Raw genomic sequence first — 57,671 nt, 5'->3', positions numbered from 1 at the left:
TTTGTTTTGTCCCAATTTTCATGTACCTTTGCATCGTCATTCTGTAAAAAACAGTAAATCGGCATCGGGATTTAGCGCAGTTGGTAGCGCACGTCGTTCGGGACGATGAGGTCGCTGGTTCGAGTCCAGTAATCCCGACCTATATAAACCAACAGAATGGTGTATGATATTAAGAGACATATTTTACCTGCAACGGAATGATCGCGATGCCTTACTGGCGATCATAATAGCTATGACTGTTTTAATGGGACTCATTTTTCTTTTCAATAGGGAACCATCAGAAACAGCCCAGAAAGACAACGACTCTATTCAAACTTACCGGACAGAACATGCCACTAGTCAGAATCCTGTATATTATAAAGAAGGATATCAAATCAAAGAGGCTTTTCCATTCGATCCGAACACGGCAGATTCTGTCCAATTCAAACGTCTTGGTCTGCAAGCTTGGCAAATAAGAAGCATTCTTCATTACCGTGCCAAAGGAGGTGTATATAGTAGACCTTCCGATTTTGCACGTGTCTATGGTATGACGAAAAGACAATACGAGGCCTTGGCACCATTCATAAGAATAGCAGATGACTACAAGCCTGCTTCCGATTTTTACAGAAACGAGCCATACCGTCAGCAGAAACGATACAACAGACCTGATATAACTGCAACCACCCGTTCTACAACACCGGAAAACGAAAAAGTATACAGTTATCCACACAAGCTGAATCCAGGACAACACATTAATATAAATACAGCCGATACTACCGAACTGCAGAAGATACCGGGAATTGGCAGTTATTATGCCAAAATGATTATAAGATACAGAGACCGTCTAGGTGGATTCGCTGCTGCCGAACAGTTGAACGAAATAGAAGGCATTCCAGAATCTGCCTTGGCGTTTATCCACATAGATGCCAACCATATCCATAAGCTTGACATCAACAAGCTCAACCTCAACCAGCTCCGCCAACATCCATATATCAACTTCTATCAAGCCAAGGAAATCTGTGACTACCGCCGACAGAGAGGTCCGATAAAAAGTCTGGAAGAGCTGAAACTATTAAAGGATTTTCCACCAGCCGAAATAGAAAGACTTACGCCTTATATCTCTTTTTAACCGAACATCTCACCTTAAAACTATATGTCTCTTTCTAAAGAAGAAAAAGCCAAATGCACTATGCCTGATAGCGCATTTGGCTTTATATATAATAGGTATCAGATAACACCAAACTGATGCAAGAAGATGAGCAGAATGCAGATTGGACTGACGAAACGAATCATGAAGAGGAAGACGGGGAACAACTTACCGCTCACCGTGCCCCAATTCGTAAACTCATCACGCACTATCTTCTTCGGTACATACCAACCCAGGAACAGACAGGTGACAATCGAAGCAAGCGGCATCAACAGCTGCGCCGTGAAATTGTCACAATTCGTAAGGAAATCCTTACCAAAGAATCCCAATCCAGGAACTGCTCCCTGAGAAAGAGAACAGAATACGGCAATGACGCTGCAGGTAATGGTCTCTATCCACGCACCCTTGGCACGGGTAATCTTGCGTTCCTCATAAATCATCGCCGTACCAATCTCGTGCATGGAAATCGTAGAGGTCAAAGCTGCCAATACCAACAATGCATAGAACAATACTGAAATGATGTAGCTCACCACAGGCATATCGCCAAATGCCTGCTGGAACACATTAGGCAAGGTGATAAAGATGAGTGACGGACCACTATCAGGCTGCACACCTACCGAAAAGGCTGCCGGGAATATCATCAAGCCTGCCAATACTGCAATAAGTGTGTCGATAACAACTATCTGACTTGCCGATTTCAAGAGATTGGTCTGGCGGCTGAAGTAAGATGCGTATGTACACAGACAAGCCGTACCCAAACTCAAAGAGAAGAAAGCCTGCCCCAAGGCTTCGAGCAATACGTTCTCATCAACCTTTGAGAAATCAGGATGAAACAGGAACTGCACGCCCTTCATTGCTCCCGGCAAAGAACAGGAAGCTATTACGATGACAACCAGCAGCACGAAAAGCAGCGGCATCAATATCTTGGAAGCTTTCTCGATACCATTGCGAACACCTCTTACCACCACTGCATGAGTAAGCAGGATGAAACCTACAGCCCATAAGGTAGGACGAATAGGATCGGAAGCAAACGTCTGGAAGTAGGTCTTCACATACTCCGGATCGCCATGCACACCACCCATGATGCTGGCATAGAGATATTGCAGACACCAGCCTGCCACCACGGCATAGAAGCCAAGGATAATCATGGAGGTGATGACGCCCATCAAGCCTACGGTTCCCCAAGCCTTGTTCTTACCCAAATTACTATAAGCCCGCGCTGCATTGGAAGCCGAATGGCGACCAATAATAAACTCGCTCATCATGCCAGGCACACCCAACAGGATGATACAAACCAGATAGATAAGGATGAAGGCGGCACCTCCATTCTGACCTGCCATATAAGGAAAACGCCAAACATTACCCAAACCGACAGCTGAGCCGGCTGTAGCAAGAATGACGCCCAATTTACTTCCGAAATTTCCTCTAGTCTCCATTGTTTTTAATGTTTAATGGTGAGTATTCAATGCTTACTGATAAAACTCGACATACTACACCTTATTATATATATAGCTTATCCCAATACTCCGAACTGATTCAGGAATACCAGGAAGATAAGGATTGGACACACAAACTTGATCAGGAAAAGGTAGACATTGAAAACCTTTCCCTTCAGGGTTCCCCAGTTGGTGAATTCATCCTGCACCACCTTCTTCGGCACATACCATCCCAAGAACAGACAGGTAAGGAGACCTGCTGTAGGCAGGAACAGCTGACCCGTTACGAAGTCGAACCATTCGAACAAGGTCTTGCCACAGAACGACAACTTATCTGTAGCCCCCAAAGAAAGCGAACAGAATGCACCAATGATGGCACAAGATACCGTAACAATCATAGCACCCTTCTTTCTGTCAATCTTCAACTCCTCATAGAAGAAAGAAGTATTCACCTCGTGAAGCGACATCAGGGATGTCAATGCTGCCACAGAAAGAAGTACATAGAACATCAAGGAGATAATCCATCCCAATACCGGCATTGATGCAAACGCCTCGTTAAAGACATTTGGCAGGGTGATGAAGATAAGCGAAGGACCACTATCCGGTGATATTCCTACAGAGAATGCTGCAGGGAAAATCATCAATCCTGCAAGAACAGCCACCATCAAGTCGATGGCAGAAATCTGAATTGCAGATTTCAGGAGATTGGTCTGACGACTGAAATAAGATGCATAGGTACAGATGCAACCCATACCGATGCTCATGGAATAGAACGACTGTCCCAAGGCATTGAGGAATACATTCCTATCCACTTTTCCGAAATCAGGCTTCAACAGGAATTCTATTCCCTTTCCGGCATCCGGCAACAGACAGGAAGCCACCACGATAATAAGAAGCAGGATAAACAGAAGCGGCATCATTACCTTGGATGCCTTCTCGATACCTCCACGGACACCATGGATAATCACAAAGTGACAAATCAGGAAGATTGCCACCGTCCACATCACCGGACGAATTGGATCGGCAGAAAACTCCTTGAAGTAATTTGCCACAAAAGTAGGGTCGCCATGCAGTTCGCCCATGATGCTGGCATAAACATACTGCAAGCACCATCCCGAAACCACCGCATAGTAACCGGTAATCAGGAAACCCGTGAGCACTTCCAGATAGCCCACCCACTTCCAAGCCGTACCATTGGCAAGCTTGGTATAGGCACGTGCCGTATTGGAGGCACCATGACGACCGATAATAAACTCTGAAATCATACATGGGATGCCCAACAGAAGAACACTTCCTATGTAAACCAGGATAAAGGCTGCGCCACCTTCCTGACCAGCCATATAAGGGAAGCGCCATACGTTACCTAAACCTACGGCGCCACCAGCTGTAGCAAGTATCATTCCTATCTTGCTACCAAAACTTCCTCTATTTGATTCTGCCATTTTCTTGTCTTTCTCTTACTAATTTCTTAACGTTTCATATTATTGACTGCAAAATTATAAAATAATTCCGAGATATATGCAACATTTGAAAGCAAAAGTATAAAATTAGTAATATTTATGCAACTTTTCGTACATTTTCAAGAGAAAAAGGCTTTAAAATGCTTTTCTAACGATATTCTTCCGGCAAAGTATCACGCCATTTCGAGAAAGGATTTCCAAGAAGATGAGAATTGTAGAAGCGTTTATCGCCTGTTACCTCCATACCGATGAAGGCAGGCTTCTCATATTCTTCCGTCTCACTTCCCAGTTCCACTTCTGCCATCACCAAACCATCATTATCACCGTAGAATTCATCTACTTCGAAGGTATGGTCTCCACTCCTGACAAGATAGCGGCGCTTATCGATGACTCCCCCCTGACAGAGTTGCAGAAGATGCTTCGCCTCGTCCATGGTTATTTCCTTTTCAAATTCATAACGGGTCATACCACCGTTTACCGACTTACCTTTAATCGTGAGATAAGCCTTCTCGTCTCTCGTGCGAACTCGCACCGTAGCCCCTTCAGCCGGAATATACCCCTGCTGAATATGACTAGAAGAAAAGGCGGCGCTTTTATAAACGTCGCCCTTCTTAACGAGGAATTTTCTTTCTATTTCCAATCCACTCATTTTCTTATACCTTTAACTTTAAGCTGAAAGCCACATTGTATAAATCATGCAGAGGATACCCAAGATGATCAATCCTCCAAAAATCCATTTCACTACTTTGTCTGCTTTTGCAGCCTGTTTCTTCTGGTAAGCTTCATGCTTAGCTCTTCTTAAATCTTTATTTCCACCCATAGTTATATATTTTTAGGTTATTATTGTTCTTCATCATTCGTAGGGAACTCCATCAGATATGCCTTGATGAAATCATCTATCTTACCATCCATCACGCCATCAACATCCGATGTCTGATAGTTGGTACGATGATCTTTCACACGACGGTCGTCGAAGACATAACTTCTAATCTGGCTTCCCCACTCTATCTTCTTCTTGCCGGCCTCAATCTTTGCCTTAGCTTCCAGACGCTTCTTCATGGCGCGGTCGTAGAGTTGACTCTTCAAGAGCAACAGGGCTTTGGCGCGGTTCTTTGGCTGGTCACGGGTTTCGGTGTTCTCGATGAGGATTTCCTCTTCCTCGCCTGTATCTGGATCTGTATACCAATAACGCAGACGGACACCGGATTCAACCTTATTCACATTCTGACCACCGGCACCACTCGAACGGAAGGTATCCCAGGAGAGCTTGGCTGGGTCGACATATACCTCGATGGTATCATCTACCAACGGAGTTACGAAGACACTGGCGAAACTGGTCATTCGCTTGCCCTGGGCATTGAAAGGAGAAACACGCACCAGTCGGTGCACACCATTCTCGCTCTTCAGATAGCCATAAGCGTACTCGCCGCCCTCGATGGTCATGGTAACGCTCTTGATACCAGCCTCATCGCCTTCCTGCATATCGGTGATGGTTACCTTATAGCCATGAGCCTCAGCCCAGCGCATATACATACGCATCAGCATCTGCGCCCAGTCCTGGCTCTCGGTACCACCGGCACCGGAATTGATCTTGAGTACGCAGTCCATCGGATCTTCCTTCTGGCGAAGCATGTTCTTCAACTCCAGGTCTTCGATGGCTTTGATCGCCTTGGCATAATCGGCATCCACCTCTTCCTCGGTTACCATTTCATCTTTATAGAAGTCGAACGCCAGCTTCAACTCGTCGGCATAAAGACGTACAGTCTTATAACCGTCGAGCCACTTCTGGATACCTTTCACCTTCTTCATCTGCTCCTGAGCATACTTCGGGTCTTCCCAAAAGTCAGGAGCCTGAGTGCGGAGCTGCTCCTCTTCAAATTCTACTTTCTTCTGGTCTATATTGAGATAGCGATGCAGAGCGTCAGCTCTGTCCATCACATCTTTCAACTGGTCAGCTGTAATCATTAACTTTGAACTTTGAATTTTGAACTTTGAACTTTATGTTTACTTTGAACTTCATCTTTATCCCCTCCAACTATATGATAAGAGTCATCATCATAAAGAGTTATCATAAAGTTCAAAGTAAAACCATTACTCCTCATACATCTTGTCAATCTCCGCCTTGTAGTTCTTATTGATGATAGGGCGGCGAATCTTCAAGGTGTTGGTCAGCTCGCCCGACTCCATAGAGAAGTGGTGAGCCAGGAGGGTGATACGCTTAATCTGCTCATAATAAGCCAGGTGCTGCTGAAGAATCTTGATGCGGTCCATCAGCATCTTCTGCACCTTCTCGTTGGCACACAGGTCCTCACGGCAAGTGAAGGCGATGTGATGCTCACGCGCCCAGTCCTCCACGAGGCGGAACTCAGGCACAACGAGGGCTGATACGAACTTGCGCTGGTCGGCGATAACGGCAACCTGGTCGATGAACTTATCTACCAGGAGCAACGATTCTACCTGCTGAGGAGCGATATACTTACCATTCGATGTCTTGAACAGGTCCTTGATACGCTCGGTGAGAAAAAGCTCGCCATCCTTCAAGTAGCCGGCATCACCGGTATGGAAGAATCCATCCTTGTCGAATGCCTTCGCATTGGTGGTATCACGATGATAATATCCCGGAGTGATGGTAGGGCCCTTGAGAAGCACCTCATTATCCTCACCTATCTTTACCTGAATGCAGGAGATTGGACGACCCACCGAACCCAGACTGCGTTTCTTGTCAGAATGATCACAAGATACGGTGGCAAGGCTCTCGGTCAAACCATATCCCACCACCATATTGATACCGATGGCATGTACAAACTCCTCTACTTCCGGACTCACGTAAGCACCCGCTGTAGGGAAGATATTCGGTTTTTCCAGGCCCAACTGCTTGCGAACCATGCTCAGGACAGTCTTGTTGATAATTCTATATTCCAACTCCAGAGCCAAAGGAGGACGCATGCAGTTGGCAATATACTCGATGTTACGTTTCTTACCTACCGCCAAGGCATGATAGAAGAGCTTCTTCTGGACAGAACCGGCATCATCCATCTTAGCCTTTACAGCGATATAAACCTTCTCCCAGAAACGTGGCACACTACACATACAGGTAGGATGCATCTCTCGCATACTCTCCTGAATTTCATGAGGATAAGTATTGATGATGAGTTCGGCACCTTCGCTCAAGCAGAGATATGCCCATCCACGTTCAAAGATATGGGTGAATGGAAGGAAATCGATGACACGGTCCTTGTCGGTAACAGGAATGCACTCATCGTTTGCCTTCAAAGCAGCATAATACTGGCTATAGGTCAGCATCACGCCCTTGCTATCTCCAGTTGTTCCACTGGTATAGAGGATATTAGCCAAGTCATCCATACTTGCCTGCTTGTAGAGTTCCTCTACCTCCGTCTGACGAGGGAGATTCTCTCCCAGCTTCAGGAAGTCCTTGAAATAGAGAGCAGCAGGATCGTGGGTACTGATGCGCACGCTTGAATCGAAGATGATGATACGTTCCAGAGATGGACAGAGGGCAAAGATACGATGAGCCTTGTCATACTGCTCCTGTTCGCCTACAAAGAGGAAGCGAATCTGCGCATCATTAATCATATATTGAATCTGCTGCTCGCTGCTGTTGGCATAGAAAGGCACAGAGGTAACTCTGATACCGTACGCACCGAAGTCGGTGTACAGATAATGCACACAGTTCTGCGAGAAGACAGCGATTTTGTCAAGAGGTTTAGCCCCAAGATTCAGGAGGGCATTGCTCACTTGTTTCACTCTTAGCGAGAAGAGATTAAATGAAACCGTTTGCCACTGGTCACTACCAAACTTTCTGAAGGTAAGCGCTGGCTTATCTCCCCATTTCTTAGCTAGGTCGTGAATCAGTACCGAAAGATGACTATTAATTTGCATAAGCTTATATTTATATTCTGATGCAAAGATAATAGAATTTGTTAAGAACACAAAATAAAAAGATATTTTTTCCACTTTATCTGCTCTTTTTTTCGTATCTTTGCCCCAAAATCAAAAAATAGAGAGATTATGATGCTACAAGAAGAATATGTAAGCGATGCCGTGGATTTGCTGAAAAAGCTCATCGCCACCCCATCGGTAAGCAGAAACGAGAAGGATGCTGCCGACATCATGGAGCAGACCATCCGCAAATATGGTTTCGAACCTCATCGTGAGGCGAACAACATCTGGATTATCGACCCTCATTACGATGAGAGCCGACCTACCCTACTGCTCAACGCTCACATCGATACCGTGAAGCCTGTGGCTTCATGGACACACAACCCGTTTTCACCGGATGTAGAAGAGGGTGTACTTTACGGCTTGGGCAGCAACGATTGCGGCGGCGGACTCTGTTCGCTCCTCCAGATATTCAGAATGCTGACCGCAAAGCCTCAGCAGTATAATCTTATCTATCTGGCATCCGCCGAAGAAGAGGTGTCGGGAAAGGATGGCATTACCCGTGCCCTGCCTTTGCTTCCGCATATCGACCTTGCCATCGTAGGTGAACCTACCGGCATGAACCCGGCTGTTGCCGAAAAGGGACTGATGGTGCTGGATGTGATTGCTCACGGAAAGAGCGGTCATGCTGCCCGCAACGAGGGAGTAAACGCTATCTACGAGGCATTGGATGATATGCGATGGATTCGTGACTATAAGTTTGAGAAGGTAAGCGAGTTCCTGGGACCTACCAAGATGACGCTTACAGTAGTGAATGCCGGAACCCAGCACAATGTGATTCCGGATAAGTGTACGCTGCTTGTGGATATCCGCACCAACGAGTTTTACGACAACGAGGAGGTTTACAAGTTTATCTGCCAGCACCTGAAGAGCGAGGTAAAGGCTCACAGTTTCCGTTTGAAGTCATCCCGCATCGACCCGGCACATCCTCTTATCAGGAAATGTGTAGCCATGGGCATGAAGCCATTCGGCAGTCCTACCTTGAGCGACCAGGCTCTGATGCACTTCCCTTCGTTCAAACTGGGGCCTGGCGAGTCCTCCCGTTCCCATTCAGCCGATGAATTTATCAAAATAAGCGAGATTTCGGATGCTGTAGCTAAATACCGGGAACTCTTGGATGGAGCCAGCATCTGAAAGAGACATTCGTTCTGACTACAATACTGAGTACACTATAAAAAGTCCGTAAACTTTTGAGTATTAATAACTTATTTAATAATCGTCTCGTTTTAACGGGATACTAGTGGTCCAGCTTATGGATTTCCTCCGCTAAATTGAGTGTCTTTACAGCTTCAGTTCGGCTCATGATACGGCCAGCTCCATGGGAGCAGCTCATGAAACTAAGAAGATTGCCAAGGCCTTCCACGATATATGAACTCGTTCCTTGTGAACCAGGTATGATACCAACTTCACCTTCTCGGGCACTTGTTGCTCCCTTTCGGTGTATGATACAATTCTCACCAAAATGGGATTCCCAATTGGCTAGGCAACTGGATTGCAGCAGCAAGATCTCTTCATCCTCTTTCGGGCACTTGCTTTCACTCCCACTTTTATTATAAGGCGTCTTATGGTAAACAGAATGTTTGCAGTACACCCTATTGAGAAGAATCCATGCTGAGATTTGGTTACGCCCAGACTTTGGAAACTTTTGAGGAGGTAGTGGATCAATTACCTATGAGACTTCTGGTTTCCCTAGGCAATGCAGCAGAGATTTACTTTGATGAGGACGCTATACGCTCCATACAGACAATTACCGGGCTTAGAAAGACCATCAATCACAACAAGCAGCTTGCCCTGTATTCATGTGAGGAACGGCAGCAGATGGTGGATGCTGTATATGCCGTGTACAAGCATGCCAAGCTCAAACGCTTCCAGACAACAGAGACAGAAAGCAAGAGCATCTACATTGCACCCGAACTATTTGACATACCAATCAATGTGGGTGACCGTTCTTCTACCATACAGGATACCAGCTGTGCCTTGATAGGTATTACTCTCCTGCTAGCCATTATCATAGTTATCAAATCAAAGGCAAGCACCTAATTGCAGCTTCAAGTCCAAGCTTCCCTTGAAAAGGATGCCATGAATACCCACATGATTGGCTCCTTCTACATTCGCTGGCCTATCATCAATGAAAATGCTCTCCGAAGCCTGGAGGTGATAGCGATTTAATAATAGCTGATAAATCTCCGGATTCGGTTTCACCATCTTCTTTTCCCCACTTACTACAATCCCATCAAACATGTCGAAAAGGCGGGCATGTACCTTCTTGACAATTGGAAAAGTCTCATGAGACCAGTTGGTAAGACAGTATAGACGATATCTTCTTTGCTTCAGTTCACACATGATCTCAGAGATGCCAGGGATTTCACCACCATCCATATCTTTGTAACAGTCCCAGTAGGCAACGATGTAAGGAGCATACTTGGGATAAGCCTATTTTAAATCAAAGAGACATTCATCTATAGGCTTACCCAAGTCTGTCTGATCATTCCATTCATTGGTGACCACATGATCGATTATCCACTTAGCCTTCTCCCTGTCACCATGGAACAGAGTGGTATAAAGGTTCATGCGCATCCAGTTCACCAATACACTTCCTACATCGAAGACGATAGTCTTGTATCTACTCATAGCTGTCTTATTCTTTAAACATTCACATAGAAAAATTCAGGCTGCTTAGGTTCCGAATACGCTTTCTCGAATTTCCAGCTGACAGCCTTATACAACAGGCCACCGAAAAGTCGGGCATGCTCAGGACAGACCACGACACAGCGTCCGCAAGAGATGCATTTCTTTTAGTTGGTCTTGTAGGGTTCCCCCATAGTGATGGCTCCGACAGGGCACATTTTCACACAAGCATGGCAGGATGTACATTTTCCCCTACTCCCTTCTGGATGCAGAGGAATAGGCTTGGTATCACGATAAGGGCGATTTCCCTTTACCATCAGTCGGCTGACTGCTGACATCTTTGGTATCTGGAGTAGAAGTTCCCTACTCTTTGAAGCAAAATCATGGAGTTGCTCCATATCATCCGCATTAGGTCTTCCTTCTGCTATCTTGGGAAATATGGAATGCTGGGCTATGACAGCAGCCGCAGAAAGTAACTTGAAGCCATGGGATTCCACCAGGTCCTTCAGCTCTATGAGCGTATCATCTCTATGAGCGTATCATCGTAGGCTCTGTTACCATAGACTGATACGATGAAGGCTGGGGTATTGTTTCCCAGAAAACGTCTCAATGAGCGAACTGCCATTTCCGGGACTCTACCAGCATAGGAAGGTACGCCCACTATCAGCAGATTGCCATCACTTCCCAGCGAGACATCATCCTTCAGCACGTCTGAGGTAATGTCATACTCAATGACAGGCTTCTGAAACTGGGATGCTATCTCACGAACGATACGTTTGGTGGAGAAAGTGGCACTAAAATAGGCCAAATGGATATTCTTAATGTACATAATGTCTTTGGTTTCTTTTTGTTGGATGCAAAGTTACTATTTTTAGGCGAAACCAGCGAGTGATTTCTAGAATTTTGTTATCTTTGCAGAAGATTTGCTGCACTCGGCATCATATTGACGAGGATTTTTGAAATAACAAAGGAACATACAATGATAGATACAAGACTGAAAGTTTTCAGAAGTGTGGCTACACTCCTGAGTTTCACTAAGGCTGCCAACGAACTGTTCATCAGTCAGCCTGCCATCAGCAAGCACATACAAGAGCTTGAAAAGGAATATGGGGTGCAACTGTTCGACAGAATCGGCAATCGCATCCAGCTCACCCGTGCCGGACAACTTATGCTTGACCATGCCTGCAAGATTATCGATGCCTATCAGAATCTCGATTTCGACATGAAGAAGCTCACAGAGAAATCTGGTGGAGAACTGCGCATCGGAGCCAGTACCACCATCTCACAATATGTTCTCCCCGAACTGATTGCTGAATTCAGGAAACTATATCCCGACATTCGTCTTACCCTGCTCAGCGGAAATTCTCATGAGATAGAGGATGCGCTTGCTGCAGGAAGGATAGATCTGGGTATGGTGGAAGGCATCAAGCGGCAGCCCACCTTTAAATACACTCCTTTCATGAAAGATGAGCTGGTGGCGTTCGTACATTGTTCCAATCCCCTAGCCCAGCAAGAGGAGATTTCTCTGGACCTTCTCAGGCAGACACCGATTGTACTGCGTGAATTAGGTTCCGGAACTTTGGATGTCATCCAAAAAGCCCTGCAGGAAAACGGCATTGCTCTTTCTGATCTGAACATTGAGATGAATCTGGGAACCACAGAGGGCATCAAGCATTTCGTGGAACATTCCTTAAGCATGGGTATCATCAGCATAAGAGCCATCTACAGGAATATCTATGAACAAGTATTCAAGGTTCTGGAAATTGAGAATCTGAAGATGGAACGAGAATTTCTATTTGTTGAGAAGAGAGGCGAGACCGCTAAACTCCAGCAGACATTCAAGAAATTCATAACTAAAGGTTATAACGTATAGCTATTATGTATATACAACATCTCATGATTTTTCGTACCTTTGCACCCGCTTTTCAAAAGCGAATAACCGACAAAAAAGAAAAATATGAGATTATCAGAACAAAGGAGCAGTATGCTGCATGGCGTATTGCTTATCGCACTCTTCGCATGCGCAGCTTTCTACATCGGTGGCATGGACTGGGTGAAAGCTCTTTCGTTTAGCCCCATGGTGGTGGGCATCATCATTGGTATGCTCTATGCCAATAGTTTACGTAACAACCTGCCCGACACCTGGGTACCGGGCATCAAGTTTTGCAGCAAGCGAATCCTCCGCACAGGCATCATCCTTTATGGTTTCAAGCTCACCTTCCAGGATGTGATGGCTGTGGGCTTCTCTGCCATCGTAATGGACGCCATCATCGTATGCGGCACCATCGGCTTGGGAATCCTGGTGGGAAGACTTCTGAAAATTGACCGCAGCATCGCACTGCTCACCGCTTGCGGAAGTGCCATCTGTGGAGCTGCAGCAGTATTGGGTGTGGATGGGGCCATTCGTCCGAAGCCTTACAAGACGGCAGTAGCCGTAGCCACCGTAGTCATCTTTGGAACATTATCCATGTTCCTCTACCCTATTCTCTACAGGGCTGGCATCTTTGACCTATCACCAGATATGATGGGACTCTTTACGGGTTCCACCGTTCATGAAGTAGCCCATGTGGTAGGTGCAGCCAATGCCATGGGAGCCGAGGTGAGCAACAATGCCATCATTGTGAAGATGATAAGGGTGATGATGCTGGTACCGGTATTACTGGTGATTGCATGGACCGTTGCAAGGGATGTTGCCAAAAGAGATAATCTGGAAAATACTGATACCAACAAGCCTAAAATCAGCATTCCATGGTTTGCCATTCTCTTCCTGGTAGTGATTGGATTCAATTCTCTTGGTTTGCTTTCGGAAAGCATAGTAGATTGGATTAACCAACTGGACACCTTCCTCCTGACCATGGCCATGGCAGCATTGGGAGCAGAAACAAGCTTTGACAAATTCAAGAAAGCTGGCATTAAGCCTTTCCTCTTGGCTGCCATTCTTTATTGCTGGCTCATTGGAGGTGGATATTGTCTGGTGAAGTTTGCCATACCTTAATTTATAGGAATAACTATATAGAAGGTATATTATACCGACAGATGAAAACATCCATGTGAAAAGTAGAACGATTCACAAATGGGGAAAGAAAAGCCGGAGAGAGATATATACATGATAGTATTTACATCGTCATAAACGGAAAGAGAAGCTTTATTGATAGACTACAAGTTCTCTTGGGAGATTGATTATCTTCAACCTCTCGAACCAGAGCTTCATGGAAGAGCCTTGGTGGCGCTTGACATGGCTATTGATGATATAATAGTCGGCCTGGTATTCGTCCATCAGGTCAGAGAAAGCTGCCTTGATGCGCGAACACTTCTCGTTGATGGCATTATCAAGAGGGTTCGTCAGGCGATTCACTGTTTCTGTGATTTTATCGGAATCGATTCTGTTGCCGATTTTTCGGTAGAGGGCAAACAGTTCCTCACGATGATCCACCAGGTTCTTGAACTCTATTCCTTCCGGGTGATTCAGAAAGAGCAGATAGAGGGCCTTGTGGATGGGACTGAGCTGCACTTCCCTGTTTCCATAATCAGGGAGCAAGAAACGGTAATCTTCCGTGATGACCAGAGGACTGAGGGTTGCCCTTGCTGCCTCGATACGGAGCTGTTCCAATACGGGCACACTGATGGCTTTTAACAAAAGATCGGTTCTACCTTCTGCTAAAAGCTGGGTGGAAAGCGTCTTTACCTGAGCGGCTTTCTCCTCTGGGGTCATATTTCTTGTTTCTTCTTGCATACAGATTGCAAAAGTACAAAAAGAATGGGAAAAATCGTTTCTCATCTAGAAAAAATCTTCTTCTGCAAGGCTTGCGTTTGATTTTTCATAGGGAATCTGATTCTTTGTATGTATCTTTGCATCTAAATTGAAATATAGAAATGATGAAAGAAGATTGGACTCCTATAGATTTCGGACAGACAGAAGATACTACCAAGAACATCATCAAGGTAATTGGTGTGGGTGGTGGCGGATGCAATGCCGTTAAGAATATGTATGCAGAGGGTATAGTAAACGTGAGTTTCGCCGTCTGCAATACGGATAGTCAATCACTATCCAAGTCGCCTGTGCCGGTAAAGATCATGCTCGGAAAGAGTGGTTTGGGTGCAGGGGCAAATCCCGAAGTGGGAAGAAGTGAGGCTCAGAATACCCAGGAAGACATCAAGAAACTGCTGGACGACGGAACCAAGATGGTTTTTGTTACTGCCGGAATGGGTGGTGGAACGGGTACGGGTGCCGCACCTGTCATTGCCGGTATTGCAAAAGGGATGGGCATCCTTACCGTTGGCATCATCACCATACCTTTCTACTTCGAGAAGAGAAAGAAAATTGTCAAGGCTCTGCAGGGTGTAGAAGAAATGCGCAAGAACGTGGATGCCTTGCTTATCGTCAACAACGAGCGTCTCTGCGATGTTTATGCCGACTCCGAGATTACCGTAAAGGATGCCTTCAAACTGGCAGACAAGGTACTGAGTGATGCCACCAAAAGTATCTCGGAACTCATCACTGTGGAGGGAACCATCAATCTTGACTTCCGAGACATCGAGACTACCATCAAGAGCGGTGGCGGTGCTATCATGGCCATGGGTAGAGCCAGTGGTGAGGGAAGGGTTCAAAGTGCCATAAAGAATGCGTTAGACTCTCCTCTGCTCTATGGCAGCGATATCAGTAATGCCCAGCGCATCCTTTTCAATATCTACACTTCCAGCAAGCACCCTATCTTTGTGAGGGAGATGAGAGAAATTGATGCCTTCTTTGATGAACTGAACCCTGACATCAAGGTGATTTGGGGTCTTTCTGATGATGACAGTCTGGATGAGGATGCCAAAGTCACCATTCTGGCAACTGGTCTGAACAATGAGTTGGCCGAGGATATTCCTGAAAGTTCTTCTGTATTGAAGGATGAGGAAGACTATCAGAGAATCATCGACAAGCTCTATCATCCTATCAGAGACAACTTCCAGACGCTAGCAAATAAAACCGAGCAAAAGCAAGAAGCAGAATCTATAGATAACATCAATCCAGATGCTACAGAGAAGGAAGCTACTATTGTCCATCAAGAAGAAATGCCAGGAAATGAGTCAGGAAATGAGTCTGGAGAAGAGCCAGCTAAGGTTTTAGTGGAAGACAATCCTTCTACAACCGAAGATTCAAGAGAAGTTCCTGTTGAAACGCCTATCGCCAAGCCAAAGTCATGGACTTTAGGTGGAAGAATCAAAAATGGGCTGAAGAAAATAGCAGAAGATCTGGACATCATCACTTACAATGATGAAAACTACAAGTAGTTGATGATGATTAATACTAGGAAAGAGATTTTGGTTGGAAATAGAGGGTGCGTCATAAGACCATGACGCACCCTCATATAACAATCATTTAGTGCTCGGAATCGCTGCGATTTGCAGGAGGCAAGCCATCAAAGGTCTACGCCAGATTTTTGGATAGGACCACTAGGGGAAAGCTTACTGCATGACTATCACCTCGAAGATGGGGCTATTACTCATTAAATTCTTCTAAGAATTGTTTTCTTTTTCCTCTAATTCGTAAGTCTTCTAACTCATAAATTGACTGGGAAAATCATACATCGAAATAACAACACGATATTCGTCTGTCTTTTCAAACTTCAACTGAACAGAATAATAGCGAATCAGCTCTTCATAAGAAGTCAAATCGGCTGCAAATAAGAATACCTATTCACAACCTACAATTTTCAACAATTCCTGTATTTTTGGCACTTGCTTGTTGAACTCGCGATTGATTTAGCTCTCAAATAATGCCTAAAAGATATAAAAAAATACATGAGAAAATGCTTTTGATACGTCATCAGGTAAATTGCAAGTAACCATCTCTCTTGCAAGCAATAAAAAACCTCCAATCAAACCAAGCGATTGGAGGTTTCATTTCTATCATCTACAGCAACCAGGCAGTAAAAACACTACCGGCTGCACCATTTCATACATTATCGGCTCAGCCAAGCCTCCGGATTGAGCTTGGCAGTCTCCTTGCGAAGCTGGAACTGGAGGAGGTTGTCAGAACCCACGGCACCCAATGCCTGGCGGGTACTTACCTTCTGTCCCTTATGAACGCTGACCGATTTCAGGTTACAATATACCGAGATATAGGCACCATGACGAACCAGTACATTCCACATGCCACCATAACCGAAGACGGCACTCACCTCACCATCGTAGATGCTACGAGCCACACAACCCGGTTTGCCCTGAATGTTGATACCCTTGTTGTCGAGGGTAACACCCTTCAAGCCCTGTACATTATACTGTCCGAAATGGCTGACGATGCGATAACCGCCGCTGATAGGCATTGGGAGACGACCACGGTTTGCCTCGAATCCGCCACTCAGCATACGGTCTACCGAACTCAAGGTAGCCTCCTCCTGCGCCTCCTTCTTGGCAGCAGCAATCTCACGAGCCTGGCGCTCCTCGTCCGCCTTAGCCTTCAACTCAGCAGCCCTTCGTTCAGCTTCAGCCTTTCTTGCCGCCTGTTCAGCAGCAGCCTGACGTGCAGCCTGTTCTGCTGCAGCACGCTGGGCAGCCTCGGCAGCAGCACGCGCCTTAGCCTGCGCCTTGGCCTTAGCCTTCGCTTCAGCCTGAGCAGCCGCTTCTTCCTGAGCCTTTCTTGCAGCCTCAGCAGCCAGCCTTGCCTCTTCAGCAGCCTTTCTTCTTGCCGCCTCGGCAGCAGCTTCACGAGCCTTCGCCTCAGCAATACGACGTGCATTCTCCCTGGCAGCAGCCTCGGCAGCAGCCTTCTTACGCGCCAATTCCTCAGCACGTTTCTTGGCGGCAGCAGCTGCAGCAGCCTTCTTCTTAGCCTCGGCAGCAGCACGGGCACGAGCCTTGGCTACTTCCTGGGCAATCAAACGGTCAATCTGGGCATTGATTGCCGCATCCTTCTGACGCTGGTCGGCAATCACAGCCTGAATGGTCTTCTGCTGCTTCTGCAGTCCGTGTACCATTTCCTGCTGTTGGGTCTGCTTGCCTTCGAGTGCAGTCTTCTCCTGCTTGCCCTTATATAATAAGGTGTTCTTGTGTCCCTTTACGTTTTGCAGCTGCACATGCTTCTCGTTCACCTGCTTCTGCTTTGCCTTTACAGCCTCGCCCTGCACCTTCTGATAGGAAGAATACTGGCGGATGAAGGAAAGTCGGCGATACATCTGGGTAAGATTCTTGGCACTGAAGATGAACATCAGCTTGTCCTGTACAGTATGATGACGGCTCATATAGCGCATGGAACGGATATACTTGTTCTTTCTGTCCTGCAACTGCTGCTGAAGGGTTTTCAGCTGCGCCTGCAGGATACCGATATTTCCGTCGATATGATGAATATCCTTCTGGATGCCATCAATCTTCTTCTGACTCTGGTCTATCTCACCGTTCAATATCATCAGGTCTTCCAGTCGCTTCTTCACATCCGCCTGATTCCTGCGGAGCGCCTGTTCCTGCTCCTTGATTTTCTTCTGGATAGACGCACGCTGTCCCTGCAATCCTCGGATAGAAGCATTGCTGTAGGTAGCCACCTTGCGTTCTGCCCTGGTAGGGGCAGCCTGCCTTACCGGTCTTTTTTTTCTGTTCTGAGGCTTGGCAGCCACTGCGGTCTTTCTCACTGGTCGCTTCTTCTGCATCTGTTTCTGGGCATAGGGAGCCAGCGAGAATACCAGAGCCATCATTAATAATAGGATACGTTTCATCAGATACTCATAATTTTGCGAAGTGCTTCTTCAGGCGAAACCTGCTTGTATTTCTTTGAAATTTCGGTCTGAGTACTCCAGTTACTATCTGTCTTCACCTCGTTGAGATTGAGGATAAGTTTCATTTCCTGCTTCTTCTGGGTTGCAGTAGTCATAAACGACATCACCTGTGTTGCCGGAAACATCTTCACGCCCACACTCTTGAACTTGCTGTAGTCTACATGCAGACGGGATGTGCCATGCTGCGAGCTCTGATAGTTGACATCAGCCGATGTGATGCGCCCGTTCTCGCGGCTGGTATTCCAGGCATAGGTCATATAGCCATTCTTGACGGTTACCGGAACCTCGTTGCCGGCAGCCTTCAGGTTGACGTCAAACTTCTTGAGGTTTGACTTGGTCACCTCCTTTTCGCCCGGCAGAATCAGCTGATTCCAGAACAACGCCTGCAAGGTATAGAACGAGATGCCCTGCTTCTTCAGGAAATCCACCTGCGTATAGTCTGCCTTGACATACTGCTTGTGATAACGGTCCAGAATCAACACATAATCAGGAGCAAACTCGAGACGCCCCAACTCACTACCCAGGAAAGGCATGAAGATCTGGATACGCACCAGCTGGTCCTTGCGCATGCTCAACTTGGCAGGAACGCTCACTTCCTTGTCTCCCATCAGGATGGTGAAATCCATCTTGCCCACAATATCCTTGGCGTAGACCTGATTGTCCGAAACCATCTGCAGGAAAGCACGCTGGCTGAAGCTTTCACCCTGCTCGTCTGCCTTGACAGATGTCTGCTGCTTGCCGGCATCAACCTTGCCGGTTCCCTGTACCTGTCTGCTGGTTCCGCAAGCAGCCATCAGCATCATGGCAGCTCCGGCACCCATCAACATCCATTTATTCTTTTTCATCTCTTTCTACCTTTCTTAATGATTTTCTTCGTTACCGATTCCTTCTTTGCCGGTCTGTTACGACGCAGCAGTTCATCCTCGGTAATATATTGTCTATTGTTTATTTTCCATTTCAGGACGGCATTCTGTCCATCGCCGTCCAGCGCCTGCTTCCAGTATTTCATGGCGTCATCTATCATTCCGTTCATGGCATAGATGTCGCCGGCATGTTCCAATATCGTACTGTTATTCTCGGTAGAATCGCTGTTCTTGAGAGCAGCATCGATATAAGTCTTGGCATCGGCATAGCGCTCTTCCTTGAACAGGATCCATGCATAGGTATCCAGATAAGTGCCGTTGTTAGGTTCCGCCTTCACGGTCTTATAGCTCATCGATTCTGCCTTATGCAGGTCGATGCCTTCCTCGCTCATGTAATAAGCATAGTTGTTCAGCGCCATCACATTGTCATCCTTCCATTGCAGACAGGAGTCGTAAGCCGCATAAGCCGCCTGCTTGTCCTTCTTCTTGTAAAGGATGTCGCCCATGACGGCATAGAGATCAGAAACCAGGTCAGGAGAAGCATCGGCTCTTACCTGTGCCACGCCCTGACGGAATTCATGGAGCGCCGCATCCTCATCATTTTTCTGATAATGCGCCATTCCACCGAAGTAATAGAACACCATTTCTTCCGGATTATACGCATGAGCCGCCTTGCTCTGGGCGATTACCGATGTATAATCTTTCTGATTCCAGAGCAGCTGCACCAGCTGCAGTCTGGCATTGACATTATCCGGTGCGATGGCAAGCACCTTCTCGTAAGCCTTGCCGATGATGCTGTCCGGCATCTTCTTCAGACTCATATAGGCAGCACGCATTTCTGCCACATCAGCCGATGGCTGCGGCACATCGAGCACTTTGTCGAAGAGCGCCACCACCTGGGTGGAATCGCCACCATGGGTCTCATTGTCCTGGATAAACGAACGGAACATCATCACCTTGGTTTCCAGATCCGTCTTCGGACTGAGCAGTATTTTATCCAGCATCTGATGAGCCTGGTCTTCCTGCTGGGTTGCCTTGTAATAGTCGTAGAGCGACATCTGGGCATAGGAATTCTCCGGCTCCTCCTTCAGCACATCCGTAAACATCTTGAAGGCTTCCTTCTGGCGGTGATGCTGCATGAGCCAGTTGCCCAGCATCGTCTTGTAAACCATGTCGAGCGGATGGGCATCTACCAGCGACTTCAATTCCTTATAGGCAGCCTTCTTGTCGTCCATCATTTCGTAGATGCGCATCTTGGAAAGCGTATACTGCTCGCTCTCACCCTCCTCGGTTTCCAGACGCGAAATGGTCTTCAGCATCATCGGGAAGTTCTTCTGCTGCTGATACAGCTGCACCAGGATATGCAGGGCATCTGTATTGCCATGATTGCGGGCATAGAGGTCTTCGTAGGCATCTATCGCCTTGTCATACTGCTGCTTGCCGATATAATGCTGGGCAAGATTCTCGGCATAGGTCTGGTTTTCCGGAGCCAGCTGTATTGCCTTCTCCATATAGTGAAGGGCGAGAGAATCTTGCTTCAGTTGAGAATGATACATCGAGAGATAGAAGTATGTCTCTGCGGCATTCGGATCTATCTGTCGGGCATGCTCAAAGAGGTCCATCGCAGCAGAATAGTTGTTGGCTGCATGTTGCCTTCCCGCCTCCAGGAAGAAGTATTCAAAACGCTTGCGGTCGTTAGGACTGAGCGAGTCCTTCACCGCTACCGCCTGCTGCGCCACGTGTTTCACTTTTACCTTACGGGCCATAGACGGCAAAGCCGCAGAGCCTATCAGCCCCACGACCATCCAGATAGCAGTATTTCTCAAACTGAATTTCACGATTCGATTCCTTTCTTTTTATTTTACTCCCGTATGACCATAGCCACCAGCGCCTCTCTCTGTCTCGTCGAGTTCTTCTACCTCGATGAAGTCGCATTGTTCGTGCTTGGCAAGCACCATTTGTGCAATGCGCTCGCCGTCATTGATGACGAAGTCCTGCTGTGAGAAGTTGATGAGCAGCACCATGATTTCGCCTCTATAGTCGGCATCGATGGTACCCGGCGTATTGAGCACGGTAATGCCATGCTTCAGTGCCAGTCCGCTGCGAGGTCTTATCTGCGCTTCATAACCAGCCGGCAATGCCATGAAAAGCCCCGTAGGAACGAGTCTACGCTCCATAGGATGAAGCACGATAGCCTCATCGATATTAGCACGCAAATCCATGCCCGCACTCTGAAGTGTGGCAAACGCAGGGAGAAGCTGATGCCCCTTATTGATAATCTGTACTTTCAGCATATTTTTCTATTTTTCTGCAAAAATACTGCTTTTTAGGCGAATAATCGCATTTTATAAGTAAAAATGATATAATTTATCTATTTTTATTTTGAATTATGTGCAGATTCCTGTATTTTTGCGCTACAGAACGATAAATGTGCAATATTTAAAATATAAGGATCAACGGATTATGGAATGGAAACAACTCATATCAAACAAGCGTTTCGGACAGGAACACAAGCATGCAGAGCGCCACGATGACCGCTCTGAATTCAAGCGCGATTACGACCGTCTCATCTTCTCTTCGGCATTCCGCCGGTTGCAGAACAAGACTCAGGTCTTCCCTCTTCCGGGCAGCATCTTCGTCCACAACCGTCTCACCCACAGTCTGGAGGTGGCAAGTGTGGGCATGTCGCTGGGCAACGATATCTCCCGTCACATCATCCAGAAGCGCCCGGAGCTGAAGGATACGCTCTTCGAGGAAATCGGAACCATCGTGAGTGCCGCCTGCCTGGCGCACGATCTGGGCAATCCTCCCTTCGGTCATTCTGGCGAGAAAGCCATCCAGACTTTCTTCAGCGAGGGTGCCGGACAGGGATTGAAAGATGAAGTTTCTGCCGAGTTCTGGGACGACATCACCCATTTCGAGGGTAATGCCAACGGCTTCAGAATCCTGACGCATCAGTTTAAAGGTCGCCGCCAAGGTGGTTTCGTGATGACCTATTCTATGCTTGCTGCCATCGTGAAATATCCTTTTGCCAGCAGTTTGGCAGGGAAACACGGCAAGTTTGGATTTTTTACTTCCGAAGCAGAATCTTACAAGAAAATAGCCGATGAATTGGGCATTTCCTGCAAGTCGGCACCAGGTGAACCCCTCAAATACGCCCGACATCCACTTGTTTATATGGTAGAAGCTGCCGATGACATCTGCTACGAAATCATGGACATCGAAGACTCCCACAAGCTCAAGATTCTTTCCTATGCTGAGACGGAGCACCTGCTGCTGAGTTTCTTCGATGAAGATATCCAGCAGAAGATACGCCAGCGAATCATCGACGAAGAACTGACTGACGAAAACGAAAAAGTAGTTTACATGAGAGCCAGCGTTATCGGAAAACTGGAAAACGAATGTGTGGCAGCCTTCCTGGCTCACGAGGAGGAAATCTTAGCCGGAACATTCGAAGGTAGTCTCATCGACCACATTTCCGAGCGCCAGAAAAAGGCATACCAGGAATGCGAGAAGATCTCCTACTCTAAGATTTACCAAAGCAAGCCGGTGCTCGACATCGAACTTTCGGGTTATCAAATCATGGCTACCCTGATGAAGGTTTTCATCGAAGCAGCCGTCAACCCGTCCCGTTTCTATTCCAAGCAGCTCCTGCGCCGGGTTAGCAGCCAATACGACATCGAGAACGAGAATCTGGAAGAGAGAATCATGGCTGTATTGGATTACATCAGCGGCATGACCGACATCTATGCGCTCGACATCTATCAGAAAATCAACGGCATCAGCCTGCCTATTGTATAAGGAGCTAGCACAGGTAGGCGTGCACAGAGAAAAGTTTATCTTACTATGGCAAATTATTGCCCCTTGGCGGGCAACTTTTTGCCGTAACCAGACACAAAAAGATATGTCGGGAGAAAGTTTTTGACAGGTCTGCCACAACCGTTTGCAGGCTGTATTCCTGCTGCTGTAAGAGTTGTTTCTGCTGGTATAAAACCTACTCTCGTTTTTACTCTTCACTCTTCACCAAATCGGCTGAAACCCCTATAAACACTGGGGGTGTGGGCGGTGAAGAGTGGTGGTTCACTCTTCACCACTCTTCACCACTCTTCACTTATCGCGAGGTTCAGCTATCATTTATTCCAAGATCTGGTCTTCATTGATGACAGGGCCTGGTCTTCATTGATGACAAAGCCTGGTCTTCATTGATGACGGAACCATTGCCTCGCTGATATTCTTTCCTCTAAAATAATATGGGTGAAGAGTGGTGAAGAGTTGTGAAGAGTGAGTCTCCACTCTTCACCGCTATAACTATCTAGCTAATAGACCGTTAAACCACATCTGTGAAGAGTGAAGAGTAAAATACTATTCTTTTTCCTTGTAGAAAATCTTGTTGGCACCGCTTGTAATCTTCAGCGCCTCAGGATGTTCCTCAATAAAGCTGTTGATGTGGCGGATACGCTTCTCCTCCAGAATTTCATCCACGGCAATGAGAATGCCCGTCTCCTCTACATCGCCGAAGCCATAATTGATGGCTGTACCAAAGAGCTTCATGGTAGGACTGAGGTTCATGTAGGCATTTACCAGAGGAGGAATATTGAAACCGAGCTGGCGAATCTCATGATTCAGAATGCGATAGTCAGCACGGAAATCATCTTCCGTGAAGATAGCTGCCATCTCGCTCTCAGGAGTTTCCAACTTCAATGGCTTCATCGGAATCACCAGGTTCTCCTTGTCATCAAAATGCTTCTTGAGGAAGTAGAGAATCATATCGCGGCCACGACGGATGTAAGAAGGATACATCGTCATCTTGCCGAAGAAATACTTTACATCCGGATAGAGCACGGTGAGGGCACCCAATCCGTCCCAGAGATTGTCGAGAGCAAAGATACTCTTGGTATTCTTGCGCACATTCTGATACTCGAGAGAGACGAACGAACGGCCCAGCTCTACGGTATATGGCATGTATTCCTTCAGGAACTTGTCTGAAAAGTGGAACATGTGACTGGTTGCAAGCTTAGGCTGCCCCTTTTCATCAAGTTCCCAATCCTTGCCCAGGAGATAACGGTAACCACCGATAATCTCATCAGCCTCCGGATTCCAAACGATGAGCTGCTTGTAGCAGTTGTCACCAAAATCGAATTCATCAAGGTCCATCGACTTACCAGTACCACCTCCCGCTTCACGGAAAGCGATTTCACGCAAACGTCCAATCTCTTTCAAGACATTAGGCGAATCATTGGCTGTCACAATGTAAATCTCATTGTGGCTCTTGTTTGTCATTCGAAGTTGCTTTTCTGGAGTCAGTTCGCTCTTAAGCAGCTCCTTATCAATCGGTTGGATGATTTCTTCTTCCATACTACTCTTCTCTATATATTCTATATAATTACGATGTGATTTCTACAATTTTCTACTTGATGCTACTAACTTTACAGTTTATAAACACTATCCTTCACATACTGCGCCCACTCGGTAGCCGACTTGCTGTGGTCAAAAGTCTGCCAGGGAATCGGCTTGCCAATCGCAATACGGAAATGCTTGCCCACGTTCTTATACATCTCGTCTACCAGAAAGAGCATGGCGAGATTGAACGGCAGATGCTTGTCGCTGAAACGGGCTATGCGATAGAACCGCTCAGAGTTGCGCCCGCCAAAGTGGATAGGCACAACATCACGCTGATACTCCACACTCTTGGAGATGAACGTCTTTTTCCAAGGCAGGTCACGGATGGTTCCGTCTTCCTGCTTGCGGCTGTTCAAGCCGGCAGGGAACATCAACATGTGGCAATCGCTCTGGAAACCGGCCTCTACCATGCGAGGGAAATCGCGGCTCTGTCGGCCGGTCTTGTTGATTCCGATGCTGACAGGCTTCAAGCCAGGGAGATTGAGCAGGAGGTCGTTGACCAGATAACGGAACTTGCCGTCATAATGCTGTCCGATGATGGAACCGAGACACACTCCGTCCTGTCCTCCCAACGGATGATTGGAAACGAAGGTATAGAGCTTGCCGTCATTCTTGTCGGGCAAGTTTTCCAGTCCCACGATTTCCACATCCATCTTCAGATAACGTACGCATTCGGTGAGCCATTCCGTTCCCGAAAGGTTACGACTTTCCCACAAGAACTTGTTGACCTCGTCCTCGTGAACAATCTTCTTGAGCCAGGAAACGAGGAATCGCGGAACGTATTTTGCCTTGCTTCCCATCTTGCTCTTCAGTATCTTATCTATGTCTATCGTTTTCTCTATAGAAATGCTCATGTCAAGTAAACTTATATAAGTAGGTGCAAAAATAACTCAACTTTCTCAAATACGTGCCATTTTTTGCGAAAATTTATCAAAAACAAGCAAATTTGCTACTTTTTCGGTTCCTAAGGAGAGAAATTCGGGCATTTTCAGCCGTTTTCATGCATCCAACCAGGGTTCATCCCGAGAAGGCGAAATTTGACTAAAAGCAAGTTTTTTATCCCCTTTAATAAAATTTGTAGGTTAAAATAGAGTGAATGTGGGGAATTTTGTGTACCTTTGAACCCGATTTTACATTAAATATGTACATGTGCGTAATAAATAAGAAAATATGATAAAGACAGCAGAAACATACCACGTACCAGTGCTCCTCAAGGAGAGCGTTGACGGGTTGAATATTCAACCTGGCGGAATCTATGTAGACGTAACCTTCGGCGGAGGCGGACACTCCCGTGAAATCCTATCGCGACTCAGCGAGGGAGCCCATCTCTACAGCTTCGACCAAGATGCCGATGCGGAGCGCAACGTGGTAGCCAGCCCCAACTTCACCTTCGTATGTTCCAACTTCAGATATCTGAAGAACTGGATGCGCTATTATGGAGTAGACGGGCTGGACGGACTCCTGGCAGACCTCGGCGTGTCAAGCCACCACTTCGATGACGAGAGCCGTGGTTTCTCTTTCCGCTTCGATTCCCCTTTAGACATGCGCATGAACAAGCGTGCCGGCAAAACCGCTGCCGACATCGTCAACGAATATGACGAAGCAGCCCTTGCCGACCTCTTCTATCTCTACGGAGAGCTGAAGAATGCACGCCGCATCGCAGCTGCCCTGGTCAAGGCAAGAGCAGCACAGAAGATAGAAACCACGAAAGACTTCATGGCTGCCGTGGAACCGCTCTTCAAGAGAGAGCGTGAAAAGAAAGACATGGCTAAGCTCTTCCAGGCACTACGCATCGAGGTGAACCACGAGATGGACGCCCTGAAGGAAATGCTACGTTCTGCTACCGAACTGCTGAAACCAGGCGGAAGACTCTCTGTCATCACCTATCACTCGCTGGAAGACCGCATCGTGAAGAACATGATGAAGGCAGGAAACCCGGAGGGCAAGGTTGTACAGGACTTCTACGGAAAAATAGAAAGTCCTTTCAAGCTTATCAACAATAAGGTAATCATACCTGACGATGAAGAGCAGGAAAGAAACCCAAGAAGCAGAAGTGCCAAACTAAGAATTGCAGAAAAGAAATGAATAACGAAGTAAACAAGGATATAGAACAGAAAGCAGACAATGCCAAGGTAGAAGAACCGCAGGAGTCACTCAAGGAGGCGATAGCAAAGCAGGCCATCGAAGAGGAGGTTTCCGGCTCTTCCAACTTCACGCTGCGCAAGATTCTGGGTGGCGACATCCTGACCACTCAGATTATCCGCCGGCAGATATGGCTCGTCATACTCGTCGTGTTCTTCATCATCATCTATATCTCTAACCGATATAGCATCCAGAATGATATCATCGAGTTAGACAAACTACAGACAGAGTTGCAGGAGACCAAGTATAAAGCCTTGTCGGCCAGCAGCCAGATAACAGAGAAAAGCCGCGAGAGCAACGTACTCGACATGTTGAAGACCAACAAGGACAGCACCTTGCACATTGCGACCCAACCTCCATACATTATTAACGTTCCAGAAGAATGAGTAAATTCGACCATAAGAAAGTAATGCCCCGCTTCAGCGCCATCGCCATCGTGATGTCACTCCTGGCGCTGGCTGTCATCGCCAAGTCATTCTACATCATGACTGCCAAGCGCGACTACTGGCTGAAGGTGGCTGAGCGACAGAAGAAAGACTCAGTGACCGTGAAGCCAAACCGAGGCAACATATTAAGCTGCACCGGGCAGCTGATGGCAAGTTCACTGCCTGAATTCAAGGTATTCATGGACTTCAAGGCCCTGAAGATTGCCAACAACGACTCTCTTTGGGATGCCAAGCAGGACTCCATCTGCCTCTGTCTCCACAAAATCTTTCCGGAGAGAAGCATCGAGGAGTTCAAGCGTAACCTCACGGAAGGACGTGCCAAGGAAAGCCGACACTGGGCGGTATACGACAAGCGTGTAGACTACAATACATTCACAGAGATTAAAGCCATTCCTGTTTTTCGCCTGAAATCCAACAAGGGAGGCTTCCACTGGGAAGAATTCAATGCCCGAACACGTACCTACGGCTCTTTAGCCGGACGTACCATCGGTGCCATGTTTGGCGCCAAGGATACGGCGAGATTCGGACTGGAGTTGTCGTATGACTCCATCCTCCGCGGAACCAACGGCATCGTACACCGCCGAAAGGTGCGCGACAAGTTCCTGAACATCACCGACACGCCTCCTATCGACGGAGCTGATATCGTAACAACCATCGACGTGAGCATGCAGGACCTGGCAGAACGCTCGCTGATAGAAGAATTGAAAGAAATCAATGCCAACGTGGGTGTAGCCATCGTGATGGATGTGCCTACGGGCGACATCAAGGCTATCGTAAACATGGAGAAATGTTTCGACGGCGAATATCGAGAGATACACAACCATGCCGTGAGCGACCTGCTGGAACCGGGTTCGGTGTTCAAGCCTGCCTCTATCCTCGTGGCACTTGACGACGGAGTGGTTGACACAACATACCGTGTAGAGACGGCAGGAGGTGTCTGGCCGATGTACGGCAGAGACATGAAGGACCACAACTGGCGCAAGGGCGGATATGGAATGCTGACCCTGGCACAGACCCTGTGGTACAGTTCCAACATCGGTGTGAGCCGCATCATAGACGATCATTACAGGAACAACCCGGAGAAATTCGTGAAGGGAATCTATCGCACGGGTCTGCATGACGACCTGAAGATACCACTGGTGGGAGCAACTTCGGCGAGAATCAGAATGCCGCACAAGAACAGTCACGGACAATACGACAACTGGGCGAAGACCTCTTTGCCTTGGATGAGTATCGGATATGAGACACAGGTGCCACCTATCTCTACCCTCACCTTCTACAACACCATCGCCAACAATGGTAAGATGATGCGTCCACGATTTGTAAGCAAGGTAGTAAAGAACGGAGAAACCATCATGGAATTTCCACCGGAGGTGATGCGCCCGCAGATAGCCAAGGAGAAAAGCATCAAGGAACTGCAGACTATCCTGGAGCAGGTAGTAAGCGTGGGTCTCGGAAGAAAGGCAGGATCGCCAAACTTCAAGGTAGCCGGCAAGACGGGTACGGCACAGGTTTCAAAGGGAGCCGGAGGTTACAAGGCTGGAGGAACCAACTATCTGGTAAGTTTCGCAGGCTATTTCCCTGCCGACAATCCTCGCTACAGCTGCATCGTCTGCATCCAGAAATCAGGTCTTCCAGCATCAGGAGGCAGCATGAGCGGTAAGGTGTTCCACGACATCGCTGAAGGTATCATGGCACAGAGCCTGAAACTCGACGTGAAAGATGCCAAAGACTCAGCATCCGTATTCGTACCAGACGTAAAGGACGGCAACATCCTGGCAGCCGACTATGTCCTGACCCATCTGGGCATCAAGACCAACGTAAACTGGTCGGGCAGTTATGCCAACGGCAATCCTATATGGGGAAGAACCGAACACGCAGGCAGCCGGAGCATACGAATGATCAAAGAAAAGCAATATAGCAAAAGAGCGGTACCAGACGTAAGCAACATGGGAGCCAGAGATGCCATCTTCATGATGGAAAGCCGAGGCATCAAAACCAAGATATATGGTAGAGGCAAGGTTGTCAAACAAACTCTTGCGCCAGGATTGCCAGTGAAGAAAGGCATGGTTTGCGCCATTTATCTGGAATAAAGAAACATGGGAACATGGCTGCACAATCAGGGTGCGGCTCTGCTCTATTATATATAAAAGGTGTAATAAAACAAAAAACATTATATGAAGTTACAAGAATTGCTCAAAAACATCCAACCGGTTCAGATTATCGGCGATGCAGAAGTAGAGGTGTCGGGCATTAACATCGACTCTCGAAAGATTAAGGAAGGTCACCTGTTTGTTGCCATGAAGGGTACACAGGTAGATGGACACAAGTTTATTCCTAAGGCGATAGAGCTCGGTGCCAAGTCGGTATTGTGCGAGGATATGCCTGAGGACAAGACAGAGGGCGTAACTTACATTCAGGTAGAATCTACCGAAGACGCTGTAGGAAAAGTAGCCACTCTCTTCTATGGCGACCCATCGAGAAAGCTGAAATTGGTTGGCGTTACTGGTACCAATGGAAAAACCACCATCGCCACCTTATTATATAATATGTTCCGCAAGTTCGGTCATAAATGTGGCTTGCTCTCTACCGTATGCAACTACATCGAAGACGAAGCTATCCCTGCTGACCATACTACTCCAGACCCTATCGAACTGAACATGCTCCTGGGCAAGATGGTAGAGGCAGGCTGCGAATATGCGTTCATGGAATGCTCATCCCACGCCATCGCTCAGAAGCGTATCGGCGGTCTGCAGTTTGCCGGTGGTCTGTTCACCAACCTGACCCGTGACCATCTGGACTATCACAAGACATTCGAGAACTACCGCAATGCCAAGAAGGCATTCTTCGACGGTCTGCCTAAGACTGCCTTCGCCATCACCAATGCGGACGACAAGAACGGCATGATCATGGTGCAGAACACCAAGGCTACCGTGAAGACCTACTCTACCCGCTCCATGGCAGACTTCAAGGCAAGAATCCTGGAGTGCCACTTCGGCGGCATGTATCTGGAGATAGACGGCAGAGAAGTTGGCGTACAGTTTATCGGTAAGTTCAACGTGAGCAACCTGCTCGCCGTTTACGGTGCAGCCATCATGCTCGGCAAGAAGCCAGAGGATGTACTCGTAGTGATGAGCACCCTCCACAGCGTGAACGGACGTCTGGAGCCTATCCAGTCACCAGAAGGCTATACAGCCATCGTTGACTATGCCCATACACCAGATGCACTGGAGAACGTATTGAACGCCATCCACGAGGTACTCGACGGCAAGGGCGGCGAAGTAATCACCGTATGCGGTGCCGGCGGCAACCGTGACAAGGGCAAGCGCCCATTGATGGCACAGGAGGCTGTAAAGCAGAGCGATAAGGTAATCATCACCAGCGACAACCCACGTTTCGAAGAGCCACAGGACATCATCAACGACATGCTTGCCGGACTCAATGCCCAGCAGATGAAGAAGGTAATCAGCATCGTAGACCGCAAGGAAGCCATCCGCACAGCCTGCATGATGGCAAAGAAGGGCGACGTAATCCTCGTTGCCGGCAAGGGACATGAAGACTATCAGGAGATTAAGGGCGTGAAGCACCACTTTGATGACAAGGAAGTGATTCGCGAAATCTTCGGTATCAACAAGTAGTAACATCATCAATTAGAAAAAAGAAAAGAACAATGTTATACTATCTTTTTAGATTTCTGGAACAGTGGGGCATCTCAGGTTCTCACATGTGGGGTTACATCTCGTTCCGTGCCCTGCTCGCACTGATATTGTCACTGGTTATTTCTGCCTGGTTCGGAGAGAAATTCATCAAGTATCTCAAAAGCAAGCAAATCACAGAGACTCAACGCGACGCCAGCATCGACCCGTTCGGCGTAAAGAAAATCGGCGTACCTTCCATGGGTGGTGTCATCATCATCCTGGCCATTCTCGTACCGGTATTGCTGCTCGGAAGATTACGCAACATCTATCTTATCCTGATGATTATCACCACCGTATGGCTCGGTTTCCTAGGTGGTATGGACGACTTCATCAAGATTTTCAAACGCGACAAGGAGGGCTTGAAGGGCAAATATAAGATTATAGGACAGATTAGCATCGGCCTGATTGTGGGACTGGTAATCTGGTCTTCACCTGATATAAAGATGAACGAGAACCTCGCCATCGAACGACAGGGACAGGAGACGGTGGTGAAGCATCGTACGGAAGCAAGAAAATCGCTGAAGACCACCATCCCATTCGTCAAGGGACACAACCTCGACTATTCCAGCATCACCAGTTTCTGCGGTAAGTACAAGGTAGCAGCAGGCTGGATTCTCTTCGTCATCATGACCATCTTCGTAGTGACCGCAGTTTCAAACGGTGCCAACCTCAACGATGGTATGGACGGAATGTGTGCCGGAAACTCCGCCATCATAGGTGTGGCACTAGGCATACTTGCGTATGTGTCTTCGCACATCGAGTTTGCCGCCTACCTCAATATCATGTATATTCCTGGTTCTGAGGAACTGGTAGTATTCTTCTGTGCCTTCATCGGAGCCCTCATCGGTTTCCTCTGGTACAACGCCTACCCTGCCCAGGTATTCATGGGCGATACGGGTTCGCTGACCATCGGCGGTATCATCGCAGTAGGTGCCATCATCATCCACAAGGAGCTGATGCTGCCTATCCTCTGCGGTATTTTCTTCGTAGAAAGCCTCAGCGTGATGATGCAGGTTTACTATTACAAGATAGGAAAGCGGAGAGGTGTGAAGCAGCGTATCTTCAAGCGCACACCTATCCACGACAACTTCCGAACACAGGACAATCAGCTGGATCCTGACTGCAAGTATCTGTGGAAGAAGCCTCGCAACTGCTACCACGAGTCGAAAATTACCATCCGTTTCTGGATTGTAACCATCATCCTGGCGGCATTGACCATCATCACATTGAAGATTAGATAATACACGGGCTCTTATCAGCCTGAACAGATAAAAACAAAAACAATGAGTAAAATTGTAATTTTAGGAGCTGGCGAGAGCGGAGCAGGTGCTGCCGTGCTGGCCAAGAAAGAGGGATTTGAAGTCTTTGTATCTGATATGTCGAAGATCAAGGACAACTACAAGAAGTTGATGGACGACCACAATATCGAGTGGGAAGAGGGTCATCACACTGAAGAGAAAATCTTAGATGCCGATGAGGTCATCAAGAGTCCGGGTATTCCTAAGGAAGCACCTATGATTCAGAAACTGATGGCAAAGGGCACTCCTATCATCAGCGAAATAGAGTTTGCCGGTCGTTATACCGATGCCAAGATGATTTGCATCACTGGCAGCAACGGTAAGACTACCACGACTTCTCTGATATATCACATCATCAAGTCGGCTGGCTATGATGTAGGCTTGGCTGGCAACATCGGAAAGAGTCTGGCACTTCAGGTGGCAGAGACTCCTCACAAGTATTATGTCATCGAGCTGAGCAGTTTCCAGCTCGACAACATGTATGAGTTCCGTGCCAACGTGGCTATCCTGCTCAACATCACTCCAGACCATCTGGACCGCTATGAGTTCAAGATGCAGAACTATACCGATGCCAAGATGCGCATCACACAGAACCAGACAGAGGAAGACAGCTTCATCTTCTGGAACGACGACCCTATCGTTACTAAGGAGTTGGCTAAGTACAACCTCAAGTCACACCTCTGCCCATTCTCAGAGTTCAAGGAGGAGGGTTGCGTGGGCTACATCGAAGACGGCAAGTACAAGCTCAACTTCCCATCAACCTTCGAAATGCCACAGGCTGACATGAGCCTCCGCGGCAAGCACAACATCTACAACAGTCTGGCTGCTGGTCTGGCTTGCAACATCGTAGGCATCGACCATGAAACCCTGCACAAGGGGCTCAGTGACTTCCCTGGCGTAGAGCATCGTCTGGAGAAGGTGGGCAAGTTCCAGGGCGTCTACTATGTGAACGACTCAAAGGCAACCAACGTGGATGCCTGCTGGTATGCGCTGGAGAGCATGACCACCCCTACCATCCTCATCATCGGTGGTAAGGACAAGGGAAATGATTACAACCAGATCAAGGACCTGGTGAAGGAGAAATGCACAGGTATCGTATACCTGGGAGCTGACAACCAGAAGTTGCACGACAACTTCGACGCACTCGGCATCCCAGTCCGCGACACCCACAGCATGAAAGACTGCGTGGCAGCCTGCCAGGAACTGGCAAAGCCAGGCGATACCGTATTGCTCAGCCCATGCTGCGCCAGCTTCGACCTGTTCAAGAACATGGAAGACCGTGGCGAGCAGTTCAAGGCATTGGCAAGAGCCATCGGAGAATAACTTTTTATTTTGCAGGAATTTAGAGATAGGACAATTAGGAAATGAACAATAAAACCATAGGCAACATATTCAAGGGAGACAAAGTTATCTGGATGATATTCTTCTTCCTTTGCATGATAAGTATCATAGAGGTATATTCTGCCTCCAGCTCTTTGACATATAAGACCGGCAACTATATGGCACCTGTCATCAGACATATAGGTCTGCTGGGACTCGGCTTGCTTACCATGATATGTATGCTCAAGGTGAAGTGTAAGTTCTTCAAGATTGTGACGCCGTTCATGCTAGGCCTATCCTTCATCTTACTCCTCTGGGTGCTCGTGGCAGGTCAGTCTACCAACGGTGCTTCCAGATGGATAAGCCTGGCAGGTATCAATTTCCAGCCATCAGAGATAGCCAAAGGAGCCGTCGTCCTAGCCGTAGCACAGATTCTGAGTGCAATGCAGACAGAACATGGAGCCGAAAAAAGAGCGTTCAAATACATTCTGATTGTCTCCAGTATTTTCGTCGCTCTCATCGGATTGGAAAACCTTTCTACCGCCATGCTGCTATGTTTCACCATCTTATGTATGATGATCATAGGCAGAGTACCAATGCGGCAGATAGGCAAGCTGGTGGGAACTGCACTTATAGCCATCTGTATTATCTTTGCCAGCATCATGATAGTAGGTAAAGACAAGGGCGATACGGCTAAGCCGGAAAACTCTCTGACAGAGAAGGTTGCGCAAGACGAAAAGGAAGAAACGGGCGTAGTAGACAAGCTGTTCCATAGAGCCGACACCTGGAAGGCGCGCATCGATAAATGGACAAGTTCCAAAGCGATTGCACCGGAGGATGTAGACCTGGACAAGGATGCTCAGGTGGCACATGCCAACATCGCCATCGCCTCTTCCAACATCGCAGGAAACGGACCGGGCAACTCTGTAGAACGAGATTTTCTATCGCAAGCCTACTCTGACTTCATCTATGCCATCATCATCGAAGAAATGGGTATAGAAGGAGCCATCTTCGTGGCTCTGCTCTATATCTTCCTACTGTTCAGAGCAGGAAGAATTGCAAACAGATGCGAGAATAATTTCCCGGCATTCCTATGCATGGGACTGGCGATATTGCTGGTAATACAGGCTTTGTTCAACATGCTTGTAGCAGTGGGGCTTGCACCGGTAACCGGACAGCCTCTGCCACTTATCAGCCGAGGTGGAACATCCACCGTTATCAACTGTCTATATCTTGGCATCATTCTGAGCATCAGCCGTACTGCTAAAAAGAAAGAAGGGGCTCAAAACATGCCAAATTCTGACAAAATAGCTGTTGCATAAAAAAAAGTATAATTAATTAAGCAAAAAATGCCATTAAATGGATTTTTTTGCTTACCTTTGCGTTGGATTTATGACCTTCGGGTCAGCAAACTAGAATGGATATGAATAATGAACTAAGAATTATCATAAGCGGAGGCGGTACAGGTGGTCATATATTCCCTGCTGTATCCATCGCAAATGCCATCAAGGCGAAACGCCCTGATGCTAAAATTTTGTTCGTAGGAGCACTCGGCAGAATGGAAATGCAGCGTGTTCCTGCTGCAGGTTATGAAATCAAAGGATTGCCAATCTGCGGCTTCGACAGAAAACATCTGCTCAAAAATGTCGCTGTACTCTTCAAGATATGGAAAAGTCAGCACATGGCTAAGAACATCATCAAGAACTTCAAGCCAATGGCGGCTGTAGGAGTGGGCGGCTACGCCAGTGGACCAACTCTCAATGTTTGCGCCAGCAAAGGTATTCCTTGTCTCATTCAGGAACAGAACTCATACGCAGGTGTCACCAATAAGCTCTTGGCTAAGAAGGCTGAAAAGATATGCGTGGCTTACGAAGGAATGGAGCGTTTCTTCCCTGCCGACAAGATTATCATGACGGGTAACCCAGTCCGACAGAATGTACTTGATTCTACTATCAGCAAGGAAGAGGCTAGAAAGCAATTCGGACTCGATCCGGAAAAGAAGACCATCCTGCTCGTAGGTGGTAGCCTCGGAGCCAGAACCATTAACGAGAGCATACTTCAGCACCTCGACCTGGTGAAGGAAAGCGGTGTACAGTTCATCTGGCAGACAGGTAAGTACTACAATGCTGCTATCATGGAGCAACTTAAAGGTAAGGATTTGCCTATGCTCAAGGTAACAGACTTCATCAGCGACATGGGCGCAGCTTACAAGGCAGCCGACCTGGTTATCAGCCGTGCCGGTGCCAGCAGCATCAGCGAGTTCTGCCTCATCGGCAAAGCCGTCATCCTGGTTCCAAGCCCTAACGTGGCAGAAGATCACCAGACCAAGAATGCCATGGCATTGGTCAACAAGGATGCTGCCATCTACGTCAAGGACGCAGACGCACCTGAGGTATTGCTGAAGAAAGCCGTTGAAACAGTGAAGGACGAAGCCAAGCTCGCTTCACTCTGTGAGAACATTAAGAAATTAGGATTAAAGAACTCAGCCGACGTCATCGCCGACGAAGTCATCAAATTAGCAACAAAGTAATGGAAATCAAAGATATTAAAGCAGTTTATTTTGTAGGAGCAGGTGGCATAGGTATGAGTGCCATTGCAAGATACTTCCTCAACAAGAAGTTGGTAGTAGCAGGATATGACAAGACTCCATCCAATCTGACTCATGAGTTGGAGAAAGAGGGAATGCTCATCCACTATGAGGAAAACGTAGACCTGATTCCTGAAGCTTGCAAGGATGCCAAGACTACATTGGTCGTCTATACACCAGCTATTCCAGCAGAACACAAGGAACTGGTTTTCTTCCATGAGAACAACTTCACCATCGAGAAGCGTGCACAGGTTTTAGGAACATTGACACGTACTCACAAAGGATTGTGCGTAGCAGGTACTCACGGCAAGACATCAACTTCTACCATGTGTGCCCATATCATGCACCAGAGTCACGTTGACTGCAATGCCTTTCTGGGAGGTATCTCAAAGAACTACGGCACCAACTACATCCTCTCCGACAAGAGCGACTACGTAGTAATCGAGGCAGATGAATTCGACCGCAGCTTCCATTGGTTACGTCCATGGATGAGCGTCATCACATCTACAGACCCTGACCACCTGGATATTTATGGCACCAAGGAGGCTTATCTTGAAAGTTTCCGCCACTATACAGAATTGATTCAGCCTGGCGGTGCGCTTATCATCCACAAGAATCTAGAAATGAAGCAGCACGTACAGAACGGCGTCAAGATATATGAATACAGTCAGGACGAAGGCGACTTCCACGCAGAAAACATCAAGATAGAGAATGGCGGAATCACATTCGATTTCATCTCTCCTATCGAGAACGTAACAGGCGTAGAACTTGGTCAGCCTGTGCCAATCAACATCACAAACGGTGTGGCTGCCATGGCTATGGCGCAGTTGAACGGCTGCACGGCTGATGAGCTTCGTTACGGCATGAAGACCTACGGTGGAGTGGATCGCCGCTTCGACTTCAAGATCAAGAACGACAAGCTTGTATTCCTCTCTGACTACGCTCATCACCCAAAGGAGATTTACCAGAGCGCCAAGAGTATTCGTGAGCTTTACAAAGATCGCAAGATTACGGCTATCTTCCAGCCACACCTCTATACCCGCACCCGTGACTTCTACAAGGACTTTGCCAATAGTTTGAGTCTTCTTGACGAAGTGATACTCTGCGATATCTATCCTGCTCGCGAACAGCCAATTCCAGGAGTAACTTCCAAGTTGATTTACGACAATTTGAAGCCTGGTGTTGAAAAGAGCATGATTCACAAGGAAGATGTACTTGACTTGGTAAAGAACAGGGATTTCGATGTACTTGTTGTATTAGGAGCTGGCGACTTAGACAACTACGTACCACAAATTACAGAGATTCTTGAAAAGAAATAAATGCATATCCATAACATAAGAAAATAAATGCATATCAATTGGAAGAAAATCACAATCATCACACTAGACCTTATCATAGGTACATATCTAGTGTTTGCCTTCACCAAGTTTAACAAACCTGATGAAGCAAACCTGGTATGCACTAAGGTGAACATCAACATACAAGACGAGATGACCAATGGTTTTCTGAATGCGAAGGAAATCAAGAAACGACTGGAGATAAACAAGCTCTATCCGCTGGCAAAACCACTGAACGACGTGAATGCCAGAAAGATAGAAGAATCGTTGAAGACCAGTCCTTTCGTAAAGACGGCAGAATGCTATAAGACCCAAGAAGGTCTGGTAGATATCTACCTCACCCAACGCATGCCAATCGTAAGAATCAAGAGCATCAACAATGAAGATTATTACATAGATGATCACTATCAGATTATGCCCAACACCAACTATACCAGCGATATCATCATCGCTACCGGGTATATCAACAAGTGGTTTGCCAAGAAATACATCTCATTACTAAGCAAGGCTCTGATGACTAGTGAATTGTGGAGAAACCAGATAGAACAGATAAATGTGCTGCCCGACAGAGGCATTGAGCTAGTGCCACGAGTGGGCAACCACATTGTATATCTAGGCTGCTTGCCGGAGACCAATCACATTGACAAGAGAGAAAAAAACATCAATGAATTCGTCAAGAAAAAGATGGATAGGTTGGAGAAATTCTACAAGTATGGCCTCTCACAAGCAGGTTGGAACAAGTACTCATATATAAACATCGAGTTCGACAACCAGATTATTTGCACAAAGCATCACAATAGCTAATTTAAAATTGAAACAGAAAAGATAATATAAGAACTATGCCAAAGGAATTTATTGTAGCTATCGAACTTGGTTCATCCAAGATGACAGGTATAGCAGGTCAGAAGAATTTAGATGGTAGCATCACCGTACTTGCTATCGTCGAGGAGAACTCATCTTCTTGCATCAGAAAGGGAGTCATCTACAACATCGACAAGACCTGCCAGTGCCTAACAAGCATCATCAAGAAATTGAAGAATATCTTGAAGCAAGATATTGCTCAAGTTTATGTGGGCGTAGGAGGACGATCAATACGAAGCATCAAGAATGTGATCGTAAAAGACTTGCCAGGCAACTCCATCATATCTCAGGAAATGATCAACGAAATCATGGACGTAAACCGCAACATGACATACCCTGATCAGGAGATTTTAGATGCAGCAACACAAGAATATAAAATAGATAACCAATTCCAGACTGACCCAGTCGGCATACAGTGCAACCATCTGGAAGGTATCTTCCTGAACATTCTTTGGCGCAAGAATTTCTACAATAACATCAATACATGCTTCGAAAATGCCAACATCCCTATCGCTGAGATGTATCTCGCACCTTTGGCTATGGCTGACAGCGTTCTCAACGACTCGGAAAAACGCGCTGGATGTATGTTGGTAGATTTAGGTGCTGACACAACAACGGTCTCTGTATATTATAAAGGTATCCTCCGTCACTTGTCTGTCATCCCATTGGGTAGCAGCAACATTACAAAGGACCTTACATGCCTGCAGGTAGAAGAGACTGATGCTGAAAACATGAAATTGAAATACGCCAAAGCATATACAGACATCAGTAATATTGACCCAACCCTCAACTATCAGATAGATCGAGACCGATACGTAGAAAGCAAGAAGTTTATCGAAATCGTAGAGGCTCGTGTTGAGGAAATTGTAGAGAACGCCTGGTTCCAGGTTCCTGTAGAGTACTCTGACAAGCTGATGGGCGGTATTATTCTGACTGGCGGCGGCAGCAACATGCCTGAAATCGATAAGGTATTCAAGACACATACCCATATCGAAAAGATTCGCATTGCTAAATTTGTCAGCCAGACCGTGAATTCAAAAGACCCAAAGATTACCAATCACAACGGTATGATGAATACTGTATTGGGATTGTTGGCTAAGGGTAACATGAATTGTGCAGGCAACGAAATTGGTACAGATCTCTTCACCTTTGCAGAGACGACACCTGTCAATGACTTGCATAAGACACCAAGAAATCCAAACGAAACTGTAGGTACGGGCGTTGTTCTAACCGCTGCAGAAAAACAGAAGGCAGAGGAAGAAGCCAAGCGCAAGAAAGAGTTGGAAGAGGAAGAAGCAAGAAAGGCTGCAGAAGAAGAAGCTGCTAAACAGGCAAAAGAAAGAAAAGAAAACAGCCTCCTCCACAAGATGATGAGAGGCATCAAGAGCTTCGTTAAGGACACCATCTCTGAGGAAGAATAAAAAAAGTGACTATTACAATAAATATTAAGATTATACAACTATGCTAGATAATAACAATTCACCACATATTCTCGACTTTGGTGAGCCAGAGAAAGAAAACAGCATCATCAAGGTGATTGGTGTTGGTGGTGGCGGCGGTAACGCTGTAAACCATATGTATCGAGAAGGCATTCACGATGTTAGTTTTGTGCTCTGTAATACAGACAATCAAGCACTCAACGATTCCCCTGTACCTGTACACCTGCAGTTAGGAAAAGAAGGACTTGGAGCCGGCAACAAGCCTGCAAAAGCCCGCCAAGCAGCAGAAGAGACATTGGAAGACATCAAGAATATGCTCAACGATGGTACTAAAATGGCATTTATCACTGCCGGAATGGGTGGTGGTACCGGTACCGGTGCTGCTCCAGTCATCGCTAGAGTAAGTAAGGAACTGGGCATTCTTACTGTAGGTATCGTTACCATTCCTTTCCGCTTTGAGGGTCCTAAGAAAATCGACCAGGCTCTCGATGGCGTTGAGGAAATGTCTAAACATGTAGATGCATTGCTGGTTATCAACAACGAGCGTCTCCGCCAGATTTATCCAGACCTCGCTGTACTCGATGCATTCGGTAAAGCCGATGATACATTGAGCGTTGCTGCCAAGAGTATCGCTGAAATCATTACCGTTCACGGACTTATCAACCTTGACTTCAACGATGTGAAGACTGTATTGAAAGATGGTGGCGTTGCTATTATGAGTACAGGTTATGGTGAGGGAGAAGGTCGTGTCAAGAAGGCCATCGAAGATGCATTGAATTCACCATTGCTCAATGATAATGATGTATTCAACTCTAAGAAAATCCTTTTGAGCATAGCTTTTGCAAGCGAAAAGAAGGACAATCCTGGCTTGACAATGGACGAGATGAACGACGTCAACGATTTCATGGAGAAGTTTGGAGACGACTTCGAATTGAAATGGGGATTGGCCATCGACCCAGAATTGGGTAGCAGGGTTAAGGTTACCGTTTTGGCAACAGGATTCGGTCTCGAGGATGTAGAAGGCATGAACCGCCATCTCAAGAAACATACAGAAGAAGAATCACGTCGACTTGCTGAGGAAGAAGAAAAGAGAGCTGAAAGAGAAGACAGACGTAAGCGCTATTACGGTACTGACGGTAATACAACACAGTACAAACGCCATCCTCACATCTTCCTGTTCCGCCAGGAGGATCTTGACAACGAAGACGTTATCCTGCAGGTAGAAAATACACCTACCTATAAGCGTACACGCCAGACCCTCGAAGAAATCCGAAACATCGCTTCAGGCAATGCAGAACCTAAAGACGATAACAACGGAGATGCAGCAGCTGTACAGGGAGTCATCAGTTTTGCTTAAGCAATAACCGTTGACAACTAAGCGAACAGCTCTTTGAGAACAGAAAAACTCCTCATTTCCGGGAAACCAGGAACATGAAGTTTAAAATATTCCAGAATCACCTCTACACATCTGTTTCTTTCCATACGAGACATTGTGTAGAGGTGCATTGTTTTATACTCCAAACGAAGCAGGGCAACCAACCGCAAAGAATCCTCCCTATTTAAATAATGTACGTGCGTAGGAACATAGGGTACAAAACATCCATCAACCAAATCAAAATAATCACCGCTCATTCCACTTTCAATATTAGGCGAAAAACCTAAAAAGAAAGTCAGGCGAATCATAAAGACAATATGAAAGTTGGAAAAACTCCCCTCCACTCTATCCAGCCATTCAATACTATCCTGCATAAAGAGATATAGCGAGGCATTGGCTTGCTCATTTTTCGTGGTATAAGACAACAACTCAGCCAAGAACATGGAAATAGCCAATTTGTAAGGAGAGAAAGGAATATCAATAAAAGCATAACCGATGGAAGCCTCCCGGATACGTTGAAGATTAGACTTGGGACGATAATCAAATTCCAATTGCAATAACATCAAGGGCTGAAACAACTGACGCTTCAACCTTCCCTTAGAAGACTTGGGTATACGGACCATAAAAGACAGTCTACCCAACTTTTCTGTGAAAAAATCCACGATAAGTTGAGCATCCCCATACTTGATAGTTTGCAACACGATTGCCCGGGTTTTAACTTCCATTTTGTCAAATATACTAAAAAACAGGGCAAAATTACAAAAAAAAACGCATTTAGAGAAAATTTTCAGTAAAAAATTTGCAGGAATCAAATAAAAGTAGTAACTTTGCACCCGCAAAACAGCGATGGTCCCTTCGTCTATCGGTTAGGACGAGAGATTTTCATTCTCTAAAGAGCAGTTCGACTCTGCTAGGGACTACAAATAACAAGAATATAAAAAAATAACATAAAAAAGAAGATGGCAAATCATAAATCATCAATCAAGAGAATCCGTCAGGACAAGAAGAAGGCTTTGCACAATAAGTATTATGCAAAGACTATGCGCAATGCTGTCCGCAAGTTGCGCAACATGTCTGACAAGGAAGAGGCTGTAAAGCTCTATCCTACAGTTCAGAAGCTTTTAGACAAGTTGGCTAAGATCAACGTTATCCACGAGAACAAGGCTGCAAACTTGAAGTCTGGTCTTACACAGCACATCGCTAAGTTGGCCTAACTTATAAGTCGAAGCAAAAAATAAATAAGGCTGCAATCCTTCAAGAAGGGTGGCAGCCTTATTCTTTTTATCACCACCTTAACATTTTCACGATTCCCCATCTATTTCACCGCTCTATCTACCTATCATTTTGCTATCGTAAGCACAACGTTTTTCGCACTTTTTCCAGCTATTTCTTACACTTCTCAAAAAACTTCTGTTTTTATCTCTTTTTTCGCTATTTTTCACAAAGAAAACCTTCTGTATCTCAGCTTTTTTTAGTATCTTTGCACAGAAATAAGACAATACTAAAATGGCAGATAATCAAAACAACGCAAATAATTACTCAGCGAGTAACATTCAGGTCCTTGAAGGCTTGGAAGCTGTTCGCAAGCGCCCAGCGATGTACATTGGTGACATCTCTGAAAAAGGTCTTCACCACTTGGTCAACGAAACTGTTGACAACTCTATTGATGAAGCAATGGCTGGCTACTGTACAGACATTGAAGTTACCATCAACGAAGACAACTCTATCACTGTAGAAGATAATGGACGTGGTATCCCTGTGGATATGCACGCGAAGCTACATAAATCAGCCCTTGAAGTCGTAATGACCGTGCTCCATGCCGGTGGTAAGTTCGACAAGGGTTCATACAAAGTTTCCGGTGGTTTGCATGGTGTGGGTGTAAGTTGTGTAAACGCACTCTCTTCCCACATGCTGTCACAGGTCTTCCGTGGCGGCAAAATCTACCAGCAGGAATACGAAAAGGGTAAACCTCTTTATCCCGTCAAGGTAGTAGGTGAAACCGATAAGCGCGGTACACGCCAGCAATTCTGGCCGGATCCAACCATCTTTACCCACACAGTCTATAGATGGGACATCATTGCTAACCGTATGCGCGAGTTGGCATTCCTCAACGCAGGCATCAAGATAACCTTGAAAGATTTGCGCCCTGACGAAGAAGGCAAGACCAAGGAGGAGGTATTCCATGCCAAGGATGGTTTGAAGGAATTCGTCCGTTACGTAGACCGTCACCGCACTCACCTCTTCGATGATGTTATCTATCTGAAGACCGAGAAGCAGGGTATTCCTATCGAGATTGCTGTGATGTACAACACAGACTATTCAGAGAATATCCACTCATACGTCAATAACATCAACACCATTGAGGGTGGTACCCATCTGACTGGTTTCCGCATGGCGTTGACTCGTACTCTGAAGGCTTACGCAGAAGCCGACCCGACCATCTCTAAGCAAATAGAGAAGGCAAAGGTAGAGATTGCACCAGAGGACTTCCGCGAGGGTCTTACAGCCGTCATCTCTATCAAGGTGGCAGAACCTCAGTTTGAGGGACAGACCAAGACCAAGCTCGGTAACAGCGAGGTTCAGGGAGCCGTCCAACAGGCAGTAAATGAAGCTTTGGCTGATTACCTGGAGGAGCATCCAGACGAAGCTAAGCGCATCTGCGAGAAGGTGGTATTGGCTGCTACTGCACGTATTGCAGCCCGCAAGGCACGTGAAAGCGTACAGCGCAAGAACTTCATGACAGGTGGTGGTCTGCCTGGTAAGCTTGCAGACTGTTCCATGAAGGATCCTAAGGAATGCGAGATTTTCCTTGTCGAGGGTGATTCCGCTGGTGGTTCAGCCAAGCAGGGTCGCGACCGTTTCCGCCAGGCTATTCTCCCATTGCGTGGTAAGATTCTGAACGTAGAAAAGGTTCAGTGGCATAAAGTATTCGAAGCTGAGTCTGTCATGAACATTATCCAGAGTATCGGAGTTCGCTTCGGTGTAGACGGTGAAGACAGCAAGGAGGCAAACACAGACAAGCTGCGTTACGACAAGATTATTATCATGACCGATGCCGACGTCGATGGTTCACACATCGACACATTGATTATGACTTTGTTCTATCGCTTCATGCCAAAGGTTATCGAGGAAGGTCACTTATACATCGCTACTCCACCTCTCTACAAGTGTACTTACCGTAACAAGGTGAGCGAGTATTGCTATACAGAGCAGCAGCGCCAGGCATTCATCGACAAGTATGGCGAGGGGTTGGAAGACAAGAATATTCACACTCAGCGATACAAAGGTTTGGGTGAGATGAACCCAGAGCAGCTTTGGGAAACCACTATGGACCCATCTACCCGCTTGCTCAAGCAGGTAACCATCGATAATGCAGCTCAGGCTGACGAGATTTTCTCTATGCTGATGGGCGATGATGTGGAGCCACGCCGCGAGTTCATTGAGCAGAACGCTACTTATGCCAATATCGACGCTTAAAGTTAACACGAACATATTGGGGGCAGACTAGGCAAGAGTCTACCCCCTTTTTTAGATAAGCTCGTCCTATGGGCATCACTTCCAAGCATCATATTTTAACAACTAACAAAACAGAATTTATGAAGCATCTGCTTTTTACGCTTGCACTAACAGCCTCAGGTCTTTTGAACTGCCAGGCGGCAACTGTTAGCAAAATACCGCAACCCAACAAGTTGTGGTACAACAAACCTGCATACGCCTTCGAAGAGTCACTGCCGATAGGCAATGGCAAACTGGGTGCGCTAATTTATGGTGGAGCCAATAATGACTCTATCCAGCTCAATGACCTCACCCTTTGGACGGGTGTTCCTGTAAATCCCAACGAAGGTGGCGATGCCTTCAAGTGGATTCCAAAAATCAGAGAGGCGTTGTTTAAAGAGGATTACAAGACTGCCGATTCCCTGCAGCACTATGTACAAGGTCACAACTCGGAGTTCTATCAGCCGCTGGGCATGATCAACATCAAAGACTGCAACCAGGGCGAGTTTACGGATTATTACCGCGAACTGAGCCTCGACAACTCCCTGGCTACTGTTCTTTACAGGCGCAACGGCATTCAATATACCAAAGAGTATTTTGCTTCTCATCCCGACAAGATGATTGCCATCAAGCTGAGTGCCTCCCAAAAGAGAGCCATCAACAGCGACATCTCCCTCACCTCCCTCATTCCCCATCAGGTGAAAGCATCTAGAGGACAACTCACCATGACGGGACATGTGCTCGGTGACGAAGCCAACAGCACGCATTACTGTGCCATGCTTCAGGTGAAGAACACCGACGGAAAAGTGTGGGCAAGCGATTCAGTTCTCCATCTGAAGGATGTGAGCGAGGCTATCATCTATCTCATCAACGAAACGAGTTACAATGGCTTCGACAAGCATCCCGTGAAGGAAGGTGCTCCATACATAGAGAACGTAGCCGATGATGCCTGGCATCTTGCCAACTTTACATACGATGAATTCAAGCAGCGCCACATCGCCGACTACAAGAAGCTCTTTGACAGAGTAAGCCTGAATCTGAAAGGAGCCAAATATGATGCCACCCGCCCTACCGACAGGCAATTGCTCGCCTACAGCGACAACCACGAGAACAATCCTTATCTGGAACAGCTCTACTTCCAATATGGCAGATACCTACTCATCAGCAGCAGTAGAACCAAGGGCGTGCCAGCCAACCTGCAGGGACTCTGGGCACCAGCCCTCCGTTCGCCATGGCGCGGCAACTATACCATCAACATCAACCTGGAAGAAAATTACTGGCCGGCAGAAGTTACTAACCTACCAGAACTGGTTGCCCCGGTAAACGGATTGGTTGAAGGCATGTCGGTGACAGGCCGACACAATGCCCAGTATTTCTACGGCATCGATAAGGGATGGTGCGCCGGACACAATACAGATGCCTGGGCGATGAGCAATCCTGTGGGAACCGGAAACGAGAGTCCACAGTGGAGCAACTGGGCGATGGGTGGAGCCTGGCTCGTAGAAACCCTTTGGGATCACTACGACTATACGCGAGATACCGAATATCTTCGCAATACAGCCTACCCTTTGATGAAGGGCGCTGCCGACTTCCTGCTGGAGTGGCTTATCCCGAATCCACACAATCCAAACGAACTGATTACAGCCCCTTGCACATCGCCAGAGGCAGATTACATCACCGATAAGGGCTACCGCGGCAGCAGTTTCTATGGCGGAACCGCCGATCTCGCCATCATCCGCGAGCTCTTTAAGAACACCATCAAGGGAGCAAAAACCCTGGGTATCGACAACGATTACCAGCAGCAGTTGCAATCGGCCCTCAATCGCCTGCGCCCTTACCACATCGGGAAGCGAGGCAATCTGATGGAGTGGTATCACGATTGGGAAGACCAGGATTGGCATCATCGCCACCAGTCACACCTGCTGGGACTCTATCCGTTCCATCAGATTTCGGTAGATAAGACTCCGGAGCTTGCTGCTGCCGCAACCAAGACTCTTGAAATCAAGGGCGATAATTCCACCGGCTGGAGTACTGGCTGGAGAATCAACCTCTGGGCGCGCCTGCATCGTGCCGACAAGGCCTACCAGATATACCGCAAGCTGCTCACCTACGTAAGCCCTGAAGTTTACAAGGATAGCAAGCACCATAGCGGTGGCACCTACCCTAACCTCTTTGATGCCCATCCACCATTCCAGATTGATGGCAACTTCGGTGGCACAGCAGGTGTATGCGAGATGCTGATGCAATGTGATGGCGAGACGATGGATTTACTCCCTGCTCTTCCTAAAGAATGGTCTGCAGGAGAGATAAAGGGTATCAAGGCTCGCGGCAATTACGAGGTTGCACTATCATGGAATAAAGGACAAGTTAAGAAAGCTATTATTACCAGCAAGAACGAAGGAAGCCTGACCGTCAATTACAACGGAAAGCAGAAAGTCCTCAACTTCAAGGCTGGAGAAACAAAATTGATCAAATAAATGAGATATATAACTTCTCTCATATTTTCATTACTATGGGTACTGAGCTCCAATGCACAAGAGTTCGGTACCCATTGGATTTCATATCCACTCCCCGATGAATCAGCAGAAGTATGGTTTAGAAAAAACTATGTCATGCCACATCGCCCACTACAGGCATTCGCAAATGTTGCCAGTACAGGCGACTACAAGATATATATAAATGAAAGAAACGTAACGGGAAGCTTAAAATTCGAAGGCATCAAGAATGATGTACTCCAATCACGCACTTTTGATATCACCCGATATCTGAAAGCCGGTGACAACGTCATTGCTGTATGGTATGCACCTCAGGGCAAGCCTAGCCATGGCAAACAGCTTTCACTGGAGATATACGGTTGGGATCAGGACAGCGTTCCTTTCCACCACCAAACTGATGGCTCCTGGCTCTGTCGACAACCCAAGGATTGCTATTCTGGAGAAAGTGAGCGTTTTGATGCCCGTACCAACATCATTGATTGGAAAACTGAAGAGTATCAACCGTATGGTTGGCATCGTCCTACAGGAAGCATGGACATTGACAGAAATCTTCCTACAGAAGAATTCAAGGTGTGTCAATCTGAGAATAAATTAGGAAAAGTCCTCAAACCCATTCGTACCTATAACGACTCTTTAGGCTACAATATTGACTTTGGTCGTCCCTTCTATGGCACCATCCGTATTACCATCAGAGAGGCCCACAGAGGAGAAAAACTGAACATCAATGGGTTTCAATACGTTTGCAACGGAGAATTGGATGAACAGGCTTTCTTCCGCTTCAGATTTCAAAATCAAAGAATCTATACCCTCACATGGAATGGCAGATTCAAAAAAAGCAATATCGTAAATATTGAAGGATTAGAGATTTCGGAATAAGCTAGCAAGCTTTTCGAAATCTCTTTTTTATTATGCTAAAAAAACTTTGTTGCACCAAATAAAAAAGACTTTGGAAATCATATCTTCCAAAGTCTCAAACTAAACTGAATTTAATCTTCCAAATCGGCAAGCAACTGCTCTGCCACTTCGCAAAGCTCACCATACCATTCCTTACCGAACTTCTCAATCAGCGGACCTTCCAGGAACTTATAAACCGGAAGATTCAACTCCTCTCCCTTCTTGATGGCATCCTTGCAGATGCGCCACTTGTTATAGTTGATGCCATACACCTCGTTGCCGAAATCCTTGGCACGGATTGGATACAAAGCACAGGAGATAGGCTTCTTGAACTTCGACTTTCCTTCGCGATAAGCACGCTCCAAGGCACAGAGACAACAGTTAGGAATCGTATGTCCATCGCCCAGGTCTTTCAAATCCTGATAGCAGGTAAACACACAATCCTTACCATTCACGATGCTCGTCACCAAATCGCCTTCAATATCGGTATAAGCCACGCCCTGCTTATCTATGATAGCCTGAGCAGAAGCCGAGAGATCATCCCAAACCACATCCAGCGCATCCTCAATCTCCATAATCTCCTCCAGGGTAACAGGAGCTCCCGCATCGCCTTCAATGCAGCATTCGCCCTTGCAGGCATCAAGGTCGCAACAGAATTTTTCGGTGATAATATCAGGTGAAACCAACACGTTGCCCACCTGCAGAATACGCAGTTCGTCTTTCTTCATAATGTTTTTTGAGATGAATAAATTTCTTTGAGTGTATAATAAAAATACTGATAGCTACCCATGAGTGGATAGCTATATATTAATAAGTGTACCTACCATTGGATAGGCGCAATTCCGTTCTGCAGCAGATACGCATTGCAGCGGGAGAAATGATGATTGCCAAACCATCCGCCTCTGTTGGCTGATAATGGCGAAGGATGAACGCTTTCCAATATCAGATGCTTGCTTGTATCGATGAGCTTCGCCTTGCTCCGGGCATAACCGCCCCAAAGGATAAACACCAGGTGCTCCTTATCCTTGCTGAGCGCCGTGATGGCAGCATCGGTAAACTCCTCCCAGCCTTTGCGCTGATGACTCGCAGCCTGATGGGCACGAACGGTCAACGTGGCGTTGAGCAACAGGACTCCCTGCTTTGCCCAGCGGGTTAAATCGCCCGTGGCTGGCATCGGAGTACCGAGATCCATCTGAATCTCCTTGAATATATTAATCAATGATGGTGGAAAAGTGATTCCGTCCGGCACAGAGAAACTCAGTCCCATCGCCTGACCCGGCTCATGGTATGGATCCTGTCCGATAATTACTACCTTCACATCATCAAAAGGACAGAGATTGAAGGCATTGAAAATCAAGCGGCCAGGAGGATAACAGGGCGTACGCAGGTATTCCTCTTTCACGAAGTTGGTGAGGTCAACAAAATACTGCTTGTCGAACTCTTCTCCTATATGCTGTTTCCAACTTTCTTCTATCTTTACGTTCATGCTTAATATAAATTCAAAAGTATCTTAAGATACTTACGCAAGTATCCTAAGATACTTGGCCAAGTATCTTAGGATACTTTTTTGAGGTATATAAAATCGTTTTTACTTGTTGTCAGAAATCAAGTTCTCACCAGTCATATCAGCTGGCTGCTCCAAACCCATGATGTGGAGGATAGAAGGAGCAACGTCTGCCAAACGGCCATCCTTAACGGTAGCTGAGTTGTTGTCAGTTACGTAGATGAATGGAACTGGGTTCAAAGAGTGAGCAGTGTTTGGTGTACCGTCCTCGTTGATAGCGTGGTCTGCATTACCGTGGTCAGCGATGATGATAGCCTCATAATCGTTAGCCTTGGCAGCCTCGATAACGTCCTTTACACAGTTGTCAACAGCGTGAACAGCCTTAGCGATAGCGTTGTAGATACCTGTGTGACCTACCATATCACCATTAGCGAAGTTTACAACGATGAAGTCGTACTCCTGAGTGTTGATAGCACCAACCAACTTATCCTTTACCTCGTAAGCGCTCATCTCTGGCTTCAGGTCGTATGTAGCTACCTTTGGAGAAGGAACCAGGATACGGTCCTCGCCCTCGTATGGAGTCTCACGACCACCATTGAAGAAGAATGTTACGTGAGCATACTTCTCTGTCTCTGCAGTGTGGAGCTGCTTCTTGCCCTGTGCACTCAAGTACTCGCCGAGAGTATTCATTACGTTCTCCTTAGGGAAGAGGATGTGAACACCCTGGAAGCTTGCATCGTATGGAGTCATGCAGTAGTACTGCAAGTCCTTGATGGTGTGCATGCCTTCCTCTGGCATATCCTGCTGAGTCAATACCTGTGTCAACTCCTTGGCACGGTCGTTACGGTAGTTGATGAAGATAACAACATCACCCTCCTGGATAGTACCGTCAACCTTAGAGTTATTGATTGGCTTGATGAACTCGTCAGTTACGTCCTCATCATAGCTCTCCTGCATTGCCTTCACCATATCGTCAGCCTGCTTACCCTTACCCTCAACGAGCAAGTCGTATGCTTCCTTCACACGGTTCCAGCGCTTGTCACGGTCCATAGCATAGAAACGACCTACGATGCTTGCGATGTGTGCACCGTTCTTGTCGCAGCAAGCCTGCACCTCCTCGATGAAGCCCTTACCGCTCTTAGGGTCTGTATCACGGCCATCCATGAAGCAGTGAACGTATGTCTCCTTCAAACCATATTCCTTACCAATCTCAATCAACTTGAAAAGGTGATCCAAAGAAGAGTGAACACCACCGGTAGAAGTCAAGCCCATCAAGTGGAGTTTCTTACCAGTCTTCTGAGCATAGCTGTAAGCGTTGATGATCTCCTGATTCTTCAAGATGTCACCGCTCTCGCAAGCCTTGTTGATCTTAACGAGGTCCTGATATACCACACGACCAGCACCGATGTTGAGGTGACCTACCTCAGAGTTACCCATCTGACCGTTAGGAAGACCTACGTCCTCGCCACAAGTCTGGAGAGTAGAATGTGCAGAAACTGCTGTCAAATAATCGAGATAAGGAGTTGGAGTCTTGAAGATAACATCACCCTTATCATGCTTACCGATTCCCCATCCGTCGAGAATCATTAAAAGAGCTTTTTTTGCCATAATTACATAAAATAATTTAAATTCGAATTTCGACTGCAAAGTTACAACAAAATAGGTGAAGGACAAAATAAATTAAGATAAAAAAACTTCCTTCTTTCAACAAAAAAATATATGGAGACAAGGTTATAAGGGATTTTGACTTTTTAATTGATTTTTATTTGGAACATAACATTATTTTTTGTATCTTTGCAACTGATAATATCTTATTATTATCCCAATGATTATGCAAGAAACGAACAATATATTAGCAATATTAGATAACTACCTCCACGACAATCCTGATGAGATTGCAAAGGAGATGGCAAACGACTTCAGAAAACGAAGAATAGAGAAGAATCTGACACGTGAGCAAGTGGCAGACAAGTCAGGCGTTGCCGTCAGCAACATCACCAGATTCGAACAAAAGGGCCTCATCTCCCTCAAAAATCTGATAGGTATCGCCATAGCTTTGGAATACACATCAGAAATCAAGAACGTCTTCTCGCAACCCAAGTACTCCACCATGGAGGAGTTGCAACAGATAAAAAGAAACGCTAATAAGAAAAAGGCTTACAGACAATGAAACGTATAGAATCTTTAGCCGTGAAATATCACCAGGAGAAAGTCGGCACACTGTCATTGAGTGCCGATGGAAAGGTATGCACCTTCGAATATGACAATCAGTGGTTGGCATCAGGCTTTAGTATATCTCCGTTGGAATTGCCACTGAAGCCTGGTCTTTTCATTGCCAAAGCCACCCCTTTCAACGGGAACTTTGGCATCTTCGAAGACAGCCTTCCCGATGGATATGGTAGATACCTATTGCATAAAGCCTTGCTAAAAGAGGGTATCAACGACTTTGAGCTATCTGCTCTCGACCGACTGAGCATCGTGGGCAATGGAGGTATGGGCGCATTGACCTACGAACCTATAACTTCTATCCAGACTGGACACGAGATTGAGGACTTTGACCTTTTACAAGCCAAAGCCTTGGAAGTATTGAAGGAGCAACAGGATAATGACGCAGGATTGCTATTATATAATAGTGGTAATAGTGGCGGTTGTCGCCCGAAAGCCATTTTCACAAATGAGGATGGTCATTGGTTGGTCAAGTTTCGCCATACCTATGACCCACAAGATATGGGAAAGCAAGAGTATCATTATAATGAGATAGCCAAGCAATGTGGCATCCAAGTACCCGAGTTCAAACTGGTAAACAACAAGTATTTTGCCTGCCGTCGCTTCGACATTTCTCCAACAGGCGAACGTATTCACGTAGCCACAGCTGGAGCCTTGCTCAACGTTTCCCTTTCCAACCCTATTCTAGATTATCTCAACCTTTTGGCGCTTACAGGTTATCTTACCCAAAGCCAAGAGGATGTGGAAGAGATGTTCCGCCGCATGGTTTTTAATTACATAATGGACAACAAGGACGACCACTGCAAGAACTTCTCTTTCTTGGTTCAGAAAGAGAGCGATGGCAAATGGCACTGGCATTTAGCTCCTGCCTACGACCTCACCCATTGCACCGAGGGATATAATGGAGAACACGCAACATCTGTAAATGGGACTGGGCATCCGACCGTAGAGGATATGATTGCCGTTGGCGTAAAGAATAAAATGAAGGAAAAGAGATGCCGCGAAATCTACGAAGAGATATCTTTACAGGTTAAGTCTGGTGAGAATATCTTTTAAGGGAAGATTTTCAATCTCTTCTTTCCCCATTTTACGGGTGTTTCTTCTAGATTGCCTCGTTCTAGAGTATTATTCACATAGACTACTTCTGCTTCAGATAATCCAACTGACCGTCATTATTCTGTTTACCTTTTCCCTATCTCTGCGTCTTACTCGTAAATAAGCATCAAAAAATAAATAGAGAACATGAAGAAACTTACATTGATTTTCGCAGCCATCCTCGCCTTAGGCAGCCTGACCGCAAAAGCACAGATGGGATCGGGCGTGGACACACTCACCCTCGACCAAGTGAAGTATCGCATCACCTACGATACAAAACAGGTAAACGACACCACAGAAATACCGTATATCTATCGCAAGGCACAGATGCGACTCGACATCGGTAGCAACATCACTCACTTCTATAACCAGTCCAAGGAGCAATGGAAAAAGCAAGTCTTACAAATGATGTTTTCAGGCGGTGTCATTGACCTAAGAAAAGCCGAACCGGTAAAATGCATGGACTTTGAATTCCTCAAGAACTACCCAAAGAACGGTCAGACCCTATTTCAGGAATCGTGGGCTTTGAGAACCTATCACTGCATCGAAAAGACCGAGACTCCTGATTGGCAACTCATCCCAGACAGCACTACAACCATCATCGGCTATCATTGCCAACTCGCCAAGACCAACTTCAAGGGAAGAACTTGGTTAGCTTGGTATGCTGAGGATATCCCTGTGCCAGAAGGTCCTTGGAAGCTCTGCGGTCTGCCTGGTCTCATACTCCGTGCCTACGATGCACAGCAACAATTCTATCTCAACGCCATCGGACTGGAAGACCTGAAAGGCAAGGAGACTCTCAAATACGCCAAGCCCGAAGAGGCAGAGAAAGTTTCCCAGTCTGACCTCACCAAAATCAAGCTGAGAGACGATGGAAGCGAGATGCTAAGATATGAAAAGTGGACAGATGAGAATGGAAAACCTATCAAACCAAAAGCAAGGAAACGTGTCTTCAATCCAATCGAGCGATAGGGACATCTCAAAGGCTTTCCATTTCAGATTTTTGCGAGTTTCTACAAAAATCTGAAATAGAAAGCTTATTTTCTTGTTCTTATCGACAATTTATTGTACTTTTGCAAAAAGATTTCTGAAACAACAAATGTAAAGTTGATAATTTGACGATAACAATATGATTTATACAAGCAAGAAAATCATCATATTTCTGTTCACTATCATGCAGCTAGCCATACTCGCCAGTTGCATGGACTCAGGATATCGCCTATCCTTCCCTGAGATAGACGACCTTGCCGACGAATACCCTGCACAAGCCAAGGTATTCCTCTCTCGTGCTGACAGCAACGACAACAAAGGCTACTATAAGCTCTTAACAGCCAAGATAGAATATCAACTCAAGGGTTACATCTATAAAGAAAACGACATAGACGATGCCATCAACATCTTCGTGAACGAAAAGGATGAGCCCCTTCTTGCACGTTCCTTATATTATAAGGGAGCCTCGACACTCAACAACTATCGAGATACCACAAAAGCCATCAAATGGTTCTCACAGGCCATCGCCTACGATAGCAACATGAGAGAAAAGGAGAAGCTGGATATGTACGACATATTGTGTCGCATTACCCACCAAAACATTTACACCGTAGAGTTAGAAGACGAGGCTCGCCAAACCAACAATATCCGCTACCGTGCCTGGGCACTACTCTATCGTGGCATCAACAACCAAGATCAGGAACTTGCCAACCAAGCTTTCGAAGTTGCCAATCAAATAAAAGAGAACAAGGACAGTACCTTGGGACCCATGTACTATCATTACTTCCAAGCCTTGATGGACAGGGGTGATGTGCCTGATTCCATCTTGATAAGCTATGCAAAGAAAGCGCAAGACAATCACGGGGTAAAATATGACAACAACATCGATTTCTATCGCTTGCTCACAAGAAACAGCAAGGAAACCCATGCCTTCGCCATGCAGCATATCAAAGAAAACTATAGCATAAATCAAGAATACATACAGCCATGGGGATCCTATTCCTTTGCTTTAGGATATAAGTATTATCTCCCCTTATATTTTCTCTCCCTACAAAAAGGAGATACGCTCATGGCAAAGCGTGTTGCCCACGAACTACGACAAGAAGCTCCTTTGCTTGTCAAATACGAAAACTCAGGAAAGGAAAAGCAAGTAAAACTGATGTACGAGGGTGGTAACACCCGTTATCGCTATGAAAAGGTTAAGACCTATATATTTGTAGGAATCATCATCGTGCTCATCATTCTCCTGACGATGACTTACCTCTCTATTTCCAGAATCCGAAAGGCTCACCAAACTATTAAAAACTTGCATGAGTCACTGCACCAGTTAAAAGATGTGGAGAACTCTTCGTTATCGGAGCAATGCGAACGATTAAACCACGAAATAACCACCCAGCTTCGCAAACTGAAACGCCGTGACAAGGACATCGAGGAATACAAGGCTCAAATTACCGAGCTCACAGACATCAGCCAAGGCTTGGTGTATTATTCGATGACGATACAAAATCAAAACATCAGCCAGATAGGTAAGCAAGGCATCCGACAACTTCTCGCCAGCTTCAAGGTGATAGACGAGACGTATAACAAACGATTGGAGAACTACGACTTGAATCCATCACAAAGCCTCTTCTGCATCCTCTACCATATCGGCAAGAGCGATGAGGAAGTGATGCAAATCCTGCAATACTCTCTCTCGAATATCAGGGTAAGAAAGTCGAGAATCAAGAGTGACACTGGAGCTGAGTCATTCGACGACATCATCAGATAAGCACTCCCATAAGTTTTTCGCTATACTCCATTAACTTATCGAAGCATTACAAAAATGCTTGTATTTTAAGTTTTTGCTAATCGTAACTCGCTCGCTATCAATACATCTGTACTCACTGGCATGTAATTCCGATTTGGCTATCTCTATCATTTGTGTTACCTTTGCATCCGAAATTCTAAACATCAAACGACTATGAGAAGAATAACATTATTATTAGCAGCCATACTCACAGTATGCAGCTTGAATGCTCAGAAAGGCAACAAAAATGAGAAAGTGGTCAATATTGACAAGGTAAACTATCGCATCACCTACAATGGGAAAATGGTACCAGATACCACAACAGTTCCCTACAACTATTGGGAGAGCGAAATGCGACTGGACATCGGTAGCAAGACAACTCATTTCTATGATAGAACCAAGCAAATATCCGATTCTATCATGGATGAACAAGCTAAGACGGGGCAACATGACATGAGTAAAATACCTAGCGGTGGCAGAATCCGTTGGGAATTCTACAAGAACTATCCATCAAAGGGGCAAACAACTTTACTGGACAAAGTCCTTGGTAACTATTACCAATGTACAGAAAAAATCGAGGTACCAAACTGGCAGCTTATCCCAGATAGCGCAACTACCATCATCGGCTATAAATGCCTGCTGGCAAAAGCACTCTTCAAAGGCAGGACCTGGTATGCCTGGTACTCAGAAGACATACCTATAAGCGAAGGACCTTGGAAAATTTCCGGACTGCCTGGTCTTGTTCTACTTGCTTACGACCAGAACAAACAATACATATTCAATGCTATCGGTATGAGCACATTGAATGGGACCGAAAGCATAACTTTCACGGAAAAGGCAAGAGAGAAAGTAACACAGAAAGAGTTAAGAGAGGCTAAGCATAAATTTGATGGCGCAGAAGCTCTCAAAGCAACAGCGAGAAAAACTGGAGTTACGTTTAAGAAATTACCCGAAGGTGCCATCAAGGCTCTAAACCGAAGCAACAAGGGCAACCCTATCGAGCTGGAGTAACTCCAGCTCGATTAACTGATCGTATCTACATCATAACAACAAACGGACAACATAAGAATGAAAAGATTTATATTCATCACTTGTTTGGTATTCATTGGAATCATCGGAATATCTGCCAAGAAAGAACAAACTCCCATCCATCGCTTGATACTGCAGGGCGACAGTTGCATGAACGAGCATGACTCGTTCCATGCCATCACCTATTACCAGCAATATATCAATGAGCATCCACACGATTTGAATGTTCTCAGAAAGCTCGCTTCTTGCTATCGTCTTCGTGGCGACAACAAAAAGTGCATCGCCTGCATGGATAGCATTCCTAACGACAGTCTCAACCATGAAGACTTGCGCATGATGTTCTATTCCTATCTTAATCTTGGCGATAAAAAAAAGGTAGAATCATATGGCATGACTATCTATGGCAAATACCCATACGACGGGGAGGTATTTGCCACCCTACTTCAGCAATGGAACAACCATGGGGAGCCTGAAAGCGTTTCAGCTTTCGCCTTGTCGTATGTAGAAAAACGTGACTCCACGAATATTCTCATCAACAAGGAGCTTGCCTATTCTCTCTATTTACAGCTTAGATACGAGCAAGCCATCCCTAGATACAAGAAGCTTATAGCCGATGGATTCGACAATTTTGAGTCTAACCTCGTCATAGGATTGTGCTATTATAACTTGGAAAAGTACCGAGAAGCCTATACCTATCTGAACAAGGCGGCAGAGATGAAGAAAGACAACCCAAATATGAACTGTCTCTTCTACTTGGGCATGACTTGCAAGAAGATTTCCGAACAGACTAAGAACGTCGTGGAAAAGGAAACCATGGCAAGACACGCCATCATCAACCTGGAACGGTCTATAACCGTGGCTTACCCTCGCAGCCGTGGACTATATGTAAACCAGCAACTTGCTGAGCTTTATTACTGAGCCCACTTTAAAAAGTAAGGCCTGTTTAAAATGTTTATATTTCACGAAAATAATCTCTGCTTTATGCTGTTATCTGGAATATTTTTCGTATCTTTACACCATCAATTAA

51 protein-coding genes, 1 tRNA gene and 1 pseudogene are annotated in these 57,671 nt (G+C 46.3%); 30 read left to right on the top strand and 23 right to left on the bottom strand.

The annotated features are described in order from the left end of the window. Positions 1-65: 65 nt before the first annotated feature. Both ACTQ53_RS09035 and ACTQ53_RS09030 read left to right on the top strand, forming a co-directional pair. A tRNA-Pro gene (locus ACTQ53_RS09035) sits at positions 66-138 on the top strand. Positions 139-232: 94 nt separating this feature from the next. Next, on the top strand, positions 233-1,108 hold the full coding sequence (locus ACTQ53_RS09030; protein ID WP_441932771.1) for a helix-hairpin-helix domain-containing protein: 876 nt from the start codon (positions 233-235) through the stop codon (positions 1,106-1,108). 98 nt (positions 1,109-1,206) lie between these two features. Here ACTQ53_RS09030 and ACTQ53_RS09025 read toward each other — a convergent pair whose 3' ends face one another. From ACTQ53_RS09025 to ACTQ53_RS09000, 6 genes are all read right to left on the bottom strand, one after another. Then, entirely contained in the window at positions 1,207-2,562 is a 1,356-nt protein-coding gene (locus ACTQ53_RS09025) for a sodium-dependent transporter (protein ID WP_441932770.1), read from the bottom strand. Positions 2,563-2,639: 77 nt separating this feature from the next. After that, complete coding sequence (locus ACTQ53_RS09020; RefSeq protein ID WP_294967456.1) at positions 2,640-4,004, bottom strand: sodium-dependent transporter; 1,365 nt, start codon at positions 4,002-4,004, stop codon at positions 2,640-2,642. A gap of 166 nt (positions 4,005-4,170) precedes the next feature. After that, positions 4,171-4,671, bottom strand: coding sequence for a CYTH domain-containing protein (locus ACTQ53_RS09015; RefSeq protein ID WP_441932769.1), 501 nt, complete (start codon positions 4,669-4,671; stop codon positions 4,171-4,173). An 18-nt stretch (positions 4,672-4,689) separates the two neighbouring features. Continuing rightward, positions 4,690-4,842, bottom strand: a complete 153-nt coding sequence (locus ACTQ53_RS09010; RefSeq protein WP_287595224.1) for a hypothetical protein — start codon at positions 4,840-4,842, stop codon at positions 4,690-4,692. 20 nt (positions 4,843-4,862) lie between these two features. Then, a complete protein-coding gene (gene prfB / locus ACTQ53_RS09005) occupies positions 4,863-5,987 on the bottom strand; it encodes a peptide chain release factor 2 (RefSeq protein WP_264950925.1) in 1,125 nt (374 codons plus the stop codon). Between the two features lie 126 nt (positions 5,988-6,113). Then, positions 6,114-7,922 (bottom strand): AMP-dependent synthetase/ligase, encoded by a 1,809-nt coding sequence (locus ACTQ53_RS09000; RefSeq protein ID WP_294967449.1) that lies wholly within the window; start codon positions 7,920-7,922, stop codon positions 6,114-6,116. A gap of 129 nt (positions 7,923-8,051) precedes the next feature. On the opposite strand from ACTQ53_RS09000, the gene ACTQ53_RS08995 reads away from it, so the two are divergent. Next, positions 8,052-9,116 carry a M20 family metallo-hydrolase gene (locus ACTQ53_RS08995; protein ID WP_441932768.1) on the top strand — a complete coding sequence of 355 codons (1,065 nt, stop codon included), beginning with the start codon at positions 8,052-8,054 and terminating at the stop codon, positions 9,114-9,116. Positions 9,117-9,219: 103 nt separating this feature from the next. Here ACTQ53_RS08995 and ACTQ53_RS08990 read toward each other — a convergent pair whose 3' ends face one another. Continuing rightward, the gene (locus ACTQ53_RS08990) at positions 9,220-9,573 is read right to left on the bottom strand and encodes an RtcB family protein (protein WP_441932767.1); all 354 of its coding nucleotides are present in this window, start codon (positions 9,571-9,573) and stop codon (positions 9,220-9,222) included. 17 nt (positions 9,574-9,590) lie between these two features. On the opposite strand from ACTQ53_RS08990, the gene ACTQ53_RS08985 reads away from it, so the two are divergent. Beyond that, positions 9,591-10,022, top strand: a complete 432-nt coding sequence (locus ACTQ53_RS08985; RefSeq protein WP_294967443.1) for a hypothetical protein — start codon at positions 9,591-9,593, stop codon at positions 10,020-10,022. On the opposite strand, the gene ACTQ53_RS08980 is transcribed toward ACTQ53_RS08985, so the two are convergent. The 5 genes and pseudogenes from ACTQ53_RS08980 to ACTQ53_RS08960 form a co-directional block, all read right to left on the bottom strand. Beyond that, positions 10,005-10,361 (bottom strand): HAD family hydrolase, encoded by a 357-nt coding sequence (locus ACTQ53_RS08980; RefSeq protein WP_441932766.1) that lies wholly within the window; start codon positions 10,359-10,361, stop codon positions 10,005-10,007. The two genes, ACTQ53_RS08985 and ACTQ53_RS08980, sit on opposite strands and share 18 nt — an antisense overlap. A 54-nt stretch (positions 10,362-10,415) precedes the next feature. After that, entirely contained in the window at positions 10,416-10,613 is a 198-nt protein-coding gene (locus ACTQ53_RS08975; RefSeq protein WP_294967439.1) for a hypothetical protein, read from the bottom strand. Between the two features lie 14 nt (positions 10,614-10,627). Beyond that, positions 10,628-10,774, bottom strand: a pseudogene (locus ACTQ53_RS08970) (4Fe-4S dicluster domain-containing protein); the annotation flags it as partial. Positions 10,775-10,777: 3 nt separating this feature from the next. Next, complete coding sequence (locus ACTQ53_RS08965; protein WP_294967437.1) at positions 10,778-11,107, bottom strand: 4Fe-4S binding protein; 330 nt, start codon at positions 11,105-11,107, stop codon at positions 10,778-10,780. Between the two features lie 14 nt (positions 11,108-11,121). Then, positions 11,122-11,439, bottom strand: coding sequence for a hypothetical protein (locus ACTQ53_RS08960; RefSeq protein ID WP_294967436.1), 318 nt, complete (start codon positions 11,437-11,439; stop codon positions 11,122-11,124). Between the two features lie 150 nt (positions 11,440-11,589). Between ACTQ53_RS08960 and ACTQ53_RS08955 the strand changes: the two genes are divergently transcribed. Together ACTQ53_RS08955 and ACTQ53_RS08950 are read left to right on the top strand one after the other, a co-directional pair. Beyond that, a complete protein-coding gene (locus ACTQ53_RS08955; protein WP_294967434.1) occupies positions 11,590-12,483 on the top strand; it encodes a LysR family transcriptional regulator in 894 nt (297 codons plus the stop codon). Positions 12,484-12,567: 84 nt separating this feature from the next. After that, positions 12,568-13,605, top strand: a complete 1,038-nt coding sequence (locus ACTQ53_RS08950; protein ID WP_294967432.1) for a YeiH family protein — start codon at positions 12,568-12,570, stop codon at positions 13,603-13,605. A gap of 150 nt (positions 13,606-13,755) precedes the next feature. Here the strand turns inward: ACTQ53_RS08950 and ACTQ53_RS08945 are convergent, their stop codons facing one another. Next, positions 13,756-14,322 (bottom strand): hypothetical protein, encoded by a 567-nt coding sequence (locus tag ACTQ53_RS08945; RefSeq protein ID WP_441932765.1) that lies wholly within the window; start codon positions 14,320-14,322, stop codon positions 13,756-13,758. 161 nt (positions 14,323-14,483) lie between these two features. Here ACTQ53_RS08945 and ftsZ (ACTQ53_RS08940) point away from each other — a divergent pair, with 161 nt between their 5' ends. After that, entirely contained in the window at positions 14,484-15,887 is a 1,404-nt protein-coding gene (gene ftsZ, locus ACTQ53_RS08940; protein WP_294967428.1) for a cell division protein FtsZ, read from the top strand. A 671-nt stretch (positions 15,888-16,558) separates the two neighbouring features. On the opposite strand, the gene ACTQ53_RS08935 is transcribed toward ftsZ (ACTQ53_RS08940), so the two are convergent. The 4 genes from ACTQ53_RS08935 to dut are packed head-to-tail and all read right to left on the bottom strand — an operon-like array spanning position 16,559 to position 21,521. Beyond that, positions 16,559-18,304, bottom strand: a complete 1,746-nt coding sequence (locus ACTQ53_RS08935; RefSeq protein WP_441932764.1) for a murein hydrolase activator EnvC family protein — start codon at positions 18,302-18,304, stop codon at positions 16,559-16,561. Then, positions 18,304-19,209 (bottom strand): DUF4292 domain-containing protein, encoded by a 906-nt coding sequence (locus tag ACTQ53_RS08930; protein ID WP_441932763.1) that lies wholly within the window; start codon positions 19,207-19,209, stop codon positions 18,304-18,306. Before ACTQ53_RS08930 ends, ACTQ53_RS08935 begins: the two co-directional genes overlap by 1 nt. Beyond that, positions 19,206-21,065, bottom strand: coding sequence for a tetratricopeptide repeat protein (locus ACTQ53_RS08925; RefSeq protein ID WP_441932762.1), 1,860 nt, complete (start codon positions 21,063-21,065; stop codon positions 19,206-19,208). The genes ACTQ53_RS08930 and ACTQ53_RS08925 overlap by 4 nt, the downstream gene beginning before the upstream one ends. A gap of 18 nt (positions 21,066-21,083) precedes the next feature. Then, positions 21,084-21,521: a dUTP diphosphatase gene (gene dut / locus ACTQ53_RS08920; protein WP_441932761.1), complete on the bottom strand. Its 438-nt coding sequence runs from the start codon at positions 21,519-21,521 to the stop codon at positions 21,084-21,086. Positions 21,522-21,690: 169 nt separating this feature from the next. Between dut and ACTQ53_RS08915 the strand changes: the two genes are divergently transcribed. Next, on the top strand, positions 21,691-23,028 hold the full coding sequence (locus ACTQ53_RS08915; RefSeq protein ID WP_294967420.1) for a deoxyguanosinetriphosphate triphosphohydrolase: 1,338 nt from the start codon (positions 21,691-21,693) through the stop codon (positions 23,026-23,028). A gap of 561 nt (positions 23,029-23,589) precedes the next feature. Here ACTQ53_RS08915 and ACTQ53_RS08910 read toward each other — a convergent pair. Both ACTQ53_RS08910 and ACTQ53_RS08905 read right to left on the bottom strand, forming a co-directional pair. Then, positions 23,590-24,582, bottom strand: a complete 993-nt coding sequence (locus tag ACTQ53_RS08910; protein ID WP_294967418.1) for a GNAT family N-acetyltransferase — start codon at positions 24,580-24,582, stop codon at positions 23,590-23,592. Positions 24,583-24,653: 71 nt separating this feature from the next. Next, a complete protein-coding gene (locus tag ACTQ53_RS08905; protein WP_294967416.1) occupies positions 24,654-25,481 on the bottom strand; it encodes a glycerol acyltransferase in 828 nt (275 codons plus the stop codon). Between the two features lie 316 nt (positions 25,482-25,797). Here ACTQ53_RS08905 and rsmH point away from each other — a divergent pair, with 316 nt between their 5' ends. The 12 genes from rsmH (at position 25,798) to ftsZ (ACTQ53_RS08845) (ending at position 41,112) form a co-directional block, all read left to right on the top strand. Continuing rightward, positions 25,798-26,712, top strand: coding sequence for a 16S rRNA (cytosine(1402)-N(4))-methyltransferase RsmH (rsmH, locus tag ACTQ53_RS08900; RefSeq protein ID WP_294967414.1), 915 nt, complete (start codon positions 25,798-25,800; stop codon positions 26,710-26,712). After that, positions 26,709-27,155, top strand: coding sequence for an FtsL-like putative cell division protein (locus tag ACTQ53_RS08895; RefSeq protein WP_153124167.1), 447 nt, complete (start codon positions 26,709-26,711; stop codon positions 27,153-27,155). The genes rsmH and ACTQ53_RS08895 overlap by 4 nt, the downstream gene beginning before the upstream one ends. Then, a complete protein-coding gene (locus tag ACTQ53_RS08890; protein ID WP_441932760.1) occupies positions 27,152-29,308 on the top strand; it encodes a penicillin-binding protein in 2,157 nt (718 codons plus the stop codon). The genes ACTQ53_RS08895 and ACTQ53_RS08890 overlap by 4 nt, the downstream gene beginning before the upstream one ends. Before the next feature lie 84 nt (positions 29,309-29,392). Next, a complete protein-coding gene (locus ACTQ53_RS08885) occupies positions 29,393-30,853 on the top strand; it encodes a UDP-N-acetylmuramoyl-L-alanyl-D-glutamate--2,6-diaminopimelate ligase (RefSeq protein WP_217760577.1) in 1,461 nt (486 codons plus the stop codon). Positions 30,854-30,885: 32 nt separating this feature from the next. Continuing rightward, a complete protein-coding gene (gene mraY / locus ACTQ53_RS08880; RefSeq protein ID WP_294967410.1) occupies positions 30,886-32,154 on the top strand; it encodes a phospho-N-acetylmuramoyl-pentapeptide-transferase in 1,269 nt (422 codons plus the stop codon). A gap of 42 nt (positions 32,155-32,196) precedes the next feature. Next, a complete protein-coding gene (murD, locus tag ACTQ53_RS08875; protein ID WP_153124160.1) occupies positions 32,197-33,534 on the top strand; it encodes a UDP-N-acetylmuramoyl-L-alanine--D-glutamate ligase in 1,338 nt (445 codons plus the stop codon). Between the two features lie 41 nt (positions 33,535-33,575). Further along, positions 33,576-34,853, top strand: a complete 1,278-nt coding sequence (locus ACTQ53_RS08870; protein ID WP_295346318.1) for an FtsW/RodA/SpoVE family cell cycle protein — start codon at positions 33,576-33,578, stop codon at positions 34,851-34,853. A 101-nt stretch (positions 34,854-34,954) separates the two neighbouring features. Then, entirely contained in the window at positions 34,955-36,061 is a 1,107-nt protein-coding gene (gene murG, locus ACTQ53_RS08865) for an undecaprenyldiphospho-muramoylpentapeptide beta-N-acetylglucosaminyltransferase (protein WP_441932759.1), read from the top strand. Then, positions 36,061-37,437 (top strand): UDP-N-acetylmuramate--L-alanine ligase, encoded by a 1,377-nt coding sequence (gene murC, locus ACTQ53_RS08860; protein WP_153124155.1) that lies wholly within the window; start codon positions 36,061-36,063, stop codon positions 37,435-37,437. Before murG ends, murC begins: the two co-directional genes overlap by 1 nt. 27 nt (positions 37,438-37,464) lie before the next feature. Continuing rightward, complete coding sequence (locus ACTQ53_RS08855) at positions 37,465-38,259, top strand: cell division protein FtsQ (protein ID WP_294967404.1); 795 nt, start codon at positions 37,465-37,467, stop codon at positions 38,257-38,259. Positions 38,260-38,294: 35 nt separating this feature from the next. Next, positions 38,295-39,737, top strand: coding sequence for a cell division protein FtsA (gene ftsA, locus ACTQ53_RS08850; protein ID WP_294967402.1), 1,443 nt, complete (start codon positions 38,295-38,297; stop codon positions 39,735-39,737). 40 nt (positions 39,738-39,777) lie between these two features. Further along, entirely contained in the window at positions 39,778-41,112 is a 1,335-nt protein-coding gene (ftsZ, locus tag ACTQ53_RS08845) for a cell division protein FtsZ (protein ID WP_294967400.1), read from the top strand. Between the two features lie 17 nt (positions 41,113-41,129). Here the strand turns inward: ftsZ (ACTQ53_RS08845) and recO are convergent, their stop codons facing one another. Beyond that, a complete protein-coding gene (gene recO, locus ACTQ53_RS08840) occupies positions 41,130-41,855 on the bottom strand; it encodes a DNA repair protein RecO (RefSeq protein ID WP_217760583.1) in 726 nt (241 codons plus the stop codon). A 234-nt stretch (positions 41,856-42,089) separates the two neighbouring features. Between recO and rpsT the strand changes: the two genes are divergently transcribed. From rpsT to ACTQ53_RS08820, 4 genes are all read left to right on the top strand, one after another. Further along, entirely contained in the window at positions 42,090-42,344 is a 255-nt protein-coding gene (gene rpsT / locus ACTQ53_RS08835) for a 30S ribosomal protein S20 (RefSeq protein WP_153124144.1), read from the top strand. 292 nt (positions 42,345-42,636) lie between these two features. After that, the gene (gene gyrB / locus ACTQ53_RS08830; RefSeq protein WP_299400279.1) at positions 42,637-44,607 is read left to right on the top strand and encodes a DNA topoisomerase (ATP-hydrolyzing) subunit B; all 1,971 of its coding nucleotides are present in this window, start codon (positions 42,637-42,639) and stop codon (positions 44,605-44,607) included. Positions 44,608-44,726: 119 nt separating this feature from the next. Next, positions 44,727-47,102, top strand: a complete 2,376-nt coding sequence (locus ACTQ53_RS08825; RefSeq protein ID WP_441932758.1) for a glycoside hydrolase family 95 protein — start codon at positions 44,727-44,729, stop codon at positions 47,100-47,102. Further along, positions 47,103-47,996, top strand: coding sequence for an alpha-L-rhamnosidase N-terminal domain-containing protein (locus ACTQ53_RS08820; RefSeq protein ID WP_441932757.1), 894 nt, complete (start codon positions 47,103-47,105; stop codon positions 47,994-47,996). Positions 47,997-48,106: 110 nt separating this feature from the next. Here the strand turns inward: ACTQ53_RS08820 and ACTQ53_RS08815 are convergent, their stop codons facing one another. From ACTQ53_RS08815 to gpmI, 3 genes are all read right to left on the bottom strand, one after another. Next, positions 48,107-48,742, bottom strand: a complete 636-nt coding sequence (locus ACTQ53_RS08815) for a DUF3109 family protein (protein ID WP_294967391.1) — start codon at positions 48,740-48,742, stop codon at positions 48,107-48,109. Between the two features lie 92 nt (positions 48,743-48,834). Further along, on the bottom strand, positions 48,835-49,500 hold the full coding sequence (locus ACTQ53_RS08810) for a uracil-DNA glycosylase (RefSeq protein ID WP_441932756.1): 666 nt from the start codon (positions 49,498-49,500) through the stop codon (positions 48,835-48,837). A 102-nt stretch (positions 49,501-49,602) separates the two neighbouring features. Then, positions 49,603-51,126 (bottom strand): 2,3-bisphosphoglycerate-independent phosphoglycerate mutase, encoded by a 1,524-nt coding sequence (gpmI, locus tag ACTQ53_RS08805; protein ID WP_117587081.1) that lies wholly within the window; start codon positions 51,124-51,126, stop codon positions 49,603-49,605. Positions 51,127-51,349: 223 nt separating this feature from the next. Here gpmI and ACTQ53_RS08800 point away from each other — a divergent pair, with 223 nt between their 5' ends. From ACTQ53_RS08800 to ACTQ53_RS08775, 6 genes are all read left to right on the top strand, one after another. After that, complete coding sequence (locus ACTQ53_RS08800; RefSeq protein WP_117587082.1) at positions 51,350-51,688, top strand: helix-turn-helix domain-containing protein; 339 nt, start codon at positions 51,350-51,352, stop codon at positions 51,686-51,688. Continuing rightward, on the top strand, positions 51,685-52,800 hold the full coding sequence (locus ACTQ53_RS08795; protein ID WP_298531176.1) for a type II toxin-antitoxin system HipA family toxin: 1,116 nt from the start codon (positions 51,685-51,687) through the stop codon (positions 52,798-52,800). Before ACTQ53_RS08800 ends, ACTQ53_RS08795 begins: the two co-directional genes overlap by 4 nt. Before the next feature lie 186 nt (positions 52,801-52,986). Beyond that, positions 52,987-53,811, top strand: a complete 825-nt coding sequence (locus ACTQ53_RS08790) for a GLPGLI family protein (protein ID WP_441932755.1) — start codon at positions 52,987-52,989, stop codon at positions 53,809-53,811. Between the two features lie 157 nt (positions 53,812-53,968). After that, positions 53,969-55,597 (top strand): hypothetical protein, encoded by a 1,629-nt coding sequence (locus ACTQ53_RS08785; RefSeq protein ID WP_441932754.1) that lies wholly within the window; start codon positions 53,969-53,971, stop codon positions 55,595-55,597. Between the two features lie 192 nt (positions 55,598-55,789). Continuing rightward, entirely contained in the window at positions 55,790-56,626 is an 837-nt protein-coding gene (locus ACTQ53_RS08780; protein WP_441932753.1) for a GLPGLI family protein, read from the top strand. Positions 56,627-56,683: 57 nt separating this feature from the next. Continuing rightward, on the top strand, positions 56,684-57,562 hold the full coding sequence (locus ACTQ53_RS08775) for a tetratricopeptide repeat protein (RefSeq protein WP_441932752.1): 879 nt from the start codon (positions 56,684-56,686) through the stop codon (positions 57,560-57,562). Positions 57,563-57,671 lie beyond the last annotated feature (109 nt).

This window comes from Prevotella sp. Sow4_E9_plate (genome assembly GCF_052116205.1).
Classification (GTDB): domain Bacteria; phylum Bacteroidota; class Bacteroidia; order Bacteroidales; family Bacteroidaceae; genus Prevotella.
Note: the sequence above shows the minus strand (reverse complement) of the source record. Positions and strands in the feature narration are given on the sequence as shown.

What these genes read in the sequence shown, in the direction of transcription:
- ACTQ53_RS09030 (WP_441932771.1), top strand. Translation starts at nt 233, where the DNA reads ATGACTGTTTTAATGGGACTCATTTTTCTTTTCAATAGGGAACCATCA.
- ACTQ53_RS09025 (WP_441932770.1), bottom strand. Translation starts at nt 2,562, where the DNA reads ATGGAGACTAGAGGAAATTTCGGAAGTAAATTGGGCGTCATTCTTGCT.
- ACTQ53_RS09020 (WP_294967456.1), bottom strand. Translation starts at nt 4,004, where the DNA reads ATGGCAGAATCAAATAGAGGAAGTTTTGGTAGCAAGATAGGAATGATA.
- ACTQ53_RS09015 (WP_441932769.1), bottom strand. Translation starts at nt 4,671, where the DNA reads ATGAGTGGATTGGAAATAGAAAGAAAATTCCTCGTTAAGAAGGGCGAC.
- ACTQ53_RS09010 (WP_287595224.1), bottom strand. Translation starts at nt 4,842, where the DNA reads ATGGGTGGAAATAAAGATTTAAGAAGAGCTAAGCATGAAGCTTACCAG.
- prfB (WP_264950925.1), bottom strand. Translation starts at nt 5,987, where the DNA reads ATGATTACAGCTGACCAGTTGAAAGATGTGATGGACAGAGCTGACGCT.
- ACTQ53_RS09000 (WP_294967449.1), bottom strand. Translation starts at nt 7,922, where the DNA reads ATGCAAATTAATAGTCATCTTTCGGTACTGATTCACGACCTAGCTAAG.
- ACTQ53_RS08995 (WP_441932768.1), top strand. Translation starts at nt 8,052, where the DNA reads ATGATGCTACAAGAAGAATATGTAAGCGATGCCGTGGATTTGCTGAAA.
- ACTQ53_RS08985 (WP_294967443.1), top strand. Translation starts at nt 9,591, where the DNA reads ATGCTGAGATTTGGTTACGCCCAGACTTTGGAAACTTTTGAGGAGGTA.
- ACTQ53_RS08980 (WP_441932766.1), bottom strand. Translation starts at nt 10,361, where the DNA reads ATGGATGGTGGTGAAATCCCTGGCATCTCTGAGATCATGTGTGAACTG.
- ACTQ53_RS08975 (WP_294967439.1), bottom strand. Translation starts at nt 10,613, where the DNA reads ATGAGTAGATACAAGACTATCGTCTTCGATGTAGGAAGTGTATTGGTG.
- ACTQ53_RS08960 (WP_294967436.1), bottom strand. Translation starts at nt 11,439, where the DNA reads ATGTACATTAAGAATATCCATTTGGCCTATTTTAGTGCCACTTTCTCC.
- ACTQ53_RS08955 (WP_294967434.1), top strand. Translation starts at nt 11,590, where the DNA reads ATGATAGATACAAGACTGAAAGTTTTCAGAAGTGTGGCTACACTCCTG.
- ACTQ53_RS08950 (WP_294967432.1), top strand. Translation starts at nt 12,568, where the DNA reads ATGAGATTATCAGAACAAAGGAGCAGTATGCTGCATGGCGTATTGCTT.
- ACTQ53_RS08945 (WP_441932765.1), bottom strand. Translation starts at nt 14,322, where the DNA reads ATGACCCCAGAGGAGAAAGCCGCTCAGGTAAAGACGCTTTCCACCCAG.
- ftsZ (WP_294967428.1), top strand. Translation starts at nt 14,484, where the DNA reads ATGATGAAAGAAGATTGGACTCCTATAGATTTCGGACAGACAGAAGAT.
- ACTQ53_RS08935 (WP_441932764.1), bottom strand. Translation starts at nt 18,304, where the DNA reads ATGAAACGTATCCTATTATTAATGATGGCTCTGGTATTCTCGCTGGCT.
- ACTQ53_RS08930 (WP_441932763.1), bottom strand. Translation starts at nt 19,209, where the DNA reads ATGAAAAAGAATAAATGGATGTTGATGGGTGCCGGAGCTGCCATGATG.
- dut (WP_441932761.1), bottom strand. Translation starts at nt 21,521, where the DNA reads ATGCTGAAAGTACAGATTATCAATAAGGGGCATCAGCTTCTCCCTGCG.
- ACTQ53_RS08915 (WP_294967420.1), top strand. Translation starts at nt 21,691, where the DNA reads ATGGAATGGAAACAACTCATATCAAACAAGCGTTTCGGACAGGAACAC.
- ACTQ53_RS08910 (WP_294967418.1), bottom strand. Translation starts at nt 24,582, where the DNA reads ATGGAAGAAGAAATCATCCAACCGATTGATAAGGAGCTGCTTAAGAGC.
- ACTQ53_RS08905 (WP_294967416.1), bottom strand. Translation starts at nt 25,481, where the DNA reads ATGAGCATTTCTATAGAGAAAACGATAGACATAGATAAGATACTGAAG.
- rsmH (WP_294967414.1), top strand. Translation starts at nt 25,798, where the DNA reads ATGATAAAGACAGCAGAAACATACCACGTACCAGTGCTCCTCAAGGAG.
- ACTQ53_RS08895 (WP_153124167.1), top strand. Translation starts at nt 26,709, where the DNA reads ATGAATAACGAAGTAAACAAGGATATAGAACAGAAAGCAGACAATGCC.
- ACTQ53_RS08890 (WP_441932760.1), top strand. Translation starts at nt 27,152, where the DNA reads ATGAGTAAATTCGACCATAAGAAAGTAATGCCCCGCTTCAGCGCCATC.
- ACTQ53_RS08885 (WP_217760577.1), top strand. Translation starts at nt 29,393, where the DNA reads ATGAAGTTACAAGAATTGCTCAAAAACATCCAACCGGTTCAGATTATC.
- mraY (WP_294967410.1), top strand. Translation starts at nt 30,886, where the DNA reads ATGTTATACTATCTTTTTAGATTTCTGGAACAGTGGGGCATCTCAGGT.
- murD (WP_153124160.1), top strand. Translation starts at nt 32,197, where the DNA reads ATGAGTAAAATTGTAATTTTAGGAGCTGGCGAGAGCGGAGCAGGTGCT.
- ACTQ53_RS08870 (WP_295346318.1), top strand. Translation starts at nt 33,576, where the DNA reads ATGAACAATAAAACCATAGGCAACATATTCAAGGGAGACAAAGTTATC.
- murG (WP_441932759.1), top strand. Translation starts at nt 34,955, where the DNA reads ATGAATAATGAACTAAGAATTATCATAAGCGGAGGCGGTACAGGTGGT.
- murC (WP_153124155.1), top strand. Translation starts at nt 36,061, where the DNA reads ATGGAAATCAAAGATATTAAAGCAGTTTATTTTGTAGGAGCAGGTGGC.
- ACTQ53_RS08855 (WP_294967404.1), top strand. Translation starts at nt 37,465, where the DNA reads ATGCATATCAATTGGAAGAAAATCACAATCATCACACTAGACCTTATC.
- ftsA (WP_294967402.1), top strand. Translation starts at nt 38,295, where the DNA reads ATGCCAAAGGAATTTATTGTAGCTATCGAACTTGGTTCATCCAAGATG.
- ftsZ (WP_294967400.1), top strand. Translation starts at nt 39,778, where the DNA reads ATGCTAGATAATAACAATTCACCACATATTCTCGACTTTGGTGAGCCA.
- recO (WP_217760583.1), bottom strand. Translation starts at nt 41,855, where the DNA reads ATGGAAGTTAAAACCCGGGCAATCGTGTTGCAAACTATCAAGTATGGG.
- rpsT (WP_153124144.1), top strand. Translation starts at nt 42,090, where the DNA reads ATGGCAAATCATAAATCATCAATCAAGAGAATCCGTCAGGACAAGAAG.
- gyrB (WP_299400279.1), top strand. Translation starts at nt 42,637, where the DNA reads ATGGCAGATAATCAAAACAACGCAAATAATTACTCAGCGAGTAACATT.
- ACTQ53_RS08825 (WP_441932758.1), top strand. Translation starts at nt 44,727, where the DNA reads ATGAAGCATCTGCTTTTTACGCTTGCACTAACAGCCTCAGGTCTTTTG.
- ACTQ53_RS08820 (WP_441932757.1), top strand. Translation starts at nt 47,103, where the DNA reads ATGAGATATATAACTTCTCTCATATTTTCATTACTATGGGTACTGAGC.
- ACTQ53_RS08815 (WP_294967391.1), bottom strand. Translation starts at nt 48,742, where the DNA reads ATGAAGAAAGACGAACTGCGTATTCTGCAGGTGGGCAACGTGTTGGTT.
- ACTQ53_RS08810 (WP_441932756.1), bottom strand. Translation starts at nt 49,500, where the DNA reads ATGAACGTAAAGATAGAAGAAAGTTGGAAACAGCATATAGGAGAAGAG.
- gpmI (WP_117587081.1), bottom strand. Translation starts at nt 51,126, where the DNA reads ATGGCAAAAAAAGCTCTTTTAATGATTCTCGACGGATGGGGAATCGGT.
- ACTQ53_RS08800 (WP_117587082.1), top strand. Translation starts at nt 51,350, where the DNA reads ATGCAAGAAACGAACAATATATTAGCAATATTAGATAACTACCTCCAC.
- ACTQ53_RS08795 (WP_298531176.1), top strand. Translation starts at nt 51,685, where the DNA reads ATGAAACGTATAGAATCTTTAGCCGTGAAATATCACCAGGAGAAAGTC.
- ACTQ53_RS08790 (WP_441932755.1), top strand. Translation starts at nt 52,987, where the DNA reads ATGAAGAAACTTACATTGATTTTCGCAGCCATCCTCGCCTTAGGCAGC.
- ACTQ53_RS08785 (WP_441932754.1), top strand. Translation starts at nt 53,969, where the DNA reads ATGATTTATACAAGCAAGAAAATCATCATATTTCTGTTCACTATCATG.
- ACTQ53_RS08780 (WP_441932753.1), top strand. Translation starts at nt 55,790, where the DNA reads ATGAGAAGAATAACATTATTATTAGCAGCCATACTCACAGTATGCAGC.
- ACTQ53_RS08775 (WP_441932752.1), top strand. Translation starts at nt 56,684, where the DNA reads ATGAAAAGATTTATATTCATCACTTGTTTGGTATTCATTGGAATCATC.